44 protein-coding genes (1 of these 44 running past the window's edge) are annotated in these 50,839 nt (G+C 68.4%); 23 read left to right on the forward strand and 21 right to left on the reverse strand.

From position 1 onward, the window contains the following. The 5 genes in view from ABFC67_RS15110 to ABFC67_RS15130 are tightly spaced (at most 14 nt apart) and all read right to left on the reverse strand, a layout consistent with a single transcriptional unit that may run on beyond the window. A protein-coding gene (locus ABFC67_RS15110) for an acetyl ornithine aminotransferase family protein (RefSeq protein WP_346738859.1) crosses the window boundary here: on the reverse strand, positions 1-733 show its 5' portion. Its footprint begins 614 nt before the window's first position; only the first 733 of its 1,347 coding nucleotides appear in the window; it begins with the start codon at positions 731-733; the stop codon falls past the left edge of the window. A gap of 14 nt (positions 734-747) precedes the next feature. Beyond that, a complete protein-coding gene (locus ABFC67_RS15115) occupies positions 748-1,533 on the reverse strand; it encodes a CoA-transferase (protein WP_346738860.1) in 786 nt (261 codons plus the stop codon). Next, positions 1,530-2,384, reverse strand: a complete 855-nt coding sequence (locus ABFC67_RS15120) for a CoA-transferase (RefSeq protein WP_346738861.1) — start codon at positions 2,382-2,384, stop codon at positions 1,530-1,532. The genes ABFC67_RS15115 and ABFC67_RS15120 overlap by 4 nt, the downstream gene beginning before the upstream one ends. Then, positions 2,381-3,964: an aldehyde dehydrogenase family protein gene (locus tag ABFC67_RS15125; protein ID WP_346738862.1), complete on the reverse strand. Its 1,584-nt coding sequence runs from the start codon at positions 3,962-3,964 to the stop codon at positions 2,381-2,383. The genes ABFC67_RS15120 and ABFC67_RS15125 overlap by 4 nt, the downstream gene beginning before the upstream one ends. Before the next feature lie 10 nt (positions 3,965-3,974). After that, a complete protein-coding gene (locus ABFC67_RS15130; protein WP_346738863.1) occupies positions 3,975-5,294 on the reverse strand; it encodes an aminotransferase class III-fold pyridoxal phosphate-dependent enzyme in 1,320 nt (439 codons plus the stop codon). A 105-nt stretch (positions 5,295-5,399) separates the two neighbouring features. Here ABFC67_RS15130 and ABFC67_RS15135 point away from each other — a divergent pair, with 105 nt between their 5' ends. The 5 genes from ABFC67_RS15135 (at position 5,400) to ABFC67_RS15155 (ending at position 13,451) form a co-directional block, all read left to right on the forward strand. Continuing rightward, the gene (locus ABFC67_RS15135; protein ID WP_346738864.1) at positions 5,400-6,218 is read left to right on the forward strand and encodes an IclR family transcriptional regulator C-terminal domain-containing protein; all 819 of its coding nucleotides are present in this window, start codon (positions 5,400-5,402) and stop codon (positions 6,216-6,218) included. Further along, positions 6,211-7,413, forward strand: a complete 1,203-nt coding sequence (pcaF, locus tag ABFC67_RS15140; protein ID WP_346738904.1) for a 3-oxoadipyl-CoA thiolase — start codon at positions 6,211-6,213, stop codon at positions 7,411-7,413. Before ABFC67_RS15135 ends, pcaF begins: the two co-directional genes overlap by 8 nt. After that, positions 7,410-8,807: a M20/M25/M40 family metallo-hydrolase gene (locus ABFC67_RS15145; protein WP_346738865.1), complete on the forward strand. Its 1,398-nt coding sequence runs from the start codon at positions 7,410-7,412 to the stop codon at positions 8,805-8,807. Before pcaF ends, ABFC67_RS15145 begins: the two co-directional genes overlap by 4 nt. Positions 8,808-8,904: 97 nt before the next feature. Then, a complete protein-coding gene (locus tag ABFC67_RS15150; RefSeq protein ID WP_346738866.1) occupies positions 8,905-10,929 on the forward strand; it encodes a sulfotransferase in 2,025 nt (674 codons plus the stop codon). A gap of 125 nt (positions 10,930-11,054) precedes the next feature. After that, a complete protein-coding gene (locus tag ABFC67_RS15155) occupies positions 11,055-13,451 on the forward strand; it encodes a TonB-dependent receptor (RefSeq protein ID WP_346738867.1) in 2,397 nt (798 codons plus the stop codon). A gap of 352 nt (positions 13,452-13,803) precedes the next feature. Here ABFC67_RS15155 and ABFC67_RS15160 read toward each other — a convergent pair whose 3' ends face one another. The 6 genes from ABFC67_RS15160 to ABFC67_RS15185 form a co-directional block, all read right to left on the reverse strand. Beyond that, the gene (locus ABFC67_RS15160; protein WP_346738868.1) at positions 13,804-14,037 is read right to left on the reverse strand and encodes a hypothetical protein; all 234 of its coding nucleotides are present in this window, start codon (positions 14,035-14,037) and stop codon (positions 13,804-13,806) included. A 138-nt stretch (positions 14,038-14,175) separates the two neighbouring features. Beyond that, a complete protein-coding gene (locus tag ABFC67_RS15165; protein ID WP_346738869.1) occupies positions 14,176-15,354 on the reverse strand; it encodes an acetyl-CoA C-acyltransferase in 1,179 nt (392 codons plus the stop codon). A 298-nt stretch (positions 15,355-15,652) separates the two neighbouring features. Further along, complete coding sequence (locus ABFC67_RS15170; RefSeq protein ID WP_346738870.1) at positions 15,653-16,810, reverse strand: isovaleryl-CoA dehydrogenase; 1,158 nt, start codon at positions 16,808-16,810, stop codon at positions 15,653-15,655. A gap of 188 nt (positions 16,811-16,998) precedes the next feature. Beyond that, a complete protein-coding gene (locus ABFC67_RS15175) occupies positions 16,999-18,102 on the reverse strand; it encodes a Glu/Leu/Phe/Val dehydrogenase dimerization domain-containing protein (RefSeq protein ID WP_346738871.1) in 1,104 nt (367 codons plus the stop codon). A gap of 234 nt (positions 18,103-18,336) precedes the next feature. After that, positions 18,337-18,657, reverse strand: a complete 321-nt coding sequence (locus ABFC67_RS15180; protein WP_346738872.1) for a hypothetical protein — start codon at positions 18,655-18,657, stop codon at positions 18,337-18,339. 460 nt (positions 18,658-19,117) lie between these two features. Then, entirely contained in the window at positions 19,118-19,918 is an 801-nt protein-coding gene (locus ABFC67_RS15185; RefSeq protein WP_346738873.1) for a M48 family metallopeptidase, read from the reverse strand. 122 nt (positions 19,919-20,040) lie between these two features. Between ABFC67_RS15185 and ABFC67_RS15190 the strand changes: the two genes are divergently transcribed. The 7 genes from ABFC67_RS15190 to ABFC67_RS15220 all read left to right on the forward strand — a co-directional run bounded on the left by ABFC67_RS15190 (position 20,041) and on the right by ABFC67_RS15220 (position 28,445). Continuing rightward, positions 20,041-20,643 carry a TetR/AcrR family transcriptional regulator gene (locus tag ABFC67_RS15190; RefSeq protein ID WP_346738874.1) on the forward strand — a complete coding sequence of 201 codons (603 nt, stop codon included), beginning with the start codon at positions 20,041-20,043 and terminating at the stop codon, positions 20,641-20,643. 23 nt (positions 20,644-20,666) lie between these two features. Continuing rightward, a complete protein-coding gene (locus ABFC67_RS15195; RefSeq protein ID WP_346738875.1) occupies positions 20,667-21,596 on the forward strand; it encodes an alpha/beta fold hydrolase in 930 nt (309 codons plus the stop codon). A 100-nt stretch (positions 21,597-21,696) separates the two neighbouring features. After that, a complete protein-coding gene (locus ABFC67_RS15200; protein WP_346738876.1) occupies positions 21,697-25,218 on the forward strand; it encodes a methylmalonyl-CoA mutase family protein in 3,522 nt (1,173 codons plus the stop codon). 263 nt (positions 25,219-25,481) lie between these two features. Then, positions 25,482-25,904, forward strand: coding sequence for a hypothetical protein (locus ABFC67_RS15205; protein WP_346738877.1), 423 nt, complete (start codon positions 25,482-25,484; stop codon positions 25,902-25,904). Between the two features lie 146 nt (positions 25,905-26,050). Then, positions 26,051-27,247, forward strand: coding sequence for a hypothetical protein (locus ABFC67_RS15210; protein ID WP_346738878.1), 1,197 nt, complete (start codon positions 26,051-26,053; stop codon positions 27,245-27,247). 168 nt (positions 27,248-27,415) lie between these two features. Further along, positions 27,416-28,087, forward strand: coding sequence for a hypothetical protein (locus ABFC67_RS15215; RefSeq protein WP_346738879.1), 672 nt, complete (start codon positions 27,416-27,418; stop codon positions 28,085-28,087). Position 28,088: 1 nt separating this feature from the next. Beyond that, the gene (locus ABFC67_RS15220; RefSeq protein WP_346738880.1) at positions 28,089-28,445 is read left to right on the forward strand and encodes a hypothetical protein; all 357 of its coding nucleotides are present in this window, start codon (positions 28,089-28,091) and stop codon (positions 28,443-28,445) included. Between the two features lie 75 nt (positions 28,446-28,520). On the opposite strand, the gene ABFC67_RS15225 is transcribed toward ABFC67_RS15220, so the two are convergent. Continuing rightward, the gene (locus ABFC67_RS15225) at positions 28,521-28,619 is read right to left on the reverse strand and encodes a hypothetical protein (protein WP_346738881.1); all 99 of its coding nucleotides are present in this window, start codon (positions 28,617-28,619) and stop codon (positions 28,521-28,523) included. 133 nt (positions 28,620-28,752) lie between these two features. Here ABFC67_RS15225 and ABFC67_RS15230 point away from each other — a divergent pair, with 133 nt between their 5' ends. After that, positions 28,753-29,631, forward strand: coding sequence for a nuclease-related domain-containing protein (locus tag ABFC67_RS15230; protein WP_346738882.1), 879 nt, complete (start codon positions 28,753-28,755; stop codon positions 29,629-29,631). Here ABFC67_RS15230 and ABFC67_RS15235 read toward each other — a convergent pair. The 3 genes from ABFC67_RS15235 to ABFC67_RS15245 form a co-directional block, all read right to left on the reverse strand. After that, complete coding sequence (locus tag ABFC67_RS15235; RefSeq protein ID WP_346738883.1) at positions 29,588-29,929, reverse strand: hypothetical protein; 342 nt, start codon at positions 29,927-29,929, stop codon at positions 29,588-29,590. The two genes, ABFC67_RS15230 and ABFC67_RS15235, sit on opposite strands and share 44 nt — an antisense overlap. 41 nt (positions 29,930-29,970) lie before the next feature. After that, positions 29,971-31,980, reverse strand: coding sequence for a DUF2075 domain-containing protein (locus ABFC67_RS15240; RefSeq protein WP_346738884.1), 2,010 nt, complete (start codon positions 31,978-31,980; stop codon positions 29,971-29,973). 117 nt (positions 31,981-32,097) lie between these two features. Then, positions 32,098-33,168 carry an alpha/beta fold hydrolase gene (locus tag ABFC67_RS15245; RefSeq protein ID WP_346738885.1) on the reverse strand — a complete coding sequence of 357 codons (1,071 nt, stop codon included), beginning with the start codon at positions 33,166-33,168 and terminating at the stop codon, positions 32,098-32,100. Positions 33,169-33,341: 173 nt separating this feature from the next. Between ABFC67_RS15245 and ABFC67_RS15250 the strand changes: the two genes are divergently transcribed. Continuing rightward, a complete protein-coding gene (locus ABFC67_RS15250) occupies positions 33,342-34,328 on the forward strand; it encodes a hypothetical protein (protein WP_346738886.1) in 987 nt (328 codons plus the stop codon). A gap of 373 nt (positions 34,329-34,701) precedes the next feature. Here ABFC67_RS15250 and ABFC67_RS15255 read toward each other — a convergent pair whose 3' ends face one another. Next, on the reverse strand, positions 34,702-36,582 hold the full coding sequence (locus ABFC67_RS15255) for a 3'-5' exonuclease (RefSeq protein ID WP_346738887.1): 1,881 nt from the start codon (positions 36,580-36,582) through the stop codon (positions 34,702-34,704). A 365-nt stretch (positions 36,583-36,947) separates the two neighbouring features. Between ABFC67_RS15255 and ABFC67_RS15260 the strand changes: the two genes are divergently transcribed. From ABFC67_RS15260 to ABFC67_RS15270, 3 genes are all read left to right on the forward strand, one after another. Continuing rightward, entirely contained in the window at positions 36,948-37,772 is an 825-nt protein-coding gene (locus tag ABFC67_RS15260) for a type II CAAX endopeptidase family protein (RefSeq protein WP_346738888.1), read from the forward strand. 204 nt (positions 37,773-37,976) lie between these two features. Beyond that, positions 37,977-39,326 carry a chloride channel protein gene (locus tag ABFC67_RS15265; protein WP_346738889.1) on the forward strand — a complete coding sequence of 450 codons (1,350 nt, stop codon included), beginning with the start codon at positions 37,977-37,979 and terminating at the stop codon, positions 39,324-39,326. 141 nt (positions 39,327-39,467) lie between these two features. Beyond that, positions 39,468-40,388 (forward strand): M14 family metallocarboxypeptidase, encoded by a 921-nt coding sequence (locus ABFC67_RS15270; RefSeq protein WP_346738890.1) that lies wholly within the window; start codon positions 39,468-39,470, stop codon positions 40,386-40,388. A gap of 492 nt (positions 40,389-40,880) precedes the next feature. Here ABFC67_RS15270 and ABFC67_RS15275 read toward each other — a convergent pair whose 3' ends face one another. The 3 genes from ABFC67_RS15275 to ABFC67_RS15285 are packed head-to-tail and all read right to left on the reverse strand — an operon-like array spanning position 40,881 to position 44,450. Beyond that, positions 40,881-42,131, reverse strand: a complete 1,251-nt coding sequence (locus tag ABFC67_RS15275) for a hypothetical protein (RefSeq protein ID WP_346738891.1) — start codon at positions 42,129-42,131, stop codon at positions 40,881-40,883. Between the two features lie 60 nt (positions 42,132-42,191). Continuing rightward, positions 42,192-42,869: a Rieske (2Fe-2S) protein gene (locus ABFC67_RS15280; RefSeq protein ID WP_346738892.1), complete on the reverse strand. Its 678-nt coding sequence runs from the start codon at positions 42,867-42,869 to the stop codon at positions 42,192-42,194. 45 nt (positions 42,870-42,914) lie between these two features. Continuing rightward, positions 42,915-44,450 (reverse strand): FAD/NAD(P)-binding oxidoreductase, encoded by a 1,536-nt coding sequence (locus tag ABFC67_RS15285; protein WP_346738893.1) that lies wholly within the window; start codon positions 44,448-44,450, stop codon positions 42,915-42,917. 479 nt (positions 44,451-44,929) lie between these two features. Here ABFC67_RS15285 and ABFC67_RS15290 point away from each other — a divergent pair, with 479 nt between their 5' ends. The 5 genes from ABFC67_RS15290 to ABFC67_RS15310 all read left to right on the forward strand — a co-directional run bounded on the left by ABFC67_RS15290 (position 44,930) and on the right by ABFC67_RS15310 (position 47,893). Continuing rightward, a complete protein-coding gene (locus ABFC67_RS15290) occupies positions 44,930-45,196 on the forward strand; it encodes a DksA/TraR family C4-type zinc finger protein (protein ID WP_346738894.1) in 267 nt (88 codons plus the stop codon). A gap of 234 nt (positions 45,197-45,430) precedes the next feature. After that, on the forward strand, positions 45,431-46,519 hold the full coding sequence (locus ABFC67_RS15295; protein WP_346738895.1) for a DUF5694 domain-containing protein: 1,089 nt from the start codon (positions 45,431-45,433) through the stop codon (positions 46,517-46,519). Positions 46,520-46,691: 172 nt separating this feature from the next. Continuing rightward, on the forward strand, positions 46,692-46,955 hold the full coding sequence (locus tag ABFC67_RS15300) for a hypothetical protein (RefSeq protein WP_346738896.1): 264 nt from the start codon (positions 46,692-46,694) through the stop codon (positions 46,953-46,955). 77 nt (positions 46,956-47,032) lie between these two features. Beyond that, positions 47,033-47,350 carry a hypothetical protein gene (locus ABFC67_RS15305; RefSeq protein ID WP_346738897.1) on the forward strand — a complete coding sequence of 106 codons (318 nt, stop codon included), beginning with the start codon at positions 47,033-47,035 and terminating at the stop codon, positions 47,348-47,350. Positions 47,351-47,509: 159 nt separating this feature from the next. Further along, positions 47,510-47,893, forward strand: coding sequence for a cupin domain-containing protein (locus ABFC67_RS15310; protein WP_346738898.1), 384 nt, complete (start codon positions 47,510-47,512; stop codon positions 47,891-47,893). Between the two features lie 120 nt (positions 47,894-48,013). Here ABFC67_RS15310 and ABFC67_RS15315 read toward each other — a convergent pair whose 3' ends face one another. After that, complete coding sequence (locus ABFC67_RS15315) at positions 48,014-48,532, reverse strand: HdeD family acid-resistance protein (protein WP_346738899.1); 519 nt, start codon at positions 48,530-48,532, stop codon at positions 48,014-48,016. 436 nt (positions 48,533-48,968) lie between these two features. Between ABFC67_RS15315 and ABFC67_RS15320 the strand changes: the two genes are divergently transcribed. Next, entirely contained in the window at positions 48,969-50,372 is a 1,404-nt protein-coding gene (locus tag ABFC67_RS15320; protein WP_346738900.1) for an aminotransferase class V-fold PLP-dependent enzyme, read from the forward strand. Positions 50,373-50,438: 66 nt separating this feature from the next. On the opposite strand, the gene ABFC67_RS15325 is transcribed toward ABFC67_RS15320, so the two are convergent. Then, a partial coding sequence (locus ABFC67_RS15325) for a nicotinamide mononucleotide transporter family protein (RefSeq protein WP_346738901.1) occupies positions 50,439-50,839 on the reverse strand: 401 nt, incomplete at its 5' end.

Genomic DNA, 50,839 nt, shown 5'->3' on the forward strand with positions numbered 1-50,839 from the left:
GGAAGCCGTCCGGCGGCACCAGGTAGCCGCCTTCGCCCTGGATCGGCTCGACCAGGATCGCGGCGACTTCCGCCGCCGGCACGCTGCGCTCGAACAGCATGCGGATGTAGTCGAGCACCGCCTGGCCCTGGTCGGCGCCGGCGAACAGCGGCCGGTACGGATTGGGGAACGGCACGTGCGTCACGCCCGGCATGGTCGGCGCGAAGCCGAGCTGCTGCGTGTACTTGCTGGAGGTGAACGACAGCGAGCCCATGGTGCGGCCGTGGAAGCCGCCGAGGAAGCCGAGGTAGCGCGGCCGCCGCGTCACGTAGCGCGCCAGCTTCAGCGCGCCTTCCACCGCCTCGGTGCCGGACTGGCACAGGAAGCTCATCGCCGGCTCGCCGGCCAGCGTGCGCATCGGCGCCAGCCGCGCGAGGCGTTCGCCCAGCGCCGTCATCTGCTCGTGCCAGTAGTCGCTGGAGATGTGCAGGAACTTGTCCGCCGCGTCCTTCACCGCGGCGACGACCTGCGGATGCGCGTGGCCGGTCGAGCACACCGCGATGCCGGCGGCGAAATCGAGGAAGCGGTTGCCGTCGACGTCCCAGACCTCGGTGCCGCGGCCGTGCGACATCACGAACGGGTAGTCGCGCGGATACGAGGGCGAGGTCACCTCGGCGTCGCGGGCGATCAGCGCCTGGGCCTTCGGGCCGGGCAGGGCGGTCTGGATGTGGACGGACTTCGGTGCGGCGTTCACGTCGGTGCTCCGGTTCAGAGGGGAATGCGCACGGGGCGGGCGTGCGCCTCGCGGGTGCGCGCGTTCAGCGCGCGCAGGGTGTCGAGTTCGAGCGCGCTCGGCGCGGCGATCGTGTCGATGTGGTCGGCGACCGCCAGCGGCCAGCCGACCGCGGCGCGCGCCTCCTCGACGCTGGCGCCGGCGAACAGAGCGACGAGCTGCAGCTCTTCGCTCTGCGGGTGCGGCGCCAGCATGCCGAAGTCGGTGATGACCGCGCGCGGGCCGCCGCCGGGCGCGCCGCTGCGCGCGCGCGCGCCGTGGCCGTCGAGGTAGCCGGCGCTGGTGCGGAAGTCCAGGCGTTCGACGAAGCTGCGCTTCGATGCCTTCAGCATCACGAACACCTGCTTGGCGTGCAGCGCGATTTCCGGCGCGCCGCCGGCGCCGGGCAGGCGCGTCTTCGGTGCGTCGTAGGGGCCGATCACGGTGCTGTTGATGTTGCCGTGGCGGTCGATCTGCGCGGCGCCGAGGAAGCCGACGTCGACGCGCCCGGCCTGCAGGTAGTGGCTGAAGACCTCCGGCAGCGGCACCACGCAGGCCGCGGTCGCGGCCAGCTCGCCGTCGCCGATCGACAGCGGCAGCACGTCCGGGCGCGTGCCGATCGTGCCGGACTCGTAGATCAGCACGATGTCCGGCGCGTGCGTCAGCCGCGCGAGGTTGCAGGCGGCGCTGGGCAGGCCGATGCCGACGAAGCACACGCAGCGGTCGCGCAGCAGGCGCGCGGCGGCGACCGTCATCCATTCGTCGCGCGTGCAGGCGTTCATGCGGCCTCCTGCTGCAGGCCGGCGAGGAACGCGCGGTGGTCGCGCGTGCCGAGCACGTGTTCCTCCATCCAGCCGAGGAAGGTGCCGCGCTCGCGCGCAATCCCGTCCCAGTGCCGATAGAAGGCGTTGTCGCGCGCGTAGTGGCCCTGCGCGTAGGACGGATACGCGCCGCCGCGGCAGTGCACCACCGCGCCGACGACCCAGTGCGGCAACACGATGGCGTTCATCGCCGGCGGCAGCGCGTCGACGATCTCCTCGACGGTGACGACCAGCGTCTTCGCCGCCAGCGCGGCCTCGCGTGCCGCGCCGACGATGCCGTCGATGGCGACGTTGCCGGCGCGGTCGGCGCGCTGCGCGTGCAGGATGGTGACGTCGGGGTTGAGCGCGGGCACGGCCGCGAGCATCTCGCCGGTGAACGGGCATTCGACGCGGCGGATGTTGGGGTTGTGCGCGGGCAGGTCGGTGCCGACGTAGCCGCGCAGCATGCCGAACGGCAGCCGCGCCGCGCCGGCGCAGAACGCCGCGGCCATGCCGGCGTGGCTGTGCTCGTCGAGTTCGAGCGGGTGCGGCCACTGGTGCTCGACCGCGTCGCGCAGGCGATGCAGCGAGCCGACGCCGGGATTGCCGCCCCAGGAAAAGGTGAGCTTGCGCGCGCAGCCCATGCCGATCATCTGGTCGTAGACGAGATCCGGCGTCATGCGGATCAGGTGCAGGTCGCGCCTGCGCTGGCGGATGATCTCGTGCCCGGCGGCGAACGGGATCAGGTGGGTGAAGCCTTCCAGCGCGACGCTGGCGCCGTCGGCGACGTAGTGCTCGATCGCTTCCGCAAGCGACAGGATCGCCGCGCTCATTCGACCACCGTGCGCGACTGCTCGCGCAGGTATTGCGCGAGGTAGTAGAACGAGGCGATCGCCTTGCCGGTGGAGCCCGAGCCCTTCCAGCCGCCGAACGGCTGGTAGCCGGGCCAGGCGCCGGTGGTGGCGCCCTGCGGGCGGTTGGCGTAGGTCACGCCGGCCTCGATGTGGTCGTGGAACCAGGCCACCTCGTCGGCGCCGCCGAAGAAGCCGGCGGTCAGGCCCATCGGCGTGTCGTTGGCCAGCCGCATCGCCTCGTCGCGGTCGCGGTAGCGGTGCAGCGTCAGGATCGGCAGGAACATCTCGTGTTGCCACAGGGGGTGGGACAGGGGCACTTCGGCCAGCAGCGGTTCTACGTAGTAGCCGCGCGCCAGCGCAGGATCGCCGCCGCTGCCTTCGCCGAGCTGCGCGCCGCCGCTCAGCAGGCGCGCGCCGCCGTCGCGCAGCTCGCTGGCGTAGCGCGCGTAGCTGGCGTAGGCGTTGGCGTTGATCACCGGGCCGAGCCAGAACTCGCGCCGGCGCGGATCGCCGATGCGGATCGCGGCGATCTGCGCCTGCAGGCGCTCGATCAGCGCGTCGGCGACGCGCTCATGCACGTACAGCCGCGACAGTGCCGAGCACTTCTGCCCGCCCATGCCGTAGGCGGACCGCACGATGCCGGCAGCGGTGCGCTCGAGGTCGGCGCGCTCGGTGACGATGCACGGATTCTTGCCGCCCATCTCGGCGATGCACGGCCGCGGATACGCGCCGCCGGCCATCTGCTGCATCAGGTGCCGTCCGACCGGCACCGAGCCGGTGAAGGTGATGCCGGCGGTCAGCGGGTGCTGCACCAGCGCCTCGCCGATTTCGCGGCCGGAGCCGGACAGGTAGTTGAACACGCCCGGCGGCAGCCCGGCGTCGCGGATGCAGTCGGCGAGCAAGCGGCCGGCCCAGGGCGTGTCGCTGGCGCCCTTCAGCACCACCGTGTTGCCGGTGATCAGCGCCGCCGCAGTCGGCCCGCCGGCCAGCGCCAGCGGGAAATTGAACGGCGCGATCACCACCCACACGCCGTAGGGCCGCATCACGCTGGCGTTGTGCGAGGCGAAACCTTCGATCGGATCGTCGGGCAGCGCGTGCGCGTAGCCGGCGTGGCGCTCGAAGTCGTCCGCATAGTGATGGAAGAAATCGACCGTCTCCTGCGCCTCGCCGAGTGCCTCCATGCGGTTCTTGCCGACCTCGAGCACCATGGCGGCGGCGATGTCGTAGACGCGCTCCGCCATGATCTCGCCGACGCGGCGCAGCAGGCGCGCGCGCTCGGCGACCGGCGTCGCGCGCCAGGCCGGGTACGCCGCGTGCGCCGCCGCCATCGCCGCGTCGACGTCGGCCTTGTCGGCCAGCGCGAACTCGCCGAGGCGCAGGTCGCGGTCGAACGGGCTGCGACGCTCGATGCGCTGCGCGGCGTCGCGGTCGGCGCCGCCGATGAACAGCGGGTGGCGCGCGCCCAGCGCGGCTTCGGCGCGCACCATGGCCGCATCGAAGCGCTCATGCATCGCCTCGGGCGGGCTGTACATGGTGGCGTAGGTGAGGCGGAAGCTCATCGGCGTCTCCTCAGGAAGCGGAAGGGAAGAAGCGCGCCAGCAGGCGATCCAGCAGCGCCAGCGCGTCGGCCAGCGCCTGCTCCTCGATCACCAGCGGCGGCGCCAGCAGGATCAGGTTGCCGCGTGTGGCGAAGGACACGCCCTCGGCCATCGCCGCCTCGACCAGTGCGCGCAGCGCCGGCGCGGCCTGCGGCCACGGCGCCAGCGGCTCGCGCGTGGTGCGGTCGGCGACCAGTTCCAGCACCGCGAACAGGCCGTGGCCGCCGCGCACGTCGCCGATGACGGCGTGGCGCGATTGCAGCGCCTGCAGTTCGGTCAGCATGCGCGCGCCCAGCGCGCGCGAGCGCGCGATCAGGCCCTCGTCCTCGTAGGCGCGCAGCGCCGCCAGCCCCGCCGCGCAGGACAGCGGATGTCCGCAGTAGGTCAGGCCGGTGTAGAGCATCTCGTGTTGCAGCCTGGCGGCAACCGCGGCCGACAGCACCACCGCGCCGAGCGGCAGGTGCGCGCCGGTCAGGCCCTTCGCCAGCGTCATCAGGTCCGGCCGGCCGGCCTCGCCGTGGCGCTGCCAGGCGAACCATTCGCCGCAGCGGCCGAAGCCGCTCATCACCTCGTCGGCGATCAGCCAGACGCCGCGCGCGCGGGTCGCTTCGCGCAGCGCGGGCCAGTAGCTGTCCGGCGCGACGATACCGTTGGTGCCGGCATCGGCTTCCATCAGCACCGCGGCAACCGTCTCCGCGCCGTGGCGATCGATGGTTTCGGCCACGGCCGCGGCCGCGCGCGTTCCGCAGGTCGGCGCGTCCGCGCTGCCGAACGGACAGCGGTAGGCATACGGCGGCGGCACGCGCAGCACGCCGAAGGCTTCGGGATCGGCCTGGGGACGCGTGCGCGCGTCGCCCGAGAGCGCCATGCAGGCGTAGCTGGCGCCGTGGTAGGAACGGTCGCGCGCGATGATGCGGCCGCGCGGCTTGCCGCTGGCCTGGCGCGCGAACTTCACCGCGTTCTCGTTGGCGTCGGCGCCGGCGAGGGTGAAGAACACGCGTCCGCCGTCGAAGCCGGATTTTTCCAGCAGCGCCTCGGCCAGCGCCGCGCGCGGCTGCGCGCCCCAGGCCGAGGTGACGAAGCAAAGCTGCTGCGCCTGCCGGCGGATCGCCTCGACCACGGCCGGGTGCTGGTGGCCGAGGTTGCTGCATTCGGCCAGGCTGCTCATGTCGAGGACGCTGCGTCCGTCCTCCAGTTCCAGCCACGCGCCGCGGCCGCCGACCACGGTCGGCGCCCGCCATTCCGACTGCACGCACCAGCTGTGCAGGACGCTGTCGCGTTCGCTTGCCAAGCGTGTTCCCCCGGATCCGATTTGTTCGATAATCGAACAGGAATTCGTATTGCGAACCCATTGGAAACCTTCTACGCTCGGCCTGTCAATGGACCTCCGTGGCGTATGACAACGACCTCCTTCGAGGACAGCGCGGACTACGTGCAATCGCTGGCGCGCGGCCTCAGGGTGCTGCGCGCCTTCGACCGCGATCAACCCAGCCCCAGCCTGTCGCAGGTCGCCGAGAGCACCGGCCTGTCGCGCGCGGTGGCGCGCCGCCTGCTGCTGACGCTGCAGCACCTCGGCTACGTCGGCAGCCGTGGCCGCAGCTTCTTCCTGACTCCGCGCGTGCTGGAACTGGGCTACAGCTACTTGAGCTCGCTGGACCTGACCGAGCTGGCGCAGCAGAGCATGGAGCTGCTGGCGCAGCGCGTCGGCGAGTCGTGCTCGATGGCGGTGCTGGACGGCAGCGACATCGTCTACGTGCTGCGCGTGCCGGTGCGCCGCGTGATGAGCGTGGCGCTGGGCGTGGGCGCGCGCCTGCCGGCGTTCGCGGCCTCGATGGGGCGGGTGATGCTGGCCGACCTGTCCGAGGTCGAGCTGGCGCGCTGGCTGCGCGCGCAGAAATTCCGCGCCTACACGCCGCAGACGATCCGCACCGCAAGCGCGCTGAAGGCGGAACTGCGACGCGTGCGCGAACAGGGTTACGCGCTGGTCGTGCGCGAACTGGAGCCGGGGCTGTGTTCGATCGCGGTGCCGATCCGCGCCGGCGACGGCCGCGTCGTCGCCGCGCGGAACGTCGGCATGCCGTACAGCGAGGAAGCCCCCGCGCGCGCGGTGAAGCAGATCCTGCCGGCGCTGCGCGAGGCTCAGCAGGCCATCGAGCAGGCGATCCGGCGCGTCGGCTGGCTGCCGCACCTGGCGATGAAGCATGCCTATGAGTAGCGCCTACCTGGTCGACGCGACGCGCACCCCGTTCGGCCGCCTCGGCGGCGCGCTGGCCGGCGTGCGCGCCGACGATCTCGCCGCGCTGCCGATCGCGGCGCTGCTGGCGCGCCATCCCGCGCTGGACGGAGCGGCGCTGGACGAGGTGATCCTGGGCTGCGCCAACCAGTCCGGCGAGGACAACCGCAACGTCGCGCGCATGGCCGTGCTGCTGTCCGGGCTGCCGGAGAGCGTTTCCGCGGTCACCGTCAACCGGCTGTGCGCGTCCGGCCTCGAAGCCATCGGCCAGGCCGCGCGCGCGATCGCCTGCGGCGAGGCCGAGCTGGTGATCGCCGGCGGCGTCGAGAGCATGACCCGCGCGCCCTACGTGATGGCCAAGGCCGACGGCGCCTACGCGCGCGGGCAGAAGCTCGAGGACACCACGCTCGGCTGGCGCCTGGTCAACCCGCGCATGCAGGCCGGCTACGGCATCGACTCGATGACGCAGACCGCCGAGAACCTTGCGCGCGAGCGCGGCATCGACCGCGACAGCCAGGACGCCTACGCCCTGCGCAGCCAGCAGCGCGCCGCGAACGCGCAAGCACAGGGCTGGCTGGCGGAGGAAATCACCGCCGTGCACGCGCCGCGCGGCAGGGAAACGGTCGTCGTGCAGGTCGACGAGCATCCGCGCGCCGATACCACGGCGGCGAAGCTGGCCGCGCTCAAGCCGCTGCTCGGCCCCGGCACCAGCATCACCGCCGGCAACGCCTCGGGCCTCAACGACGGCGCCGCCGCCGTGCTGCTGGCCTCGGAGGCGGCGCTGGCGCGGCACGGCCTCGAACCGCTGGCGCGCGTCGTCGGCATGGCCTCGGCCGGCGTCGCGCCGCGCGTGATGGGCATCGGCCCGGTGCCGGCGATCCGCAAGCTGCTGGCGCGCACCGGCCTCGGCCTGTCCGACTTCGACCGCATCGAGATCAACGAAGCGTTCGCCGCGCAGGTGCTCGCCTGCACGCGCGCGCTCGACCTGCCCGACGGCGCCGATCGCGTCAACGCCAACGGCGGCGCGATCGCGCTCGGCCACCCGCTCGGCGCCAGCGGCGCGCGCCTGGCGATGACGGCGGCATTCGCCCTGCGCCGCCACCGCCAGCGCCGCGCGCTGGTCAGCCTGTGCATCGGCGTCGGCCAGGGGCTGGCCCTGGCACTGGAGCGTCCATGAACCGAACCGCTTCCTTGCCCATCGTCGCTGCGCTGGCGCTGCTGCTGCCGCTGGCCGGCCACGCCGCCGACACGGCGCCGCAGGCCGACCGCACGCTGGGCCGCGAGCTGCTCGGCGAGCTGATCGCCATCGACACCACCGCCGAACACGGCAGCACCACGGTGGCGGCGAAAAAGCTCGCCCGGCGCTTCCTCGACGCCGGCTTCGCGCCGGCGGACGTGCAGGTGGTCGGCGACGATCCGCGCCGGCGCAACCTGGTGGTGCGCCTGCGCGGCCACGGCGGACGCGAGCCGATCCTGCTGCTGGCGCATCTCGACGTGGTCGAGGCACGGCGCGGGGACTGGCACGTCGACCCGTTCGCGCTGACCGAGCGCGACGGCTACTTCTACGGCCGCGGCACCATGGACATCAAGGGCGCCGGCGTCGGCCTGGTCGAGACGCTGCTGCGCCTGCACCGCGAACATTTCGTGCCGAAGGGCGACTACATCCTCGCGCTCACCGCCGGCGAGGAAGACGGCGTCGCCAACGGCGTGCAGTGGCTGCTGGCGCACCGGCCCGAGCTGATCCGTTCTGCCTATTCGATCAACGTCGACGGCGGCGGCCCCGAGATCCGCGGCGGCAAGCCGGCCGTGCTGTCGGTGGAAACCGCGGAGAAGGTCTATCTGAGCTACACCCTGACCGTGCACAACCCCGGTGGGCACAGTTCGCTGCCGACGCCCGACAACGCGATCTATCGACTCGCCAAGGGGCTGGAACGGCTGTCGGCGCTGCAGTTCCCGCTGCGCAGCAACGCGGCCACGCGCGGCTACTACGCGACGCTGGCGAAGGACTACACGGGCGCGATGGCGGCCGACATGCGCGCCGTCGCCCGCGCGCCGTCCGATCCCGCGGCGCTGGCGCGGCTGGCGGCGTCCTCCGCCTACAACAACGCGCAGTTGCGCACGACCTGCGTGCCGACGCTGCTCGCGGGCGGGCACGCCGAGAACGCGCTGCCGCAGATGGCGCGCGCCACGGTCAACTGCCGCCTGCTGCCGGACGAGGACCCGGATCGCGTGGATGCGGCGCTGCGCCAGGCCGTGGCCGACCCCGGCGTCGAGATCGCCCGCGTCGCGCCGCCGCAGCCCAGCCCGCCCAGTCCGGTGGACGAGGCGCTGTTCGCACGAGTCGCCAAGGTGGCGCGCGGGCTCTGGGGGCCGATCCCGGTGTCGCCCTATATGTCCGCCGGCGCTTCCGACAGCGTGTTCCTGCGCGCGGCGGGGATGCCGTCCTACGTCTTCAACGGGATCGCCTACGACGTCGACGACGACCGTTCGCACGGCCAGGACGAACGTATTTTGGTCGATGCCTACTACCGGTCGCTGGAATTTGACTATAGATTGTTAAAGGAACTTTAAGGAGCTGCTGCCGCCCCATGCAACGCGCTGCACACCCGTCGCATCGCCCGACCCTCGGCGCGGACCTGCGCGCCGTGCCGTCGCGGGCGTGCGAACCGTGACGAGCTCGGCCGCCACCGGCACGCTGGAGCAGGCGCTGGCCCACGCGGCGCGCCTGCTGGACAGCAATCCCGCGCTGGCCGCCGAACAGGCGACGGAGATCCTCGCGGTGGCCGCGGGTCACCCAGTCGCGTTGCGACTGCTGGCGGCGGCGCGCGCGGCGCAGGGCGATGTGCTGGGCGCGCTCGGGATCCTCGAACCGCTGGCCGGGGCCCAGCCGAACTGGGCGCTCGCGCACCTCGACCTCGGCCTGGCCCTGGGGCTCAGCGGGCGCGGCCAGGAAGCGATCGACGCGCTGCGTCGCGCGGTGGCGCTGAAGCCCGATCTGCCGCAGGCCTGGCGCGCGCTCGGCGACCACCTCATGGCCGCCGGCGAACACGCCGACGCCGACGCCGCCTACGCCAACCACGTCCGCCATTCCACCCGCGACCCGCGCCTGCTGGCCGCCGCCACCGCGCTGGTCGAGAACCGCATTCCCGAGGCCGAGGCACTGCTGCGCGAGCACCTGAAGCAGGCGCCGACCGACGTCGCCGCGATCCGCATGCTCGCCGAGGTCGCCGCCCGCCTGGGCCGCAACGAGGACGCGCTCAACCTGCTTGCGCGCTGCCTGGAGCTGGCGCCGAGCTTCCACGCCGCGCGCCTGAACTACGCCCTGGTCCTGCACCGCAACAACCAGCCCGAGCAGTCGCTGGCCGAGGTCGAGCGCCTGCTGGCGGTGGATCCGGCCCATCCCGGCTACCGCAACCTCAAGGCGGTGGTGCTGTGCCGGATCGGCGACTACGAGCCCGCCATCCGCATCTATGCCGACCTGCTGGAGCACTACCCGCGCAACCCGAAGGTCTGGATGAGCTACGGCCATGCGCTGAAGACCGCCGGCCATACGCAGCGCGCCATCGCCGCCTACCGCCGCAGCCTGCAGCTCGAGCCGTCCTTCGGCGAAGTCTGGTGGAGCCTGGCCAACCTCAAGACCTTCCGCTTCGACGCCGACGACCTCGCCACGATGCGCCGGCAACTGGCGCGCACCGACCTGGGCGACGACGACCGCCTGCACCTGGAGTTCGCCATCGGCAAGGCGCTCGAGGACGCCGGCGAGTACGAGCCTTCCTTCCGGCACTACGCGCAGGGCAACGCGATCCGCCGCGCGCAACTGCACTACAGCGCCGACGACACCCGCGCGCGCGTGCGCCACATCCGCGAGCGCTACACGCGCGAGTTCTTCGCCGCGCGCGCCGGCGCCGGCAGCCAGGCGCGCGATCCGATCTTCATCGTCGGCCTGCCGCGCGCCGGCTCCACCCTGATCGAGCAGATCCTGGCCAGCCACAGCCAGGTCGAGGGCACGATGGAGCTGCCCGAGGTCACCTCGATCACGCGCGCGCTGCGCGAGCAGGGCGGCGTCGACAGCGACATGCCTTACCACGACGCGCTCGCCGCGCTCGACGCCGACGCGCTGCGCGCGCTGGGCGAGCGCTACCTTGCCCACACCCGCATCCAGCGCAAGACCTCGGCGCCTTTGTTCATCGACAAGATGCCGAACAACTTCATGCACGTCGGCCTGATCCACCTGATGCTGCCGAACGCGAAGATCATCGACGCGCGCCGGCATCCGCTGGCCTGCTGCTTCTCCGGCTTCAAGCAGCACTTCGCGCGCGGGCAGAGCTTCAGCTACAGCCTCGAGGATCTCGGCCGCTACTACCGCGACTACGTCGCGCTGATGGCGCACTTCGACACCGTGTTGCCGGGGCGCATCCACCGCGTCTTCTACGAGCGCATGGTCGAGGACACCGAGGGCGAGGTGCGGCGCCTGCTCGGGTATTGCGGCCTGCCGTTCGAGGAATCCTGCCTGCGATTCTTCGAAAACGCGCGGCCGGTGCGCACGGCGAGTTCGGAACAGGTGCGCAGGCCGATCTATCGCGAAGGCGTGGATCACTGGCAGCACTACGCGCCATGGCTGGCGCCTTTGCAATCGGCACTGGGGTCCGTACTGGAGCGTTATCCCGACGTGCCGGAATCTGAAGCGATCTAGCACTTCCTACTGACGATCATCACAGAGTGGGGGAACCGATGCACAGCACCAAGTTCAGACAACCAGCCAGAACGCAACGGGCGAGGCTGACCCGACTGCCGCTCGCCGCGGCGATCTGTCTCGCCATGACTTCGCCGGCCTTCGCGCAGGACGCCGGCCAGACCCAGGCGCCGGCAACGACGCCGCCCGCGGAGCAGAAGGCCGCGACGCTGGAATCGGTGATCGTGACTGCGCAGAAGCGCACCGAAAACCTGCAGAAAGTGCCGGTCAGCATCCAGGTGCTGGGCACGGAGAAGCTCGAGGAACTGCACGTCAAGAACTTCGACGACTACGTGAAGTACCTGCCCAGCGTCGCCTACCAGACGTTCGGTCCCGGCTTCGCCCAGATCTACATGCGCGGCGTGGCCAGCGGCGGCGACGGCAACCATTCCGGCTCGCTGCCCAGCGTCGGCGTGTACCTCGACGAGCAGCCGGTGACCACGATCCAGGGCCCGCTCGACATCCACATGTACGACATCGCCCGCGTCGAGGCCCTGGCCGGCCCGCAGGGCACGCTGTACGGCGCCAGCGCGGAAGCGGGCGCGCTGCGCATCATCACCAACAAGCCCGACCCGAGCGGTTACGCCGCCAACTACAGCGTCGGCACCAACGCGGTCGACGGCGGCGGCGTCGGCTACACCGCCGAGGGCATGGTCAACATCCCGATCTCCACCAACTCGGCGATCCGCCTGGTCGGCTGGCACGAGCACGATGCCGGCTACATCGACAACACGGTGGGCACGCGCACCTTCCCGACCTCCGGCATCACCGTCAGCAACGCGAAGAACTGTGCGTCGACGCCGCTACTGGAGTGCACCGGGCTGGCCAGGAACAACTACAACGACGCCGACATCACCGGTGCGCGCGCGGCGCTGAAGATCAATCTCAACGACGACTGGTCGATCAGCCCGACGGTCATGGGACAGCGCTCGGTCGTCAACGGCAACTTCGCCTTCGACCCGGCGATCGGCGACCTCGAAATCAACCACTTCTATCCCGAGAAGACGACCGACCGCTGGTGGCAGGCGGCGATGACGGTGGAAGGCAAGATCGGCATTTTCGACGTGACTTACTCCGGGGCCTTCCTGCGGCGCTCCACGGACGAGCACAACGACTACAGCGACTATTCGTTCTGGTACGACACCCTGTACGGCTACGGCGCGTACCTCTACGACAACAGCGGCAACCTGATCAATCCGTCGCAGTACATCCCAGGACTGGACCGCTACACCAAGAAGAGCCACGAACTGCGCATCGCCTCGCCGGCCGATGAGCGCCTGCGCCTGGTCGCGGGCGTGTTCTGGGAGCGCCAGCTTCACGACATCCAGCAGGAGTACAAGGTCAACAACCTGGCCGACAGCCTCTCGACCCCCGGTTGGCCCAACACGCTGTGGCTGACCAAGCAGGTGCGCATCGACCGCGACGAGGCGGTGTTCGGCGAGCTGTCCTACGACCTGATTCCCGAGACGCTCACCGCGACGGTAGGCGGGCGCTACTTCCGTTCCAACAACAGCCTCGGCGGCTACTTCGGCTTCAGCTCCGGGTTCTTCCCGGGCTCCAGCTACGGCGAGGCCGGCTGCATCTCGCCCGAGCCGTTCCACGGCGCGCCATGCCTGGACTTCGACAAGAGCGTCAAGGAAACCGGCTCGCTGGGCAAGGTCAACCTTACCTGGCAGATCACGCCCAGCAAGATGGTCTACGTCACCCGCTCGGAAGGCTTCCGCCCCGGCGGCATCAATCGCCGCGGCACGCTGCCGCCCTACAAGGCCGACTTCCTGACCAACTACGAGGCCGGCTGGAAGACCACCTGGCTGGACAACCGGCTGTCGTTCAACGGTTCGGTATTCAGCCAGGACTGGAAGGACTTCCAGTTCAGCATCCTCGGCGCCAACGGCCTCACCGAGATCAAGAACGCCAACCAGGCGCGCATCAACGGCCTGGAGAGCGAGCTGAACTGGGCGGCCACCTACAACCTGCAACTCGGTGCCGGCCTGGCTTTCTACGACGCCAAGCTGACCGCGAACTACTGCGGTTTCACCGATGCCAACGGCACCCCGGTGACCGACTGCCCGGCCCCGGAAGCGCCGAAGGGCACCCAGTTGCCGGTGACGCCGCGGCTCAAGGGCAACCTGCTCGCGCGCTACACCTTCGACATCGGCGACAAGGAAGCCTTCCTGCAGGCCGCGGCCGTGCATGTCGGCGAGCGCCAATCCGACCTCCGGTTGTACGAACGCAGCCTGCTGGGCACGCTCGACGCCTACACCACGCTGGATCTCTCCGCCGGCATCCGCAAGGATCGTTGGGCAGTGGACGTCTATCTCAACAACGTGTTCGACACGCGCGCGCAGATCAACAAGTACACCGAGTGTGCCGAGGCGGTGTGCGCCGCCCACAACGTGGTGCCGCAATACCCGAACGGACAGGTGTACACCGTCACCAACCAGCCCCGGACTATCGGCATCCGCTTTACCCAGGACTTCTGAGCGGACGGTTGTCTGCCAGGCAGAGGACAAAAAGCCCCGGCGCGAGCCGGGGCTTTTTCATGGGCGGCGCGGGCGATGACGCCGCGCTGTTGCGGGAACCCGCCCCCTGACGCGATTCCGCCGCCGCAGCTCGACACGGTGTCCGTGGAGCCGACGACAGGCCGAACAAAAGAGGTTTCTTGCCGAAGCGGTGGAGCGGCTCCGGTTGCGAACCGCAATGATTGGGGGAGAGGCTTCCGCCGGCATCGTCGCTGCGGCATCGCGGCTGAAGCCGCTCTCGTGGTCGTGGACAAGAGCCAAAAAAAAAGCCGGCCGCAGAGCGGCCGGCTTTCAGCGTACTGTGCCGTTCGGCTCAGTGGCTGCCAGCGGTCGAAGCCGGGGCCGGGGTGGCGGCGGCGGTCGAAGCCGGGGCCGGAGCCGGAGCCGCGGCGGTCGCGGCCGGGGCCGGAGCCGGGGCCTGCTCGGCCGGGGCGGCCGGCTGCGTAGCCGGGGCCTGTTCGGCCGGGGCCTGCTCGTTGTTGCCGCCGCTGCACGCGGCCAGCAGCGCAACGAGCGCGGAAGCAAGAACGATGCGGGTCAACTTCATGGGATTCTCCTTGTGCCGTGGATTGCCAATGGATGGCCGCATTATTAAAGCGCGTTCATTGTTCCGGCGCCAGATGTGCGGCCGATAATTCGCCATTTTCCCGTATTTCGTTTGGCTGGCGTTGGCTTTGAAGCCGGTTCAGACCCGCTCCACCGCAATGGCGGTCGCCTCGCCGCCGCCGATGCACAGGGCGGCGACGCCGCGGCGGGCACCGCGGGCCTCGAGGGCGTGCACCAGGGTGACGACCAGGCGCGCGCCGGTGGCGCCGATCGGGTGGCCGAGCGCGCAGGCGCCGCCGTTGACGTTGAGCTTTTCGTGCGGAATGCCGATGTCGTGCATGGCCGCCATCGCGACTACCGCGAAGGCCTCGTTGATCTCGAACAGGTCCACGTCGGCAGCCTGCCAGCCGACCTGCTTCAGCAGCTTCTCGATCGCGCCGACCGGCGCGGTGGTGAACCACTGCGGCTCCTGCGAGTGGGTGGCGTGGCCGAGGATGCGCGCCAACGGCGCCGCACCGCGGCGCTTGGCTTCGTCCTCCGACATCAGCACCACCGCGGCGGCGCCGTCGGAGATGCTGGAGGAACTGGCGGCGGTGATGGTGCCGTTGTCCTTGCGGAAGGCCGGCTTCAGCGTCGGGATCTTGGCCACGTCGCTGCGGCCCGGCTGCTCGTCGGTCTTCACCTCGACCTCGCCCTTGCGCGTCACCACCTTGACCGTGACGATCTCGGCGTCGAACGCGCCCGACTGCTGCGCCGCCCGCGCGCGCCGGACCGATTCCGTCGCGAACGCATCCTGCTGCTCGCGCGTGAAGCGGTACTTGTCGGCGCACTGCTCGCCGAACACGCCCATCGCCTTGCCGTCGTAGGGGTTGGTCAGGCCGTCCCAGGCCATGTGGTCGACCGCTTCGAAGTTGCCGTAGCGGTTGCCGGTGCGCGAGTTCGGGATCATGTGCGGCGCATTGGTCATCGACTCCATGCCGCCGGCGACGACCACCGCCGCCGAGCCCGCCTTGATCAGGTCGTGGCCGAACATGATCGCCTTCATGCCGGAGCCGCAAACCTTGTTGATGGTGGTGGCGCCGATCGACACCGGCACGCCTGCCGCCAGCGCCGCCTGGCGCGCCGGCGCCTGGCCGAGATTGGCCGGCAGCACGCAGCCCATGATCACTTCCGAGACGTCGGCCGGCCCGACCTGCGCCTGTTCCAGCGCGGCGCGGATGGCGGTGGCGCCCAGCGTCGGCGTGGGCACGCCGGTGAACTGGCCGAGGAAGGAACCGATGGCGGTGCGCTTGGCGCCGACGATGACGATGGCAGACATGGAATCTCCGAAGTGCGTGCACGGCCGCGGCCGCACGGGACATGCCGGCGATTATCGCAGGGGATGCTGCATTGCGGCAAACTGCCGCGTGCGGCAGCGTACGGACGTGATGCACAACGCGTTGCGCCGCATCACCAGACAATGGCGGCGGCCGCCGCGACCACGAGTGGCGTAGGGCGGGCCATAGGGCGGGCTTCAGCCCACCGATCGCGTGTCGCGAAAAGCCCAATGGCGGGCTGAAGCCCACCCACGCTATCCGGCGGAATCAGCCTTTCCGAGTCCCGAGTCCCGACCGTCCTCACGACTTGCCGTGGAACAGCTCGCGGCCGATCAGCATGCGGCGGATTTCGTTGGTGCCGGCGCCGATCTCGTAGAGCTTGGCGTCGCGCAGCAGGCGGCCGGTGGCGTATTCGTTGATGTAGCCGTTGCCGCCGAGGCACTGGATCGCTTCCAGCGTCACCTGTACCGCGCTCTGCGATGCGTGCAGCAGGCAGGAGGCCGGGTCGATGCGCGAGCGCACGCCGCGGTCGAAATCCTGCGCCACCATGTACGCATAGGCGCGCGCCGACTGCAGCGCGGTGTACATGTCGGCGATCTTCGCCTGCATGATGCCGAAGGTGCCGATCGGCGCGTTGAACTGCTTGCGTTCGCGCACGTAGGGCAGGGCGAGGTCGAGCGCGGCCTGCATCAGGCCGATCGGTCCGCCGGACAGCACCAGGCGCTCGGTGTCGAGGCCGCTCATCAGCACGCGCACGCCTTCGTTCACTTCGCCGACGCGGTTCTCGTCGGGAATCTCGCACTCCTCGAACACCAGCTCGCAGGTGTTGGAGCCGCGCATGCCGAGCTTGTCGAGCTTCTGCGCGGTGCTGAAACCCTTCATGCCCTTTTCGACGATGAAGGCGGTCATGCAGCGCGAGCCGGCCGGCTTGTGCGCGGTGCGCATGTACACCAGCAGCACGTCGGCGTCGGGGCCGTTGGTGATCCACATCTTCGAGCCGTGGGCGATCCAGCGGTCGCCCTTCTTTTCGGCGCGACAGGCCATCGAGCCGACCACGTCGGAGCCGGCGCCCGGCTCGCTCATCGCCAGCGCGCCGACGTATTCGCCGGAGCACAGCCCGGGGATGTACTTGCGCCGCTGCGCCTCGTTGCCGTTGTGGAAGATGTTGTTGACGCACAGGTTGGAGTGCGCGCCGTAGGACAGGCCGACCGAGCCCGAGGCGCGCGAGATTTCCTCCATCGCGACCACGTGGGCGAGGTAGCCGAGTTCGGAGCCGCCATACTCGCCGGGGATGGTCACGCCGAGCAGGCCCATCGCGCCGAGCTTGCGCCACAGGTCGTGCGGGAACGCGTTCTCGCGGTCGATCAGGTCGGCGCGCGGCGCGATCTCCTTCTCCGCGAAGGCGTGCACGCTCTCGCGCAGCAGGTCGAGGTCTTCTCCGAGGGGAAACGGGCGCATGTCGGGTTCCGGGCGTCGTCAGTGGGCAGGCGGGTCGCAGCGCTTCGCGGCGGCCGCGCAACAGCGGGATTATGCCGCGACTGGCGCGGCGCCGCTCGCCGCCGACCGGTTTGCGGGTCGTGCGGCGGCGCAAAAAACGAAACCCGGGACGGCCCCGGGTTTCGTCGATGCTGCATCGATGCGGTGACTTACTGCCCGCGCATGCGGCCGAGGAAGCGCGGGCCGTGGTTGCCCATGGTCGGCAGCTTGATCTTGCCGATCGCGCTGATGCGCTCCTCCGCCATGCGGTCGGCGGCGCGGTAGGTCGGGATGCCGTCGCGCTTGGCGATCTGGAAGATGCGCGAGAGGTTGTAGTAGATCGTGCGCATCATGCGCATCGCGCGCTCGCGGTTGTAGCCGTCGATCTCCAGCGACACGTTCATCACGCCGCCCGCGTTCACCGCGTAGTCCGGGGCGTAGAGGATGCCGCGCTTCTCCACCTCGTCGCCGATCGCGTCGGTGGCGAGCTGGTTGTTGGCGGCGCCGCAGATGATCTTCATCTTCAGGCGCGGCAGGGTCTTCTCGTTGACGGTGCCGCCCAGCGCGCACGGGCTGTAGACGTCGGCATCGACGTCGTAGATGTCGTCCAGCGCGACCGCTTCGCAGCCCAGCTCGTCGACGCAGCGCTGCACGGCGTCCTTGTTGATGTCGGTGACGAACACCTTGGCGCCCTGCTCGCGCAGCAGCTTGACGAATTCCATGCCGACGTGGCCGACGCCTTGCACGGCGTAGCTGTACTTGCCGACGTCCTCGTTGCCGAACTTGTGGTTCAGCGAGGCCATCAGGCCCTGCAGCGTGCCGAACGCGGTGAACGGCGAGGGGTCGCCGGAGCCGCCGTGCACCTGGTGCACGCCGGTGACGAATTCGGTTTCGCGGAACACCCACTCCATGTCGTTGACGTCGATGCCGACGTCCTCGGCGGTGATGTAGCGGCCGTTGAGCGAGTTGACGTAGCGGCCGAACGCGCGGAACAGCGCCTCCGACTTGTCCTTGGACGGGTCGCCGATGATCACGGCCTTGCCGCCGCCGAGGTTCAGGCCCGCCACCGCGTTCTTGTAGGTCATGCCGCGCGACAGACGCAGCACGTCGTTGAGCGCCTCCTGCTCGGTCTTGTACGGCCACATGCGCAGGCCGCCCAGCGCGGGGCCGAGTACCGTGTTGTGGATCGCGATGATGGCCTTCAGGCCGGCGTCCTTGCTGTGGCAGAAGACGACTTCCTCGTGACCCGAGGTGGCGATGGTTTCAAAAATCATCGAACGCGAACTCCCGAAATGGCGGCTGCAGGTGGCGCGCGCGTAAAGGCGTGCACGAGAGGTCACCTGAGCTCTCGCGGACAAATGGCTGATTGTCCAAGGAAAGGAAAAGCCCCGGTCGATCCGGGGCTACCTCGTGCGGCGCGCATTCTAGCCCCTCGGGGGATCGAGCGACAGTTCGCAAGGTCCCGGCCGGCGCGCGCCGGGGCGGCGCAAGCGGAAGTCTCGCGACGTTCAATGCACCCAGTAACCGGCGTGGAAGCGCCACGCCGGGCCCTCGTGCACCCAGCGCGCCGGCACGTAGCGATAGCCCGGGCGCGCGTGCACGTAGTAGCCGTCCACCCGGACGTGGCGGCGCACATGGTCGTCCCAGCGCCAGTATCCCGGCACCCAGACATAGCCTGGGCGCACGATCACGCGCTCGACGCGCGGCGGCGGCGGCGCGACGTTGATGCGGACGTCGACGTAGGTGCGCGCGGCGGCGCCGGGCGCGTGCGCCGCGCCGAGCGCAGCGAGGCCGAGGAACGAAGCGAAGACGAGATGACGGATCGACATGGCGGCTCCCGAAGTGTCGCCGCGGCTCTGCGGCGTGCACCCTGGAAAACGTGCCGGCGCCGATGCTGTTGACGGTGCGCGGCGCGGCATTCAGCGCGCGGTCAACGCGGACGCATTTCCGAGGTACTCAGAACGGTAAGCGGACGAGTCGCTGCAGCGCGTGGTGAAACTCTTCCCCTCTCGCCGCGGGGAGAGGGCAGGGTGAGGGGGACGCGCGGAGCGCGCCCGTCGCTATTGCAGAAGCGAAAGCGGCCGTCCTGCGGACGGCACCCCCTCACCCCCGACTCTCTCCCCGCTGGGGAGAGGGAGACAAGACGGCTCGCGAGGCGAATGCGTGCGGACCGTCATCGGTTGGGTGCAAGCCGCGGGGATCTGCGGCGAGGATGGGCGGTACGTGGAAAGTCTCTTCCTCTCCCCCATGGGGGAGAGGAAGCAACAATCGCCGCTTCGCGGCGCGCCGCTACAGCGAACAGTGCGGCGCGTTGCCGGCGGCGCGCGCCTGCTCGAACACCGGCATCAGCTTCGGCGCCTGCTCGGACAGCGTCTTGATGCGGTTGCCCGGCGCCGGATGCGTGGAGAGGAACGCCGGCACGCCGCCGCTGCCGGCGCTCTTCTGCATGTTCTGCCACAGCGTGACCGCCTGGCGCGGGTCGAAGCCGGCGGCGGCCATGTAGCGCTGGCCGAGCACGTCGGCTTCGCTTTCCTGCGCGCGCGACCACGGCAGCAGCAGGCCGACCTCGGCGCCGACGCCGAGCAGCGCCATGGTGCGGCCGGCGTCGTTGCCGCGGGTGGCGCCGTAGACGGTCAGCGCGGCGATGCCGGCCTGCGCGGCCATCTGGTCGGAGAAGCGTTCGGCCGAATGCCGCGCCACCACGTGCGACAGCTCGTGGCCGAGCACTGCGGCGAGCTGATCCTGGTCGGTGGCCACCTTGAACATGCCTTCGTTGACGCCGATGCGTCCGCCCGGCAGGGCGAACGCGTTGGCGCTGCCGTCCTTGACGATCTGCACGTCCCAGGTTTGCCGGCTGTACGGCGCCGGCAGCACGCGAATCAGCGCATCGGCCACGCAGGTCGCGTAGGCGCGCTCGCGCGGTTCGTCGGCGAACTTGCCCTGCTGCCTGAGCTGGTTGAACGCGGCCAGGCCCATCTGGTTCATCTGCGCGTCCGAGACCAGCATCAACTGGCTGCGCCCGGTCGGACTGGTGGCGCAGGCGCCGAGCAGCGCCGAGGCGAGGCCGGCGAGTATCCATGTGCGCTTCATGACGAATCCTCCCTTGGACGGCGTGCCGCCAGCATAGGCCGGCGCGGGTGGCGCGCAACCTGACCTGGCGCAGGCTTGCGCGCTCGCTGGACAAGAACGAACGATCGTGCTATTTATGGCGCGTGAATCCTGCCACCGCCACCAGCAAGGGCGCCGCCACCCGCGAGTCGATCGTCGAGCGCGCGCTGCGCATCGCGCGCACCGCCGGCTTCGAGGGGCTGTCGATCGGCGGCGTCGCGCAGGCCGTGGGCATGTCGAAGAGCGGCGTGTTCGCGCACTTCGGCTCGCGCGAGGACCTGCAGCTCGCGGTGCTGGACGCCGCCGCGCAGCGCTTCGCCGAGCAGGTGTTCGCGCCGGCGCTGCGCGAGCGCCGCGGCCTGCCGCGCCTGCGCGCCATCGTGCGGCGCTGGATCGAGTGGCTGCGCAGCGAGCGCGGCGGCTGCCCGATGGTCAGCGCCGCGATCGAATACGACGACCGCCCCGGCCCGATCCGCGACCGCGTCGTGCGCTACCAGTCGCAACTGCGCACCGAGTTGGCGCGCGCGATCCGCATGGCCATCGATAGCGGCGAACTGCGCGCCGACTGCGATCCCGGCCAGCTCGCCTTCGAGATCCACGGCGTCGAGCTGGCCCTGCACCACGACGCCCGCCTGTTCGGGCTGGACGATGCGATGGCGCGCGCCGAGCGCGCCATGCACCGTCTGCTCGACAGCTACCGCGCGTAATCCCCCTGCACGAGGTATCCGCCATGAACGCCGCCGTCCGGCAAAAAAGCACGATCGTTCGAAAATCTATCGCGCTGACCGCGCTGCGCGCCGGCTACGCGCTCGGCGGCCGGTTGGCGCCGCGTCGCACGGCCGACCGCGCCGCGCGCATGTTCGCGACGCCGTTCGCCGCCAGCCGCAGCCGCGCGCAGGCGGCGCGGCCCGACGCGGAGATGCGCTATGCCGAGCTGCCGGTCGCGGGCGAGTTCGTCGCCACCTACGCGTGGGGCGACCCGGCTGCGCAGCCCTACGCGCTGCTGGCGCACGGCTGGTCCAGCTTCGGCCTGCGTTTCCTGCCGTGGGTGGCGGCGCTGCGCGCGCGCGGCTACGCGGTGGTCGCCTTCGACCAGCCCGGCCACGGCCGCAGCAGCGGCTGCCTGTGCACGCTGCCGGAGTTCGCCGACACCGTGCGCGCGGTGGGCGGGCACTACGGCGACGCCGCGCTGGCGATCGGCCATTCGCTGGGCGCCACCGCGCTGGCGTTCGCGCAGGGCGAAGCGTGGCGTGCGGCGCGGCTGGTGCTGATCGCGCCGCCGGCCGACATGCTTGCCGCGGCCGGGCGCTTCATGCGCCACGTGCGGCTCGCCGGGCATCTGCGCGAGCCGTTCCTGGGCTGGCTCAAGCGGCGCACCGGGGTCGACGCGCGCGATCTGCAGATCCATCGCCTGCTGCCCGCGTTCGGCCAGCCGGGCCTGGTCGTGCACGACCTCGACGATGGCGAGGTGCCGTGGGAAGAGGGCGAGCGCTACGCGCGCCACTGGCCCGGCGCGCGCCTGCTCAGCACCAGCGGGCTCGGGCACAACCGCATCGTCGACGACCCCGACGTGGTCGACGCGGTGCTGCGTTTCCTCGACGGCGAAGCGGTCGGCGAGCGCGTGGTGTCTTCGCCGAACCTGCCGTACGGCGTCGCCTGAGACGTGGCGCGGCGATTGCGACCTGCGTGCCGCCGCCGCGGCCGGCGGCCCGTGCGCGTTACAATCCGGGGGGTTCAACGCATACGGATCGCGCAGCCCCATGAGCACCCCCGCCCCCCACGTACCCGCGAACGAAGCGCAGGCCGATACCGCGCCGTTGCGCTTCGTCACCGCCGCCAGCCTGTTCGACGGCCACGACGCGGCGATCAACATCATGCGCCGGTTGATCCAGTCGCAGGGCGCGGAGGTGATCCACCTCGGCCACAACCGCAGCGTCGAGGACGTGGTGCGCGCCGCGCTGCAGGAGGACGCCGACGCGATCGGCGTGTCGTCCTACCAAGGCGGCCACATCGAATACTTCAAGTACATGGTGGACATGCTGCGCGAGCGCGGCGCCGGCCACGTGCGCGTGTTCGGCGGCGGCGGCGGCACCATCACGCCGGAGGAAATCGCCGAGCTGCAGGCCTACGGCGTCGAGCGCATCTACCACCCGAACGACGGCATGCACCTGGGCCTGGTGGCGATGATCGAGGACGTGGTGCGGCGCGCGCAGTCGCATCGCCTCGCCACCGCCGAGCCGGCCAAGGTCAGCCCGGACGACGAGATTTCCGTCGGCAGGATGCTGTCCGCGATCGAGGAAGGCACGCTGGACGCGGCCGAACTCGCCCGGTTGCGCAAGCAGTGGGAGCTGGCCGGGCGCAAGACGCCCGTGGTCGGCATCACCGGCACCGGCGGCGCCGGCAAGTCCAGCGTGGTCGACGAGCTGCTGCTGCGCTTCCTGCACGCGTTCCCGCAGATGCGCATCGCCGTGCTGGCGGTCGATCCCACCCGCCGCCGCACCGGCGGCGCGCTGCTCGGCGACCGCATCCGCATGAACGCGCTGCGCTCCAAGCGCGTGTACATGCGCTCGATGGCCACGCGCCGCCAGCATGCCGCCACCAGCGCGATGCTGAAGGACTGCGTCGCCTTCCTGCGCGGCCAGGCGTACGACCTGGTGATCGTCGAGACCGCCGGCATCGGCCAGAGCGACTCCGAGATCGTCGACCTGGTCGATTTCCCGATGTACGTGATGACCAGCGACTACGGCGCCGCCAGCCAGCTCGAGAAGATCGACATGCTGGACTTCGCCGAGCTGATCGTGCTGAACAAGTTCGACCGCCGCGGCGCCGAGGACGCGCTGCGCGACGTGCGCAAGCAGTGGAAGCGCAACCACACCGCGTTCAAGACGCCGGACGAGGACGTGCCGGTCTACCCGACCATCGCCAGCCAGTTCAACGATCCGGGCGTCACCTGGATGTTCGCCAACCTGTGCCGGCTGCTGCGCGAGAAGCTGGCGCTGCCGCCGGAGCGCTGGACGCCCGAGGTCGACACCTCGCTGAAGGAGCCGCGCGCCACCGTGCTGATCCCCGGCGCGCGCGTGCGCTATCTCGCCGAGATCGCCGAGCAGGGCCGCGGCGTCAACACCGGCATCGAGCGCCAGGCCGAGGCCGCCAGCAAGGCGCAGCACTACTACGAGGCGCTGAAGGACCTCGAGGATCCGCGCCTGCCGAAGCCGTTCGACAGCTACCACGCCGAGGACGTGCACCCCGCCGCCGGCGCGCATCCGGTGCGCGACAGCGACGGCGAAGTCGCCTACTGGGAAACCGCCAACGGCACGCCGAAAGGCGTCGACCGCAGCCTGCTGGTGCTGCGCCAGCGCTACAACGCCGCGCTGAAGGAGCTTTCCACCGAGGCCGTGCACCTGCTGCGCGAGTGGCCGGCGCGCGCCAAGGCGGTCACCGACGAGGTGAACGAATACAAGGTGCGCGACAAGACCATCCGCGTGGAGAACTACCGCGAGTCGCTCAGCCACCAGAAGATCCCCAAGGTGGCGCCGCCGAAGTACCGCGACTGGGGCGACCTGCTCGCGTTCCTGATGCGCGAGAACCTGCCGGGCCACTATCCGTACACCGGCGGCGTGTATCCGTACCGCCGCAGCGGCGAGGATCCGACGCGCATGTTCGCCGGCGAGGGCACGCCCGAGCGCACCAACCGCCGCTTCCATTACCTCAGCCTCGGCCAGCCGGCCGCGCGCCTGTCCACCGCGTTCGACTCGGTCACGCTGTACGGCGAGGACCCGGCCGAGCGCCCGGACATCTACGGCAAGATCGGCAACTCCGGCGTCAGCATCGCCACGCTGGACGACATGAAGAAGCTGTACTCCGGCTTCGACCTGTCCGATCCCACCACCTCGGTGTCGATGACGATCAACGGCCCGGCGCCGATGATCCTTGCCATGTTCATGAACACCGCCGTCGACCAGGCGGTGGAGAAGTACCTGCGCGAGGACGGCAAGCGCTGGGACGCCGCGCACGCCAGGATCGAGGCGCTGTACGCCGGCCGCGCGCGCCCGCGCTACGAAGGCACGCTGCCGGACGGCAACGACGGCCTGGGCCTCGGCCTGCTCGGCGTCAGCGGCGACCAGGTGGTCGACGCCGACACCTACGCGCGCATCAAGGAAGCCACGCTCAAGGTGGTGCGCGGCACGGTGCAGGCCGACATCCTCAAGGAGGACCAGGCGCAGAACACCTGCATCTTCAGCACCGAATTCGCGCTGCGCATGATGGGCGACATCCAGCAGTACTTCGTCGACCACGGCGTGCGCAACTTCTACTCGGTGTCGATCTCCGGCTACCACATCGCCGAAGCCGGCGCCAACCCGATCAGCCAGCTCGCCTTCACGCTCGCCAACGGCTTCACCATCGTCGAGTACTACCTGGCGCGCGGCATGAAGGTGGACGACTTCGCGCCCAACCTGTCGTTCTTCTTCAGTAACGGCATGGACCCGGAGTACACCGTGATCGGCCGCGTCGCGCGGCGCATCTGGGCGCGCGCCATGCGCGAGCGCTACGGCGCCAGCGCGCGCAGCCAGATGCTGAAGTACCACATCCAGACCTCCGGCCGCTCGCTGCACGCGCAGGAGATCCAGTTCAACGACATCCGCACCACGCTGCAGGCGCTGTACGCGCTGTTCGACAACTGCAACAGCCTGCACACCAACGCCTACGACGAGGCCATCACCACGCCCACCGAGGAATCGGTGCGCCGCGCGGTGGCGATCCAGCTGATCATCAACCGCGAGCTCGGCCTCAACTTCAACGAGAACCCGTGGCAGGGCAGCTTCGTGGTCGAGACGCTCACCGACCTGGTCGAGGAGGCCGTGTACAAGGAGTTCGAGGCGATCAGCGAGCGCGGCGGCGTGCTCGGCGCGATGGACACCATGTACCAGCGCGGCAAGATCCAGGAAGAGAGCCTGTACTACGAGCACAAGAAGCACGACGGCTCGCTGCCGCTGATCGGCGTCAACACATTCTTGCCGAAGGAACACGCCGGCGACATCACCACCGCCATCGAGCTGATCCGCTCCACCGAGGCGGAGAAGAAGCAGCAGATCGCCAACGTGCAGGCCTACGGCCAGACCCGCAACCCGCTGGCCCCCGACAGCCTGCGCCGCCTGCAAACCACCGCCCGCGACCGCCGCAACGTGTTCGAGGCGCTGATGGAAGCGGTGAAGTACAACTCGCTGGGGCAGATCAGCCACGCGTTGTACGAAGTCGGCGGCGAGTACCGGCGCAACATGTAACGCCGCTCGCCCGGCGACGCTCGAGTAGCGACGCTTGTCCCCCTCTCCCCACCGGGGAGAGGGATGGGGTGAGGGGGACGCGAAGCGCGCCTCGGAATGCACCGAAGCTCGCTCCGCCGCAGCCCGCTCATCACCCCTCGATCCACGCATAGCTCCGGTATATCGCCGCCCACCCAAGGCCCGCCATCGTGCGGGCCTTCTGGTATATAGAGCAGGAGAACGGACGGGTAGAACCCGTCCCCGTCCAGGGATCAGGGGGAAGCGTGTCGGACGCGCGCGACAAATCCGGGTTGCAGCAGGTGCAGCGGCAAGCGCTGCCGGTCCACTACGCGGCCCTTTCTGCGGCACTCGGCCTGCTGGCGTTCCCCGCCGTGCACGGTTACTTCCTCTGGACCCTTATCCCTGCTGCCATTGCCGCGGTCGCCTATCGCATGATGGCGCGGGCGTCGCGCAAGCGATTTCTCGCCCTGATGTGCGCCAACTTCCTAGTCGGCTGCGTCGTTCGCTTCCTTCCCAATGCAAGCAACGAAGGCGTTGGTGGCCTCAGATTGCTGCTGGTGCCGGTCTGCGTGCTGATCGACGGGGGGCTGCTGTGGTGCCTCTTCAAATCCGAGGTCGCGCGGAGGCTTGGGGTCGACGGTGGCGATACAGGTAGGGCGGAACAGACCGCGGAGCTCACGCCATGATGGTGCTGTAAGGTCGACTCTGACCCCTGTTTTTATTCGTCGGCGGATTCGTGTTGCTACACCGAATGGGCAGCCATTGGGAGTGCGCCAAAGAGAGCCGCGGACCATGCTGCGTTTTTGAGCGACAATCCCATGGGGCAATTACTATGCTCTTCAAGCTCAGCAGACTGCTTGGCGCATCTTTTGTCTTCACGCTCATTGTCACGACGCCGTCAGCAAGCGCAGCGGCACTCCTTGATCCACCCTCTACGCCGATGACGTTTTCGCTCGCGGCGAATGGTGGAAATTGCGATGATTGCGAGTGGATCGCGGCGGAGGGTGTTATCACCTCATCGACACCGATCGATTTCGAAAACGTTCTTCAGAAAATGCATGCCCCTAAGGTCATCGCCTTGAATTCATCGGGTGGAGATTTGGTCGCAGGCATAAAGCTCGGCTTAGTGTTACGAAAGCATGGCTTCACTACATATGTGGCTCACACGTCCCCAACGGGAGACAAAGAATCTTCTTCCTTTAGCGATACGGGGCCTGGTATATGTGCATCGTCTTGCGCTTACGCTTTCTTGGGTGGAATATCCAGACACGTGTTGGATGGTTCGCGATTCGGTGTGCATCAGTTCCGGCCCGCAATGACCTTTGATAGTGAGCCGTCTACAGATGTAATGTCCTCCAGTCAAGTCATTGTTGCTATGCTGTATGCGTACACATCGATGATGGGTGTGGATCCCAAAATTATAGGTTTTGCTTCTACCGTTTCTCCGGACGCCATCCTGTGGCTTGGGAAGAGCGAGCTCTCCGCCTTGAATGTAGATACATCCAAGCCAGCAGCAGGAAAATGGTCATTGATGCCTTCCTCTCATGGAGACGGTTTGGCTGCCTTTTTAGACCAAAGACAGCCGGACACGATTGTGAATGCACATATCGAGATTATGTGCTTTAAGGATCCTGGTTCAGTTCTTATTTATGTTGAAGCGCCCGTCGATGTAAAGCGTAATATTACAGATAGCATCAAATCTATATCGATAAGCCAGCCCTTGATTAGTCATCCTATGCCTGGGCTACAGAATCTCTTGAAGAATTTAGAAGAAAGATCGGTTGTAGTACACACTTTTAAGGCGAAGGTGGTGAACAGCAAGTTGCGCATAATCTTTGCGGTGCGTGGAGACGAGTTATGGTCTTATATGAACCGCAACGGCTGGTTTAGTGTTGACGTTGATCTGCCGAGGTACATGTGGTCTTCAGTCCTGCCCAGCGGGGTTTCTTCGTACAGATTTCCCGCTATGAATGATTCCTCCATCAGAAGACTCTTGGAGAGAAACTGTATAAATTGGCGGACCAACTGAGCCGCGCCTTTAGGAATTGGGGGCGTAGCCAATTAAGTCTGGTGGGAGCGAGAGAGGGTTCTTCGTGCTGGACGAAACGGGTGGCGCAACTGCAGCTTAGCGCTGTCAGGTTGAGCTGGCCCAGCATTGATGCTTCCGGCGACCGCCGGAAACGGCAGGAGCGCACACGTGTCAAAACAAGAGCAGATCAAAGAGCTCGTTAAGGCAAGGCGGCAAACGTTCAAACACTACAAGCGACTCGGGGACTATCCGGGGTTTGAGTGCGACTTCGTCTCCCCGTACTCGAAGGGCGCACACAACCTGAATGCGGAGGTCATGATTCTGCTTCAGGACTGGAGTTCGGATGACGTGCTCGCACGCAGCGAGGGACCGAGTGAGCTCGGTCGTGATCCGAATCTACCCACGAACAAGAACCTGGAGGCCCTGCTGGCGCATTCCCTCGGGATGCAGCTTGCCGAGACCTACGCGACCAACCTGTTTCCCTACATCAAGTTGGGCGGGCTTTCTGCCCGAATCCCCTTCGGGGATCTGGTGTATGCGGCAAAGGCCTTCGCCTTGCCCCAGATCCATATCGTGGCCCCGAAGCTGGTGATCTGCCTCGGCAAGAGCACGTTCAATGCACTCCGGGTCGCTGCACATCACACGCGATGCCGCGACATGGACAGCGCAATCGACTCGCCGTTCGGTATCGATCTTGGAGCGGGGCGGAGCGCGGCCGTCTGGGGGCAGGCGCACCCGGGCGTCCTGGGCCAGAATAATCGCAATCGCAAGCATCCGAGGCGTACGTACGAGGACTGGCGAAAGATGTGCCAGACCCTTGGCCTTGGGCCGCGTGGATGACATGGCGATCGACGTTCTGCGCGCTGCATCCGACGAGCAGGTGATCGACCTGCTCCGCGCCATCGAAGACAAGTTGTACGAAACCGGAACGCTGGTCTCGGTCACAGGAAATCCCGAAGCTGACGTGACCATCGAATTCCGACAGGTGATCGTCGGCGGGAAGCCAGTCGTTGCCCTGGCGGTGCAGGTGACTACCGACCAGCCGTTCGAATCGACCAGCGCGCACTGGGACCCGCTCCGTCATTTCGTGATCGAGAAATACGCCTCGCTCCAGTGCGCCTTGCCCGAACCGGTCCGCGAGCGCCTGCTCGATTGCCCGGGACCACTGGTGCTTGTGAATGGGACGAGGATCAGCTGAGCAGTCCAGTGGGGCGGGGCGCTGCTGTCGAGGGAGGCAACCCAAAGGGGGCTCACCTTGCCCGACGTTGGCGCCTCAACTACCGCGAAAACCTGAGTCCCGCGCCACCACGATCGCCTGCGCGCGGTTGCTGACGCCGAGCTTCTCGAAGATGCGGATCAGGTGGTTGCGCACGGTCTTTTCGCTGAAAATGGTGGTCAGAGTCGACTTTTTCGGGTCTCGTCGGTTTCGGTGATGGGACAGAACAGGCGGCGGAAGTAATTCAGTCGGAGTAGTAAGGCCGCGGATTGCTGGGAGGGTGGGTCGGATGCTGCTTTCGGAACTATTGGTATTGGCTGCTATTGCGGTCGGATTGTTGCCCATTGGGATACTTGCCCTGTGGGTCTGGTGGCACCGTCGCACCGATCGTCGTCGCTCTCCGTTGACCACCGAGTTGCACAATCTTCCTGGTGAGCAGGCTCGACGAGAAGCGGAGCGATTGGCGGAATCAGCAGGTGATCGGTTGATGATTGCCGTGTTGGTGGGTCCGCTCGCGCTGGCCGCATGGGCGCTCCAAAAGATCGACAAGCATCTGCTGCGGTTTGGCCCGGCAGAAATCGCACTGCTCATAATAGTTGTTGCTGTGGCGTGCTGGGCCATTTGGTCTGCCGGAAAGAGGCTGCGCGATCGGTGGAACTATCTGGATGGGATCGCGGCGGAGCGCGCTACCGCTCAGGCACTGATGCCACTGATCTCCAAAGGGTGCGCGATCTATCACGACATACCTACCGGGATGTTCAACCTTGACCACGTGGTGGTGGGGCCTGACGGCGTTTTCATGATTGAAGCGAAGTCGCGGCGGAAGCCAGCGGCGCGCGGCAAGGCAAGCGCGGAGGTCAGGTTCGATGGTAAAACGCTCGAGTTTCCTGGTTGGCGCGAAACGAAGATGCTTGATCAGACACGCGCGCAGACTCGATGGCTGAACGATTACCTGTACCGCAAAACGGGCGAGCGTGTATCCGTCAAACCTGTATTGGCACTACCGGGCTGGTTTGTCAGCAATTCAGTGCTATCACCAGACATGCATGTCATCAATCCAAAGATGTGCAACTTCATGGCTGACAGCAAGGGCAAGCCGCTATCCGAGCCGCAGCGGCGCAGGATCATGGCGGCGATCGAAGAGTGTTACGGCGGCAGCGGTAGTTGAAATTGCGAGGCTTCGTCTGGCTCGTGCTCGAAGTAAAAAAAAGGTAGATCGCGTCCGGCGTTGGGTCCGGCCAAGGCTTCCGCGTCATTACGTAGCCGAGCTTGTTGACGATATGGAATCCGGGTTGCGCGTACCATCTCCCATCACGGCCGCCGCCGGTTTCGAGGATAGTCCAGACGTAGTTGGGTGACTGGTCGCGAACATCTTCGAATGCGAAAAGATCGCCGGATGCCTTGAGGTACGCACCCCAGACCTCATCGAACTCGCGTTCCGAAATGAGGTCTTCATCAGACGGCATGTTTGAGATCCGCAGGAAAGTTGCTCCGAATCTTGCCCTGGCTACAACTCGGGGATGCCAAGACTGGCAAGCAACTTGAATGCTGGGTCGTAATAGGCCGGCGCGCGGCTCGGATCGTCGGCGCTGCCTTCTGGCACCACAATGACCATGCCTTGCCGCGCGCGCGTGAGCAAGACACGGTACGCATTCAGGAGATACCGCTGGCGAACGTCCTTGTGTATACGCTCCCAACGTTTGCCCTTGAAGCTAAAGTGCTCCCATTGGTTGCGGTTGAGGCGCAAGTCGCCGTCCCACACCACGCAGGTCCAGTCGAGTTCCAGCCCTTGCACCTGGAACTCGGTTGCCACATCTTCGAGGTAGTAGGAGGACCGCACGTCTTCCTTGCTTTCGAGGAACCATTGGACGGGGTCGACCTTGACGCGAATGTCGATGGCGTGCGGCTTGAGCCGCTGGGCCTGCGACGAAACGACGATGCCGTAACGTTCGCTACCGCGTGCTTGCTGCCGCAGCCACTCCTTGGCGTGACCAAGATGCCGTGTCAGACGGATCGGGAAGTTCGGCAGCACCTTCGCAAGCGCATCGCGGGCCGATTCAACCTCCAGCGCCAGCAGTAGGTTTACGAATTCAGACACTCGCTCCGATCGGAAGGAGCGCATCGAAGTTGCAAGATGCAGGGCGCCGTCCCAGTGCGTGCGCGAGCTTGAGCGAATGGCCTCCAGTTCGGCATCCGCGTGATATTCGATTTCGCGTAGCCGCGGTGACAGATAGATCTGCCAGCTCTCGAAACGCTTGCGGATGGCGGTGAGCCATTCGCTGATGCCGGCTTCGCCTCGGTTGATTTCTTGGCCACTGCCGACAAGGCATACGACTACGGCCCAGTCGTCGTGTCGGTCCAGGCATGAAATCAGGAAGTCAGGTTCCGATTCGTTGAAGCCAGGCAGGCCCTTTTTGGTCTGCATGAATCGGGCAGTCTCGTGAAGATCCCAGGCGCGCTGGGCTTCATCGAACAGTGCGATGTGTTCGATCGGCGCGTCGGAGCTTGCCAGACAGTCATCGCGGAAGTGATGGACGTTCTGGATGAACTGCTTGACCGCACTCCGAGCTTCGCCAATTCGCAGGCCCTCGCCCGATAGCTTTGCACGTGTCACCTGGTCTCGCGCCAATGCTTCGTGCAACACTTTTACCAACGGGCCGTTGCCGGACAGATACACGCTGTACAGGTTGTCCGACTTGTCGGTGTGCCGATTGGCGATGTCCAATCCGACCAGCGTCTTTCCGGCACCCGGAACACCGGTCACGAAGAAGATGGCTTTTTCGCCGCGCTGACGTGTCCTCGCAATCAGTTCTGCGAGCCGGTTTGCGGTTACCGTCAGGTTCGCGGCGCCAGCATCGCTCCGCGAGATTTCCCCAACAGTATGGCCCGCATACAAAGCCCGGGCGGCCTCCACGATGGTGGGCGTGGGGTGATAGCGACCCTGTTGCCACTGGCCGGGATCGATGCCTCCGGACTGGAAATGTTGCAGCCCGAGCTTGATGGCATCCGTCAGACTTTCGTCATTGCAGCGTAGAGGTATGGGAACGCTGTCCTGATGGTGACCGATTGTGATCCGAAGCGGAGCCGTGGCGGCTTTGGTGGCAACGAGGATCGGCACGATGGGAGCGGTGTGGCTCGCGTCGTGGAAATTTTTCAGATCAAGTGCATAGTCCCAGACTTGGTCAATAGCATCACGCGAGTAATCGCGTGCGCCTACTTTGAATTCGAGAACGAATATGACGTGTTCAAGAACCAGCACCGTGTCGACCCGCAAGCCCAATCGCGGAATGTCGTATTCGAAGAACAAGGCGCCGCGGGCCGCGGCGTACGGGTTGAGCAGCTTCTTCAGGAGCGAGATTTGCTCCAGCCAAGCCACCTTTTGCGACGGGTCAACAGCAAAGCTGGACCAGGTCGTCAACTCACCGACGATGAGTTGCGGATCTTCGGCGAGAAACTGGGCGATTGACGCCCCGTAGCCCCACCGCTTGCGCGATGCCGATCCGACGACATGGTCCACCTGCTCCCCCATTCGTCCAGGGTAACTGAAAGAGGAGAACGAGGGGCAGAGTCGACTTTCCGGCGGGTCGTCGGTGTTGGTGGTGGCGTGTTGGGCGGCCAGCCCGAAGCCGCCGCCTCAACCACCGCGAAACCCTGAATCCCGCGCCACCACGATCGCCTGCGCGCGGTTGCTGACGCCGAGCTTCTCGAAGATGCGGGTCAGGTGGTTGCGCACGGTCTTTTCGCTGATGAACAGCGCCTTGCCGATCTCGGCATTGCCCAGGCCGGCGCAGATGCGTTCGAGGATGGCCCGCTCGCGCTCGGTGAGGGCGTCGAAGCGGGCGTCCTGCGCGCGGGTGCGCACGCCGGTGAAGTCGAGCACGGCGTCCTTGAACGCGTTCCAGGCCGGTTCGTCCTCGAGCAGGATGTGGTTGTGCGAGGACAGCGGCACGTATTGCGCGTGGGGGATGCCGGCGGCGATCTTCTGGCCTTCGCTCGCGGGCACGGCATGGTCCTGGTCCGCGTGCAGCACCAGGGTCGGCACGCGCACCTGGTCGAGGTAAGCCATGACGTTGGCCTGGCCGCGGCTGCGCATCAGCCGCGCCGCCATGGCCGGCGACACCGTGCGGGTGCACAGCTCGTCCATCCAGCGCAGCTGTTCCTCGCTGCCCATGGGAAGGAAGCGATACGTGAACAGTCGGCGGTACAGCGGATTGGGCCGGCCCCAGCCCAGTTCGGTGAACTCCACGCGCGCGTTGCCTTCGCGGACCTGGTCGGGGTCGCCGCGCGCGGCCCAGCCGCGGGCGTAGGCGCCGTAGAGGACCAGGTGCGAGACGCGGTCCGGATGCCGGGCGGCGTATTCGATCGCGGCGCAGGCGCCCTGCGAGATGCCGAGCAGCACGAACGGCCCGTCCGGCTGCGCGGCGGCGACGATGTCCTCGAGATCGGGCAGCCAGGTCGCGGAGGACACGTCGGCCACCTCGCGCTGCGACAGCCCGCAGCCGCGCTCGTCGTAGCGGAGGGTGGTGAAGTGCTCGCTCAGGAAGGTCACCCAGTGGCGCCAGACCGGGCTCTGCCAGTCGTACTCGAGGTGGGTGATCCAGTTCGCGGCCTTGACCAGGGTCGGTCCCGAGCCGCTGGCCGCCCAGGCGAGGCGCACGCCGTCGCGGGTGTTGAGGTAGCGGATGGTCTGGGATGCGGCCGGCACGGTGGGGCTCGCTCGTTACGTGCCGAAACGATAGCAGAGCGGGACATTGGTCACCGTCCGAACGCCGCCGGGGCGCGCCGTCGGGACATCGCTCCCATGTCGGCGCGCGGGCCGGCCCGGAACACTGTCTCCACGCGCCCGGACGGTCCGGCGCGCCTTACGGAGACCTCCCCATGCAAGCTGCCACTGCCGTCCGGTCCATCGATGCGGCCCCGTCCAAACCATTGCATGACGACCGCTACGCCCGCTGCATCGCCACCTCCAAGCGCGTGCGCTGGGACATCGATGCCGACGTGATCCAGGGCCGGACGTTCGAGACCGGCAAGAAGTTCCTGCCCGATGCGCTGTCGCTGGCCAACGAGCTGGAATTCCTCGACGCCGCCGGCCAGCGCTTCCTCAGCCAGGTGCAGGGCCGTACCTACGCCAACATCTTCGGCCTGGTGGAACGCTACATCAACGCCAAGATCATGGAGATCAGCCGCGACTACGCGCTCGGCGACCAGGTGGCGCTGGAGGCGCTGATCCGTTTCAGCGACGAGGAGCTCAAGCACCAGGAGCTGTTCCGGCGCATCGAGGCGCTGGTGGCGCGCGACATGCCGGCCGGCTACAAGATCGTGGTCGATCCCAACGACGTCGCCCGGGTCGTGCTCAGCAAGTCCACGTGGGCGGTGCTGGGCCTGACCTGCCACATCGAGCTGTTCACCCAGCAGCACTACAAGCAGAGCATCCAGCCGCAGGAGGATGCGTCGGAGCTGTACCGCGACGTGTTCCTGTTCCACTGGAAGGAGGAATCGCAGCACGCCATCCTCGACGAACTGGAATGGCGCCGCGAGGACGCGCGTCTCGGCAAGGCCGAGCGCGACGCGGCGGTGGAAGACCTGATCGCGCTGGTCGGGGCGGTGGACGGCATCCTGCAGGCGCAGGCCGGCGCCGACGCCGACTACTTCCTGGCCAACGCCGGCCGCGACTTCTCGCCGACGGAACAGGCGCGCGTGCGCGAGCTGATCCTGAAGGCCTACCGCTGGCAGTACATCGTCTCCGGCGTGCAGGGCCCGCGCTTCATCGGCATCCTCGCCGAGCTGACCGACACCGAGCAGCTGGAGCGCATCACCCAGGCGCTGACGCCGCTGATGTCGGCGGTGCCGGCGCAGGCCGCGTAAGCGGGAACGGCGCCCTCGCCGCGGTGCGTGGCGGGGGCGTCGTCGTTGTCGACCGGGCAGGCTTTGTCGCGACCAGCAGATGGCCGTGATCGACCATCCGCACCTAGGCGTGCAACGCGCAGACCCTGTCGAGCAGCCCGCGTAGGGCGGGAGCATCCCGCCTGTCGAGATGAGGTAGCGGTGTGCCTCGAAACAGGGGTTCAAAACAGGCGAAACAGGGGTCAGCCCGCGTAGGGCGGGAGCATCCCGCCTGTCGAGATGAGGTAACGGTATGCCTCGAAACAGGGGGCCGAAAAAGGCGGGCAGAGTGCCCTTTCTGAAGTGACCGCGGTTGTCCGCTGGCACGAATAGGGGCGCATGGACCGAGCTGTGCTCATGCCGCTTCGAGTCGCTGCCGCACGTCGACGATCGCCTTGCGTATCCGGTCCGGAACGGGCCCGTCCTTGTGGTGGAGCATGACCAGGCGCCCTAGGGCGCGCGTCATTCCCACATACAGGAGCTTGGCCTCTTTCAGGATGGTGTCCGAGTCCTGGGGTCCGCGGGCCGCGATGTCGCAAACGCCCGGGATGAACACCGTGTCGAACTCGAGGCCCTTGCTGGAGTGGATCGTCATGACCTTGACGGTCGGGGCGCCGGCGAAGAGTTGCCGTTTGGCGTCGCCTTCCGCCAAGGTGCAGGGGATTCTGGCTTTGACGAGTTCGGTCGCAACCTGGCGCGCGCTACCGCTGAATCGACATAGCACGCCGAAATCGTCGGGGCTTGCGCCGTCGTCCATCGCAGACCGGATCCTGGCACCGATCGTGGCCGCTTCGTCGTTGCTGTTTCTGCAGCACAGCAGCTCGGGAAGCGGTCCCCGGCGGCCGGCGCTTTCCGGCTCGATCAGGGGAATGTGGTCCTCGTCGCTGTCGTGCGCGGCGATCACCTCCTGGGCGAATGCCTTGGCGGTCGCCAGGACTTCGAGCGAGTTCCGGTAGTTCAGCCTGAGGATGGTGGTGCGCCCCTGGGCCTGGATTCCCACGCTGGCGAAGGTGAATTTCCTTCGCGCGCCGTCGTCGTAAATGCTCTGTGCATCGTCGTACAGCAGAAGCAGGGAATTGGACTGGGAATCGACCATCTGCGTCACGAGGCGCAGCCATTCGGGCTCGAAGTCGTGGCCTTCGTCGATCAGGACGGCGGCGTACTGGCCGCGTGGGATGGCCCTGCTCTCGACGCCGGCAATGACCGCGGAAACCAGCGCTTCCACGTAGTCGTCCGCGCTTCCGAGGTTGCGGGGCTTCGGCACGGCATACGTCTCGAGCTGCCGGCTGCACCAGCCGTGGAAGTGGGCGACCGTCACTTTTTCGGAGACGCCATGGACATCGACCAGCCGTTCCAGCCGCGCCGCGAGGGTCTTGTTGTAGCAAAGCACCAGGATCGGCTTGGCATATCGCTTCGCCAGTTCCACGCAGCGGTAGCCCAGGATCATCGTCTTGCCCGACCCGGCGACACCGTGAATCACGCGGTGGCCATCCCCAAGCGACCGGGCGAGCTGTTCCTGCTGCAGGTCCATCACGCGTATCAGGTCGGGAATGCGGGTGAGCGCATCGCCGCCGTCCTTGGGCGGCTCGAATATCGATCCCTGCTCGGGGATGCGTATTTCGGGGAAGAGGTTCCAGCGGAAGCGGTCGATCTGCGGCAGGGTGAGGTGGCACGGGAACGGCATCATGAACATGTCCCAGAGGCGTTTCTGGAACTCTTCATGATCGACCGACTCGGCCATCTCGTCTTTGCAGATCACCCCGTTTTGCGGGATAAAGTTCTCGAGTTGCGCCTCGTCGAACTGTGCCCGCGTGATGTTCGTGAGGACGACGCCCCAGCCCCAGGGCATGATGAGCTTGCCGGCGCGGCGGTGAGCCTCGGGATGGCGTAGCGCGGGGTCGCGCTCCAGCAGCGTCTTGACCTCCATCGCGTATTCGCGTGCCTGGCGGGCGGGATTGGCAACGACGGCGCGGCCGCGTTCCGTATGCAGGGTTGCGCTGTTCGGATCCATCTCCGCGATGGATTCGAGTTTCCAGTCCTTGACTTCGAGTATCAGGAAGCCGCGGCTCGGGTGGAAAACCACGAAGTCGGGGTGCCGCTGGCGGGGGCCGACGGGAACGTCGTACCAGCACAGATAGTCTGCGTCGAGTTTGTCTTCGAGCCTGGATGCGAGTCGCTTTTCGCCCGGGGTCATCCTGGGCAGGCAGGCATTGCGGTTCGGAATCAGCTTCCCCATCGCCTCGATTTCCCTGGCGGCGGCGTGCCTTCGGCTCGTCGCATGGAAGATACCCGCATTCGCTCGAATAGGCACACGGCGCCGCTCCGGAAACAGGGGTCAGAGCGCCCTTTCTGGTGCGCTGCCCGCCAAGACCGACCTCTCCTACTGGGTGGAGCTGATGGAGGCGGGGGAAGCGCTGTGTCCGGTTTGGCTGGAGAGGGGTACCCGACGAGACTCGCCGAAAAAGCTACTCGGCTCCCTGTTTTTGGCCCCCTGTCTTTGCCACCCGTCGCACTCGTTCAGTCAGCCTGTTCCTTGCTTTTGTCACGCTGTTCGATGGTGATTTGGTGTGTGCTACTTTGCCCATACACCTGGGGATCGCCATGAACACTTCGACCATCACACCGCCCGGAAAGGAAAGGCTGCCCTTGGCGGCCGTGATCATCGCAATTTTCGTTGTCTCGTGGATCGGCACCGTTCCGCAGGTCATGGCGTCGTGGGTGGGCGCGAAGGCGGTGCCGGGCTATATCAAGCTGCTGCAGATCTTCATCCTCGCGCCGGGCATCGTGGCCGTGTGGGCCGCCTGGATGAACGGCGGACGCGCGGGTTTGCGGCAACTGCTGGGGCGCGTGGTCCGCTGGCGCGCGGCCTGGTGGATCTACGCCGCCGTCCTGCTCGGTCCGCCGGCCGTGGTGCTGGCCTCGGTGCTGATGAGCAACGCGCTCGGCTTCACTGCGCTGGCGCTGCCCGGTCCGGCAAAGGCGCTGGCCACGTTCGCGCCGACGTTCCTCGTGTACCTGCTCCTCAACACCGAGGAACTCGCCTGGCGCGGTTACGTGCTGCCGCGCATGCAGTCGCGCTGGAGCCCGTTGGTCGCGGCGCTGGTGCTGGGTGTGATCTGGACGCTGTTCCACATGCCGTATTTCTTCATGAAGGGCGGACACCCCGGCGGCTTCACCCCCTTGCTGTTCCTGTTGATGCTGCTTCCGTTCTCGGTGCTGCTGACGCGCACCTTCAACGCCACCGCCGGCAGCGTGTTGCTGCCGCATCTGTTGCACCAGTCGATCAACAGCTGGGGCGAGTCGCTGCCCTTCCTGCCGCGCTTTGCGCACAGCCTGGCGCCGCTCACGATCAGCGTGGCGATCCTGATCGTGCTGTCCGCCCTGGTGGCGGTGGTCCGCCCGCCGATGTGGCTGAAGCCCGCGTAGGGCGGGAGCATCCCGCCTGTCGAGGTGAGGTAGCGGTATGCCTCGAAACAGGGGGCCGAAACTGGGGGCAGAGCCGCTCCGCGACGGACTGAACCGTCCCGGGAATCCCGAAGGCCGTTTGGTTTGGGCAACGACAAGGGGTCCAACCCGGCCCCGTTCGACGGCTACAATCGACGGTCGCCCGCCTCATGGCCCGCCAGCCCCATGACACGCCCCCACATCGCCGAACCCGTCGTCATGCTGGCGACCGTGGTGCAGTGGCTGGTGCTTTCGATCCTGACGGGGGCGGTCGTCGGCGTCGGCTGCAGCGCTTTTCTTCGCGTCCTGTTCGCCACCGAGGGCCACGTCTATGCAGCGCCGTGGTGGCTGCAGGCGAGCCTGCTGCTGGCCGGCGGGCTCGCCAACGGGCTGTTGCTGCACTATGGCTATCGCCTGGGCCGCAGCGGTTTGCAGGACTCGCCGATCGTCGCGGTCAACGAGCAGCACGGCAAGATGCCGTTTCGCACCCTGTGGGTGAAGCCGGCGGCGGCGCTGATCACGCTGGGTTGCGGCGGTTCGGCCGGCAAGGAAGGTCCGTGTTCCCACATCGGCGCCAGCCTGGCGGCCGGCATCGGCCGCACGCTGCGGCTCAATTCCGAGTTGCGCAAGCGGCTGGTGGCTTGTGGCGTCAGCGCCGGCTTCGCCAGCGTGTTCGGCACTCCGATCGCGGGTGCGATCTACGGCGTGGAGATGCTGGCGATCGGCCGCATCCGCCACGATTTCCTGTTCCCCGGCATCGTCGCCGGCGTTACCGCATTCGAGGTCAGCAAGTCGCTGGGCGTGCCGTATCCCGTCTACCGGGTCGACTTCGCCGGCGACTTCACGCAATGGCTGTTCCTGAAGACCGTGCTGATCGGGATCCTGTGCGGGGCCGCGGCGTGGGTGTTCGTCGAATTGCTGCAGGCGGCGAAGCGGCTGTTCGGCATGTTTCGCGACCGTCATGCGCTGTGGCCGCCGCTCGTGCCGCTGCTGGGCGGCGCGGTGCTGGCGGTGCTGATCCTGATCGTTCCGACCGACTATCTCGGCTTGAGCCTGCCGATGATGGAGGGCGCCTTGCACGGGCAGCCGATGCCGTATCCCGGCTTCCTGTGGAAGGCGCTGCTGGTGGCGATCACGCTGGGGTCGGGTTTCTACGGCGGCATCGTCACGCCGCAGTTCGTGATCGGCGCGGTGCTGGGCGGCGCGTTCGCGCACCTGTTCGGCCTGGCGCCCGCGCAGGGCGCGGCGGTGGGGCTTACCGCGGTGGTGGCGTCGGCCTCCAACGCGCCGATCGCGGCGATCCTGATGGGCGTGGAACTGTTCGGCGCCGGTTCGTTGCTGCATGTCGCCGGCGCCTGCGTGGCCGCCTATCTCGTCATCGGCCACCGCAGCGTGTATCCCGCGCAGCAGATCGCCTACACCAAGTCGTCGTGGATCTTCGCCCGCACCGACCTGCCGGTCGGGGAGGAAAAGGTGCGGTTGTCCTACGGCCTGCTGCGGTGGTGGAATCGCCGCAGGCGCGGCGCGAAACGCTGACGCTGCGGTGTCGACCATGAAGGCCCCGGCCGGCATCCATTCCGGCGAAATTCTTCCGGCGGCGAGCATCGGCGAGCATGCCCTTGCACGGCGCGGTTTCCCGCATGGAGCGGATGCAGCCTGATTTCCCGAGCAGAGACGATGACCCAACCGACTTATCCGATCGGAACGCCCGGACAACCCTGGGGCATGGCTGAAAAGGCCGAATGGCGCAGCCGCCAGCGCAAGCGGCGCAGCTACGCCGACGACGTGCTGTCGGTCGTCGAGCGGCTGCGCGCCGGCTACGACGTGGAGCCGTACGGCGAGCTGGACTACGCGCCGGACGGCAGGTATCCGCTGCTCGCGATCCGCAGCCGCGGCTGGCGCGACGAATTGCCGGTCGCGCTGGTGACGGGCGGCGTGCACGGCTACGAGACCAGCGGCGTGCACGGCGCGCTGCGGTTTGTCGAGCGGCACGCGGCGGACTATGCGGGGCGGGTCAACCTGCTGGTGGCGCCGTGCGTCAGCCCGTGGGCCTACGAACGCATCCACCGCTGGAACGTGCACGCGCTCGATCCGAACCGCTCGTTCCGCGAGGACAGCCCGGCGGCGGAATCGGCCGCGCTGATGCGCCTGGTCGCGCCGCTGCGCGAGCGCGTGCTGGTGCACATCGACCTGCACGAGACCACCGACAGCGACGAGTCCGAGTTCCGCCCGGCGCTGGCCGCGCGCGACGGCAAGCCGTTCGAGCCGGGCGAGATCCCCGACGGCTTCTACCTGGTCGACGACACCGAGCATCCGCAGCCGGAGTTCCAGCAGGCGGTGATCGCGGCGGTGGCGAAGGTCACGCACATCGCGCCGGCCGACCGCAACGGCGAGATCATCGGCTCGCCCGTGGTCGCGCCGGGCGTGATCCGCTACGCGCTGCGCGAGCTGGGCCTGTGCGCCGGCATCACCCGCGCGCGCTACAAGACCACCACCGAGGTCTACCCCGACAGTCCGCGCGCCACGCCCGAACAGTGCAACGCCGCGCAGGTGGCGGCGGTGTGCGCGGCGATCGAGTTTGCGCTGGCGCAGCGCTAGGGATGCCCTGATCAATTCCGTGCAGGGGTCACCGGCGCTGTCTGCGCGCAGGTCGCAGGCGCGTCGGCGAAGGCAGACTGGCCGTCTGTCGAGCCATTGATCGGGGTATCCCCAGGGGCGCCGATCCGCTTCGGTTCGCCGGAAGCGAACCCGGCCGCCGCAGGGACTTCCCGGGTGGTCGACGCCCTGCGGCAAAGGGGCGACGGCTTTCGCGCCGTCAACGGCGTTCCGGGGAGAGGCATCATGTTGGCGAAGACGCTTGCGGCTGCTGGCCGTCGTCGTCGGCATCGCCGCGACCGATCGCTTGCTGTTGCGGCGGCTGCGCCGGATCGCATCCGGCCTCGGCCCGACGACCGCCGCCGTTGCGCGCATCGGTCGCTCTGTCGCGCGCGCCGCCATCTCATGGGCCGGCCTCAGGGTCGGTGACGGGCATTGTGCCCGTGGAACCGCCGCGGATTCATGCGACCCGGCGCGCGGCAGGCCGGGTCGGGTTCACGCCCCGTCGGGACGCGACCTGCGATCGGTGCGCGCGGCGGCCGGTTCGGCCGTGCGCGGGAAACGGTCCCGCTTCGCGCCCGGCGCGCTGGCCTCGATGCGCAGCAGTTCATACTGCGCCGCCACGGCTTCGGCGAGCGCCTGTCGCAGCAATGGCACCGCGGCGGCCGGCAACTGGTCGGCGTGGTTCAGGCTGTCGCGGTAGATGCGTTCGTAGTGCTCGGCGGGGTTCACGCGCATGACGAGTTCCACGTGCCAGTCGCCGTCCGGCGCGGTGAACGGTTGCCGGAAATCGCGCGCTTCGCCGGCTGCGATGCGGGTATCCGCGATTTCCCGCGTGAGCCCGGTATCGACGCTCCAGCCGATGGTCCCGCGACCCAGCTCGCGGGTGCTGCCGTCTTCGTGCAGGTAAAACACCAACTCGACCTTGGGCACCATGTAGGTGGGGAAGTGGTGGCCGGCGCCGCTGTTGCGAATGACCGCCCGCGCCTCGTAGCGGCCGCCGCCGAGGGCATTCACCCGCAGCGACGCGTCGATCGCCCGGCGTGTCATCTGCGGATCCCGGATGCCGCGCCAGAGGTGCTGGCGCTCCGGCATGTGGCAGGACTGGCAGGTCTGCCTGCCGTCGCCCGCGCCGGCGTAAGGGCTGGCAAGCCATTGCCGGTAGGTGTCTTCCAGCAATTTGCCCGCGATGCGCGGACCGTCGTCCGGGAACTGGTGGCAGTGCGAGCAGAAGCGGCTGTCCTCGAAGGCGGCGGAGGCGGTGAAGCCGCCGTGCGGCGCGCCAGCGGCGGCCGCGCCGCGCGACGGCGGACCGTAGCGACGGTGGCCGCGCACATGGCATGCCGCGCACACGAGGCCCTGGTGTCCCAGCCCGGCTTCCACATACTCGGGCAGCGGCTGCGTCGGCGCGTCGGCCCAGTGGTGTTCCAGCGCCAGCAGCGCTCCCTGCTCGGCCAGCGGCGCGTGGCAGCGCAGGCAGCCGTCGTCCCGGTCCATCAGCTCGAGCTGCCAGAGCAGGCCCGCTCCGACCGACCTGCCGTGCAGGCTGGTGCGCCAGCTCGCCCACTGCTGCGCATGGCATTGCCCGCATGCGTCCGGATCGAGCGAGGCTTCCAGCGGCGAAAACGCCGCCGGCGGCGGGCCTTGCGGCGGCAGCGGCTCGGCCCAGTGGCGCTGCAGGAATGCGTCGACCGTCGGCTCCGGCCGTTGGCTGCAGCCCGCCAGCGCTCCGAGCAGCAGGCCCACGCCCAGTACAGTTCGCAGCGAACCTTCGAGGAGCCTGGGCATCTCGGCCGCTACCGCGGCTCAGCAGCGCGGAACCACGCCGCTGTAGCTGTCCAGCGGCACGGCCGTGGCCGTGTCGCCCACGGATTGCCGGTAAACCCCCGGGCCGTATTGCGCGATCAGGTCGGCCTTGTACGCGTTGAAGAAGCGGCCGATCAGCTCGGAGCCCGCGATGCCGGTGGCGGACAGACTGTCGTCCGACGGATCGTGTTGCAGCCGCACGGCCACCAGCGGCTGTTCGGCGGGGCCGCTGACTTTGCGTGCGCCGGCGGAAGGGTCGAACACGCTGCCGTGCGCGCAGCAGACGATCATGCCGGGCTTGCCCGCGAGCTCGCTGCCCTCGGCCGCGTAGCGGATGACGCTCGTCGCCCGGTTCGGGTAGCTCAACTGGTGGGTGCAGATGGCGACGTAGGAAACGAGACGGCCGGATGTCCCCGCGCCGCCCGGCCGCGCATGCCTGCCGTCGTCGGCGCCTGCCTTGCCGAGATTGATCAGGAAGCAGGGCACGCCGTTGAAGGGGTAATGGAACAGATAGGCCTGGTCGGTAGCGAGCTCGGACGCCTTCAGCGGGGCGCCTTGCGCGTCGACCAGTTTGGCCCCGGGATAGTCCTGGATGCCATCGGCCAGGGACGGTTGCGTGCCAGCGGCGAGAGCGGCCACGGCGCCCGCACAGATTTCGACGAATTGGCGACGGTCCATGCGGGCCTCCCCGTGGCAACCGCGGCCCGGGGCCGCGGCGAGCTTTCACGCCTCGAACATGTCGCGATAGATGCCGCGCGCCCACTCCAGGGTGGCCTGGCCTCTGGCCGCATCGCGTTTCTCGAAGGTCCTGGTGTCCTTGGAGAAACCGGTGATCTCGTCCTTCGCCGCGTCGTAGTCGTAACCGGCATCGACGCTGATGGCCTCCATCGGCGCCGCGTTGACCATGGAATAGCAGATGGTCCGCGGGGCGGCCCAGACCGGCTCCTTGCCCTGCGCGCGCGCCGCCAGCATCCTGGCCACGTGGTGGCCCTCGGTGTTGGAGGTGTTGGCGCTCTTGGAGTAGGGCTGCGGGCGCGAATCGCCGGTCACGTACACGCGGAGGTCGCCGGCGACATTGTAGAAGCGCGTATCGACGTTGGCTTCCTTCTGATTGCTCTTGCTCGGCGGCGCCATCAACCCGAGTTTCTCGATGAGCGTCGAGGCGCGCACGTTGGCGTAGATCGCTGCGTCGTCGAAGGGGATGGCATCGAACTCGGTGTGGACGAGTTTCTTGCCGACATCCACGCCGGTGACGGGCGAGGACGGCCTCCACTCGATGATGTCCTTGTAGAGCTCGTCGAAGGCGGCGTGGAAGCCGGCCTGCTTGATGGTGATCTCGGGGTTGGCATCCAGCACCAGCACCTTGCCCTTGAGCTTGTTCCGCTTGATGACCGAAGCGATCATGCAGGCCCGCTCGTAGGGCGCCGGCAGGCAGCGGTAGTTGCCGGAAGGCACGGTCTGCAGGAACACGCCGCCCTCGAATTCCCGCACCTTGCGGTGGATGGAAACGTGCTCGGTGGGCGACACGAAGCCGCCCGGGTAGGTCTGGCGCAGGGCCGCGACCGCCTCGGGATCCTTCACCCCGATCTTCTCGTAGTCGTAGGAGATGCCCGGCGCGAGCACGAGGAAGTCGTAGTCGATCTCGCCTTCGCTGGTAATGAGCTTGCGGCCCGCGCGATCGAGCCCGGTGACGGTGGCGTTGAAGTAGATGTAGTCGTTGTTTTTCGCCGCGTCCAGGAAGCTGTGGTCGGCGAGGAATTCCAGATTGATCAGCCCCGCGTACCACAGGTTGCTGGAAAAGCAGGACGAGTACATGTCGCGCTTTTCCACCAGCACCACGTCGAATTTCGGGTACTCCCGCTTTGCGTACTTGGCGATGGTGAGGCCGGAAGTCCCGCCGCCGACCACCACCAGGCGCGGCCCCTTGGCCTTGGGCAGGGAAGCCTTCGCGCCGGAGGCGACCGCGGCGGATCCGGACGGGCCGGCGATGGCCGCGCCGGTCGCACCCGCGGCGGCGCCGACCGTCCCTGCGGCCAGTGCCGCGCCGCCCAGTTTCAGGAAATTGCGCCTGCTCTGATCGTGGTTCACTGGATGTCCTCCCTCGTGGCTGACAGAAGCGGGCGTTGCCCGGTGCGCGCGACCCGAATCGCGGCGGCCGAGGCGACGGGGCGGCTCCGGCGGCCCGGGCCGAACGATTTCTCCACGAGCGGAGTCGCCCTTGCCGCCGACTTGTCCGAAGCTTGCCGAACGATACCGCATTCCGGTTTTGACCGGATCGGAATGACGGTGGCCGCGGTCTTCGCCGTTTCGCTGGCGGGATTCGCGAGGATCGGCCGGCGCACGCGCTGCTTCCCGCCGTGGCGGCTCGGCTGCAGGTTGGTGAAGTGAATCGCGCTCTCGTCGCGAGGCTGCTTTGCTCGCCCGACCCGTGCGCGGAGCCGATGGGCAAGCTTCCGCCCGGAGACCGCCGCGTCCTGGACGCCGCGCTCCCGCCGATCCGCGCGGCGCGCGTGGGCCGGGCCGGGAGCGTCGGTTCGGTTTGTGGAAGGCCTGGTCATCGCCCTGGTGCTGAAGGCTCTGCTCGACCTGGATTTGCACGGGGGCCGAGGCTCGTGCGCGGGCGCGCGCGGCGGGCGAGGCGGGAAGGCAAGGCAGCACGCCCGCGTTCGTTTGGCGCAAACGACCGCGCAACCCGCGCTGCGCTATCTTTGGCAACCCCGCCAATGCAGGAGACCGCCATGGCCACCGGCTGGGCCGGCGACGGCGCCGTGCAGGACCAGATCGACGCGACCGTGAACGACGCGATCGCGCGCGCACGCAGCAAGCTCGCGCGCGGTCCGAGCCTGTCGCACTGCGAGGAATGCGACGCCCCAATCCCGGAGGCGCGGCGCAAGGCCGTGCCCGGCGTGCGCCTGTGCGTGCGCTGCCAGGAAGCGGCCGACAAGGCGGACGTGGTGCACAGCGGCTACAACCGCCGCGGCAGCAAGGACAGCCAGTTGCGCTGAATGGGGCCGGCGCCGAAGTGCGCGCCACGGCGCGCGGCGCCGGTTCGCATTCCTCGATCCGTTTTCGTCCACGCGTCGGCGTGGAGCCGCCGCGTGGCCCGCAATCGGGCGGACGACAGGCCGCACCGGCGTGCGCGGGAGGGTGGGTCACAGTGACTTTCGGCCGGAGCCGCGGAAGGGACGGCCTACTAGTATCAGGTTCGTCATAGTGGCGCGACTGCCCCAGGAGGATCCGTGAACGCCCATGCCCGAACCGTCCGCCCCGACGGCACGCGCCGCTGCCGCACGCGGCTGATCGCCGTTGCCCTGCTTGTTGCGCAGGCGACGTTGCTGCCGGCGTGGGGCCGCGCTGCGGAAGCGATGATTGTCGGCACCCCGCACCTCGGCCAGTTGCGGCCGGCGCCGAGCGCGGAACAGCGCCAGCTCGTGATCGACCGTCTGGCGAAGTTCGCGCCCACCCTGGTTTGCGTCGAGGCCATGCCCGGCGACCGCGTGAAGCCGTTCGTCGCCGACCCGGGCCGCTACGGCGAGTTGCTCGGCACCTTCGCCATGGACGCGGTGCGGCTGGCGCCCGAGCAGCAGGTGCGCTGGTCGGTCGATGCGGACGCGGCGCTGCGCGCCGCGCGCGAGCTGGAGCGCCGGCCGGGCGAACTCGACCTGCCGGCGCGCGGCCGGTTGATCGGGCTGCAACTGGCCGGCTACGAGCCCTGGTCGGCGCTGCTGAACTGGAGTTACCTCAACGATGCCCAGCAGGCCGAGGCGGGAGAGGGCCTTGGCCGCCAGGCCGTCGAGCGCCTGCGCACACTGTCGGCGTCCGCCAACGAGATCGTTTCGTTGGCGATTCCGCTGGCCAGGCGGCAGGGGCACCGGCGCCTGTGCATGGTGGATAGCTTCGCCGACGAGCTTGCGGTGCAGCCGCTGGAGGAGGATCTGCTGCCGATCCTCCAGGACGCGGCCGTCGCGCGCGGGATCGAGGCGTTCAATGCTCGGCAAGCGGCGCACTGGCATGCCGACCGCAACGACGGCCTGTCGGTGCTGATGCGCTGGGTCAATTCCGACGAATTCGCCGTGCTGGATCGCCGTGCGCAGTGGGACGTCTTCGACGGCGCCGCCATCGCGCACGACGCCGGAAAACGCCGGCTGGCGCTCTGGCACGCACGCAACGCCGACATCGCGGCCTATCTGTACCGCGCACTCGCCAGCGACGAAGGCGCGCGCACGGTGCTGCTGATCGGCGCCTCGCACCGACCTTTCATCGAGCGGGCGCTGCGGGCGCAGCCGTGGATCGAGGTGCGGCCCGCCGCGGAGCGGCTCGCGCCGTGAATGACGCCGGGGCGCGGGACGCTTTCCGTCTGCGCCCCGGCCCGCCGATCCCGGCCGGGGCGCGCGAACCGGCAGGACCTGCGCTGCGTCGTTGGGCGCGCGCGCCGGCCGCGACGGGCTGCTGTCCGCCCTGCGCGCGCCGCTGTCGCAGCGGGGCGAGGACGCCGGCGCGGTGATCGACCTGCGGGCGGCGCAGGGCGAACGCGGCACGGTCGCCAGCGCATCGCTGCGCTACTTCGGCTGCGTGATCGGCGGCAGCCATCCGGTGGCGCTCGCCGCCGGCCTGCTCACGTCGGCGTGGGACCGGAGCGCGGGCATCCATGCGGCCTCGCCGCTGCTGGCGGCGGTGGCGGAGGAGGTCGCCGGCGAATGGCTGCCGGAATTGTTCGACCCGCCGCGCGCATCGGACGGTTGCGCTGCGCCTCCGTTTCCTTGACATGCCGCAATGCGACGCGCGCCCGCGAAGGCATATTCGCCGCAGCGGCATCCGCCGCCCGCGCGGAGAATCCTTTCATGGCTGGCCTGGCAGACAATGGAACACGCGGCGAGATGGCCGAGACGGTTCGCGTCGCGGCCGACAAACTGACCCGGGACTTGTCGAGAACGGCGCGCGAGGCGCAGGCGGCGGCCGCCGAGTTCGCTTCGAAGGTCCAATACTCGACGGGCGAGCTGGGCGAGCGGACGCGCGAGTTCGGCGAGCGCGCCATCAGGCGCGTGCGCAACGCCACCGACGACGTGCGGGAAAACATGCGCGAGCATCCCGTCGCCTGGATCGCCGCGGCAGTGGGCGCTGCGGCAATGATCGGGCTCCTGCTGGCGCGCAGGCGCTGAAGCCTGCGGGCGTCGCGCCGGCTCGCGCCTGCCGTGGCGCACCGCGCATGCCGCAGCGACCGCCTGTCGGCCGGTCCACCGATCGCCGACCCTGACCCCGATCAATACCGCCCTTGCCCGCGTCCGCACGATGGAGTCCCGTGCGACGAGAGGCGTGTCATGGCGGCTTACGCTGGCAGCATCAGGAAACTCGCGAAGAACAACGGCGATTTCCGCCGCGAGATCGTCACCAACAAGCACAGCCAGGTGGTGCTGATGTGCCTGCGGCCCGGCGAGGACATCGGCGAGGAAACCCACGCCGACGTCGATCAGGTGCTGATCCTGGTTGAGGGCGAGGGCGCGGCGGTGCTGGACGGAGGTCGTCGCGAGGTGGAGAAAGGATCGATGGTGGTCGTGCCCGCAGGCACGCGCCACAACCTGATCAACACCGGCGACGAGCCCCTGCATCTGTATACGATCTACGCGCCGCCGCAGCATGCGCCGGGCACGGTGCACGCGACGCGGGCAGAGGCGATGGCCGCCGAAGCGGCGCATGAGGCGTAGACGCGCGCACGAAGACGGTGCGAACGGCAGTCGGGCGCATGACGTCCGCTTCGCGCGGTTTTCCGGGGCTTGCCGTGCCTGGCGTCGCCGCGCGGCGCGACCGCCGCGCGGCGGTCGCGATCAAAGGGTGGCGTGTCCCGACTCCGCCCCGAGGCGTCTCAGGGCCAGGCCGAACGCGATCGCGGTCGCGCCCTGGAAGGCGAGGTCCAGGACCAGGATCATGCCGAGCAGCCACAGCGTGTTCTGCGGCCAGCCGGCGATGAAGACGACGCCGACGACGGCGGAAATCACGCCCGACGCAGCGATCCAGCCCCAGCCGCGAAGCGGGCGCAGCGAGGTGCTCCACCAGGCGCGCATGATGCCGGAGGCGATCAGCGCGAACGCGAGCAGCAGGGTGAGCGTCGCGGCGGCCAGCAACGGATTGGCGAATGCGAAGATGCCGGCGGCGCCGTACAGCAGGCCGGCCAGCAGCCAGGCGACGACCCCGCCCCAGTGGCGTACCTGGAAGGCGTGCGCGATCTGCGCCAGCGCCCCGACCAGCATCAGGATGCCGACCATGTACACCGACGCCACGGTTGCGGCGTACAGGTTCATGCCCGCCACCACGGCGAGGACCAGCAGCACGACGCCGAGTGCCACGTACCATCCCCATTGCGCACGCATGCTGCGCTCGGCCGCTTCCGGGGGAAATCCTGCGATTGTCCTGGCCATCTGAGCCACCTGTCGATGAAGCACGCCGCAAGATCGGCGATGCGCGTTCGGCACGCTATGGCCCGTATCGCGGCGCAATGTTGATGTGTATCAAGGGCGGGGCCGGAGCGGGCTCGTTCCGTCGTGCGCGTTACGGAAACTTCACGCTGCGGGAAAACAAAGCACGCGAAACCCGGATCGGCGTGCGCTTGCCGCGATGCGCCCGGCCTTGCCCGGCACGCCGCTGAAGTTGGCATGGGTTGAGCGCTTGCAGGCTCGCTTTGGTGCGGCAGGGCGGCGCTCGGGCCCGATGCCGGGGCGCGCTGTACCGCCGGTTCGACCCCGCTGCATACTTGGCGGGACTTCGACCCAGGGACTCGCCGCCATGCTGACCGGGACATTCGATCCCCTGCTCGAGCGGGCCCGCGCCCATGCTTCCGAGTACCTGCGCCATCTGCCCGAACGGCACGTCGGCGCGCGCGCCGGCCGCGACGAGCTGCTGTCCGCCCTGCGCGCGCCGCTGTCGCAGCGGGGCGAGGACGGCGGCGCGGTGATCGACCTGCTGGCGGCGCAGGGCGAACGCGGCACGGTCGCCAGCGCATCGCCGCGCTACTTCGGCTTCGTGATCGGCGGCAGCCATCCGGTGGCGCTCGCCGCCGACCTGCTCACCTCGGCGTGGGACCAGAACGCGGGCATCCATGCGACCTCGCCGCTTGCGGCGGTGGTGGAGGAGGTCGCCGGCGAATGGCTGCTGGAATTGTTCGACCTGCCGCGCGCGTCGGGCGTCGGCTTCGTCACCGGTTGCCAGATGGCGAACTTCACCTGCCTCGCCGCCGCGCGTCACGGCGTGCTGCGCCGCGTCGGCTGGGACGTCGAGGCGGACGGACTCAGCGGCGCGCCGCGCGTCAACATCGTCGTTTCCGCCGAATCGCACGTCACCATCGACGTGGCGATGCGCTATCTCGGCCTCGGCACGCGCGCGCTGCGGCGCGTGGAAGCGGATGCGCAGGGGCGGATGCGTCCCGAGCGGCTGCGCGAAGTACTGGCGGCGTTCGACGGGCCGACGATCGTCTGCGCGCAGGCCGGCAACGTGAACACCGGCGCGTTCGACCCGCTGCGCGAGATCGGCGGCATCGCCCACGACGCCGGCGCGTGGCTGCACGTCGACGGCGCCTTCGGTCTGTGGGCGCGCGCCAGCCGCACGCACAAGGCGCTGGCCGACGGCGTCGAGCTGGCCGATTCCTGGGCCACCGACGCGCACAAGTGGCTGAACGTGCCCTACGACTGCGGCGTCGCCATCGTCCGCCACGCCGAGGACCACCGTGCGGCGATGACGTCCGCCGCCGCCTACCTGATCCAGACCGGCGGCGCCGAGCGCGACGCCGTCGACTGGGTACCGGAGTTCTCGCGGCGCGCCCGCGGCGTGCCGGTCTACGCCACGCTGCGCACGCTCGGGCGCGAAGGCGTCGAGGCGCTGGTGGACCGCTGCTGCGCCCGCGCGCGCCAGATCGCGGGCATCCTCGCCGCCGAAGCCGGCGTGCGCGTGCTCAACGACGTGGTGCTGAACCAGGTGCTGGTGCGCTTCGGCGACGACGACGCGATCACGCGCGATGTCGTCACCGGCGTCCAGCGCGACGGCACCTGCTGGCTGAGCGGCACCACCTGGCACGGCATGGCCGCGATGCGCGTCTCGGTGTCGAACTGGGCGACCTCGGAAGACGACGCGGCGCGCAGCGCGGCGGCGATCGTGCGGGTGTTCCGCGCGCTGCGCGGGGATCGGCCCGCGTGAGCACGGCCACGTCCCGATCCGTGGCCATCTTCCTTTGCGCCGCCGGAAGAACATCCGGCGGCGGCATCAGGCGCCGGCCCGCATCGCCTCCGGCTCAGCGTGGCGGACGGCCTGCCGCCAACTGCGCAGTCCGACGATCGCCAGCACGATGAACCCCGCGTACAGCACCGACGTGATCAGCAGCGCCTTGTAGACGTATTCGCCGATGTAGACCACGTCGACCGCGATCCACAGCCACCACGCGGCGATGTGGCGGCGGCCCTGCCACCATTGGGCGACCAGGCTGAAGGCGGTGAGCGCGGCGTCCAGCCAGGGCAGGGCGGCGTCGGTCCAGCGGTGCATGGCGAAGCCGAGCGCCAGCGCGCCGAGCAGGCCGAGCGCGACGTGCGCGGCGGCCTGCCGGGCCGGCAGCGGTGCCACCTCGACGCGGCCGTCGTCGCCCAGGTGGCGCAGCCAGCGATGCCAGC

The sequence above is a fragment of the Mizugakiibacter sp. genome, from assembly GCF_039680435.1.
Classification (GTDB): Bacteria; Pseudomonadota; Gammaproteobacteria; order Xanthomonadales; family Rhodanobacteraceae; genus Mizugakiibacter.

Coding starts and splice junctions, on each gene's coding strand:
- ABFC67_RS15270 (WP_346738890.1), top strand. CDS start 39,468: ATGACCCAACCGACTTATCCGATCGGAACGCCCGGACAACCCTGGGGC.
- ABFC67_RS15280 (WP_346738892.1), bottom strand. CDS start 42,869: ATGGACCGTCGCCAATTCGTCGAAATCTGTGCGGGCGCCGTGGCCGCT.
- ABFC67_RS15155 (WP_346738867.1), top strand. CDS start 11,055: ATGACTTCGCCGGCCTTCGCGCAGGACGCCGGCCAGACCCAGGCGCCG.
- ABFC67_RS15200 (WP_346738876.1), top strand. CDS start 21,697: ATGAGCACCCCCGCCCCCCACGTACCCGCGAACGAAGCGCAGGCCGAT.
- ABFC67_RS15255 (WP_346738887.1), bottom strand. CDS start 36,582: ATGGGGAAGCTGATTCCGAACCGCAATGCCTGCCTGCCCAGGATGACC.
- ABFC67_RS15265 (WP_346738889.1), top strand. CDS start 37,977: ATGACACGCCCCCACATCGCCGAACCCGTCGTCATGCTGGCGACCGTG.
- ABFC67_RS15165 (WP_346738869.1), bottom strand. CDS start 15,354: ATGTCTGCCATCGTCATCGTCGGCGCCAAGCGCACCGCCATCGGTTCC.
- ABFC67_RS15180 (WP_346738872.1), bottom strand. CDS start 18,657: ATGTCGATCCGTCATCTCGTCTTCGCTTCGTTCCTCGGCCTCGCTGCG.
- ABFC67_RS15250 (WP_346738886.1), top strand. CDS start 33,342: ATGCAAGCTGCCACTGCCGTCCGGTCCATCGATGCGGCCCCGTCCAAA.
- ABFC67_RS15115 (WP_346738860.1), bottom strand. CDS start 1,533: ATGAACGCCTGCACGCGCGACGAATGGATGACGGTCGCCGCCGCGCGC.
- ABFC67_RS15320 (WP_346738900.1), top strand. CDS start 48,969: ATGCTGACCGGGACATTCGATCCCCTGCTCGAGCGGGCCCGCGCCCAT.
- pcaF (WP_346738904.1), top strand. CDS start 6,211: ATGAGTAGCGCCTACCTGGTCGACGCGACGCGCACCCCGTTCGGCCGC.
- ABFC67_RS15305 (WP_346738897.1), top strand. CDS start 47,033: ATGGCTGGCCTGGCAGACAATGGAACACGCGGCGAGATGGCCGAGACG.
- ABFC67_RS15170 (WP_346738870.1), bottom strand. CDS start 16,810: ATGCGCCCGTTTCCCCTCGGAGAAGACCTCGACCTGCTGCGCGAGAGC.
- ABFC67_RS15285 (WP_346738893.1), bottom strand. CDS start 44,450: ATGCGGTATCGTTCGGCAAGCTTCGGACAAGTCGGCGGCAAGGGCGAC.
- ABFC67_RS15195 (WP_346738875.1), top strand. CDS start 20,667: ATGAACGCCGCCGTCCGGCAAAAAAGCACGATCGTTCGAAAATCTATC.
- ABFC67_RS15210 (WP_346738878.1), top strand. CDS start 26,051: ATGCTCTTCAAGCTCAGCAGACTGCTTGGCGCATCTTTTGTCTTCACG.
- ABFC67_RS15135 (WP_346738864.1), top strand. CDS start 5,400: ATGACAACGACCTCCTTCGAGGACAGCGCGGACTACGTGCAATCGCTG.
- ABFC67_RS15145 (WP_346738865.1), top strand. CDS start 7,410: ATGAACCGAACCGCTTCCTTGCCCATCGTCGCTGCGCTGGCGCTGCTG.
- ABFC67_RS15125 (WP_346738862.1), bottom strand. CDS start 3,964: ATGAGCTTCCGCCTCACCTACGCCACCATGTACAGCCCGCCCGAGGCG.
- ABFC67_RS15230 (WP_346738882.1), top strand. CDS start 28,753: ATGCTGCTTTCGGAACTATTGGTATTGGCTGCTATTGCGGTCGGATTG.
- ABFC67_RS15175 (WP_346738871.1), bottom strand. CDS start 18,102: ATGATTTTTGAAACCATCGCCACCTCGGGTCACGAGGAAGTCGTCTTC.
- ABFC67_RS15220 (WP_346738880.1), top strand. CDS start 28,089: ATGGCGATCGACGTTCTGCGCGCTGCATCCGACGAGCAGGTGATCGAC.
- ABFC67_RS15260 (WP_346738888.1), top strand. CDS start 36,948: ATGAACACTTCGACCATCACACCGCCCGGAAAGGAAAGGCTGCCCTTG.
- ABFC67_RS15290 (WP_346738894.1), top strand. CDS start 44,930: ATGGCCACCGGCTGGGCCGGCGACGGCGCCGTGCAGGACCAGATCGAC.
- ABFC67_RS15185 (WP_346738873.1), bottom strand. CDS start 19,918: ATGAAGCGCACATGGATACTCGCCGGCCTCGCCTCGGCGCTGCTCGGC.
- ABFC67_RS15235 (WP_346738883.1), bottom strand. CDS start 29,929: ATGCCGTCTGATGAAGACCTCATTTCGGAACGCGAGTTCGATGAGGTC.
- ABFC67_RS15310 (WP_346738898.1), top strand. CDS start 47,510: ATGGCGGCTTACGCTGGCAGCATCAGGAAACTCGCGAAGAACAACGGC.
- ABFC67_RS15120 (WP_346738861.1), bottom strand. CDS start 2,384: ATGAGCGCGGCGATCCTGTCGCTTGCGGAAGCGATCGAGCACTACGTC.
- ABFC67_RS15160 (WP_346738868.1), bottom strand. CDS start 14,037: ATGAAGTTGACCCGCATCGTTCTTGCTTCCGCGCTCGTTGCGCTGCTG.